At 66.2% G+C, this 56823-nt stretch carries 49 protein-coding genes and 1 pseudogene (2 of these 50 only partly in view); 30 read left to right on the top strand and 20 right to left on the bottom strand.

The window, feature by feature from the left end:
• Positions 1 to 365: the 5' portion of an SUF system Fe-S cluster assembly regulator gene (locus tag AC13F7_RS09290; protein ID WP_026070170.1), read on the bottom strand. 88 nt of this gene lie to the left of the window's left edge; only the first 365 of its 453 coding nucleotides appear in the window; its start codon is at positions 363 to 365; the stop codon falls past the left edge of the window.
• A 172-nt stretch (positions 366 to 537) separates the two neighbouring features.
• Here AC13F7_RS09290 and AC13F7_RS09285 point away from each other — a divergent pair, with 172 nt between their 5' ends.
• Both AC13F7_RS09285 and AC13F7_RS09280 read left to right on the top strand, forming a co-directional pair.
• Positions 538 to 1005, top strand: coding sequence for an SET domain-containing protein (locus tag AC13F7_RS09285; protein ID WP_481470331.1), 468 nt, complete (start codon positions 538 to 540; stop codon positions 1003 to 1005).
• 124 nt (positions 1006 to 1129) lie between these two features.
• Positions 1130 to 1672, top strand: a complete 543-nt coding sequence (locus tag AC13F7_RS09280) for a type 1 glutamine amidotransferase domain-containing protein (protein WP_462091040.1) — start codon at positions 1130 to 1132, stop codon at positions 1670 to 1672.
• Positions 1673 to 1711: 39 nt separating this feature from the next.
• On the opposite strand, the gene AC13F7_RS09275 is transcribed toward AC13F7_RS09280, so the two are convergent.
• The 3 genes from AC13F7_RS09275 to AC13F7_RS09265 all read right to left on the bottom strand — a co-directional run bounded on the left by AC13F7_RS09275 (position 1712) and on the right by AC13F7_RS09265 (position 3420).
• The gene (locus AC13F7_RS09275; protein ID WP_481470332.1) at positions 1712 to 2308 is read right to left on the bottom strand and encodes a DUF1439 domain-containing protein; all 597 of its coding nucleotides are present in this window, start codon (positions 2306 to 2308) and stop codon (positions 1712 to 1714) included.
• A 77-nt stretch (positions 2309 to 2385) separates the two neighbouring features.
• Complete coding sequence (locus AC13F7_RS09270) at positions 2386 to 2697, bottom strand: DUF3861 family protein (RefSeq protein ID WP_481470333.1); 312 nt, start codon at positions 2695 to 2697, stop codon at positions 2386 to 2388.
• Positions 2698 to 3021: 324 nt separating this feature from the next.
• Positions 3022 to 3420, bottom strand: a complete 399-nt coding sequence (locus tag AC13F7_RS09265) for an HU family DNA-binding protein (protein ID WP_019185677.1) — start codon at positions 3418 to 3420, stop codon at positions 3022 to 3024.
• A 365-nt stretch (positions 3421 to 3785) separates the two neighbouring features.
• Between AC13F7_RS09265 and AC13F7_RS09260 the strand changes: the two genes are divergently transcribed.
• Both AC13F7_RS09260 and AC13F7_RS09255 read left to right on the top strand, forming a co-directional pair.
• Entirely contained in the window at positions 3786 to 4220 is a 435-nt protein-coding gene (locus AC13F7_RS09260; RefSeq protein ID WP_123728599.1) for an OsmC family protein, read from the top strand.
• A gap of 85 nt (positions 4221 to 4305) precedes the next feature.
• Complete coding sequence (locus tag AC13F7_RS09255; protein WP_482999936.1) at positions 4306 to 5979, top strand: amidohydrolase; 1674 nt, start codon at positions 4306 to 4308, stop codon at positions 5977 to 5979.
• 15 nt (positions 5980 to 5994) lie between these two features.
• Here AC13F7_RS09255 and AC13F7_RS09250 read toward each other — a convergent pair whose 3' ends face one another.
• Positions 5995 to 6870, bottom strand: coding sequence for a PhzF family phenazine biosynthesis protein (locus AC13F7_RS09250; protein ID WP_482999935.1), 876 nt, complete (start codon positions 6868 to 6870; stop codon positions 5995 to 5997).
• A gap of 150 nt (positions 6871 to 7020) precedes the next feature.
• Here AC13F7_RS09250 and AC13F7_RS09245 point away from each other — a divergent pair, with 150 nt between their 5' ends.
• Genes AC13F7_RS09245 through murD form a run of 3 tightly spaced genes read left to right on the top strand, consistent with a single transcriptional unit; the run spans position 7021 to position 12400 of the window.
• Positions 7021 to 9624: a bifunctional aspartate kinase/diaminopimelate decarboxylase gene (locus tag AC13F7_RS09245; RefSeq protein ID WP_482999934.1), complete on the top strand. Its 2604-nt coding sequence runs from the start codon at positions 7021 to 7023 to the stop codon at positions 9622 to 9624.
• Between the two features lie 33 nt (positions 9625 to 9657).
• Complete coding sequence (gene murL / locus AC13F7_RS09240) at positions 9658 to 11010, top strand: UDP-N-acetyl-alpha-D-muramoyl-L-alanyl-L-glutamate epimerase (RefSeq protein WP_482999933.1); 1353 nt, start codon at positions 9658 to 9660, stop codon at positions 11008 to 11010.
• Entirely contained in the window at positions 10991 to 12400 is a 1410-nt protein-coding gene (gene murD / locus AC13F7_RS09235) for a UDP-N-acetylmuramoyl-L-alanine--D-glutamate ligase (protein WP_482999932.1), read from the top strand. The genes murL and murD overlap by 20 nt, the downstream gene beginning before the upstream one ends.
• Positions 12401 to 12529: 129 nt before the next feature.
• Here the strand turns inward: murD and AC13F7_RS09230 are convergent, their stop codons facing one another.
• Entirely contained in the window at positions 12530 to 13126 is a 597-nt protein-coding gene (locus AC13F7_RS09230; RefSeq protein ID WP_482999931.1) for an SMI1/KNR4 family protein, read from the bottom strand.
• Positions 13127 to 13308: 182 nt separating this feature from the next.
• Here AC13F7_RS09230 and AC13F7_RS09225 point away from each other — a divergent pair, with 182 nt between their 5' ends.
• Positions 13309 to 14103 carry a dienelactone hydrolase family protein gene (locus AC13F7_RS09225; protein WP_481470489.1) on the top strand — a complete coding sequence of 265 codons (795 nt, stop codon included), beginning with the start codon at positions 13309 to 13311 and terminating at the stop codon, positions 14101 to 14103.
• A 74-nt stretch (positions 14104 to 14177) separates the two neighbouring features.
• Here AC13F7_RS09225 and AC13F7_RS09220 read toward each other — a convergent pair whose 3' ends face one another.
• Positions 14178 to 15176 (bottom strand): polyprenyl synthetase family protein, encoded by a 999-nt coding sequence (locus AC13F7_RS09220; RefSeq protein ID WP_481470490.1) that lies wholly within the window; start codon positions 15174 to 15176, stop codon positions 14178 to 14180.
• A 304-nt stretch (positions 15177 to 15480) separates the two neighbouring features.
• Between AC13F7_RS09220 and AC13F7_RS09215 the strand changes: the two genes are divergently transcribed.
• Positions 15481 to 17094, top strand: a complete 1614-nt coding sequence (locus tag AC13F7_RS09215) for an alpha-glucosidase (RefSeq protein WP_482999930.1) — start codon at positions 15481 to 15483, stop codon at positions 17092 to 17094.
• A gap of 837 nt (positions 17095 to 17931) precedes the next feature.
• On the opposite strand, the gene AC13F7_RS09210 is transcribed toward AC13F7_RS09215, so the two are convergent.
• Together AC13F7_RS09210 and AC13F7_RS09205 are read right to left on the bottom strand one after the other, a co-directional pair.
• Positions 17932 to 20691 (bottom strand): TonB-dependent receptor, encoded by a 2760-nt coding sequence (locus AC13F7_RS09210; protein ID WP_482999929.1) that lies wholly within the window; start codon positions 20689 to 20691, stop codon positions 17932 to 17934.
• Positions 20692 to 21025: 334 nt separating this feature from the next.
• A complete protein-coding gene (locus AC13F7_RS09205) occupies positions 21026 to 23092 on the bottom strand; it encodes a glycoside hydrolase family 97 protein (protein WP_482999928.1) in 2067 nt (688 codons plus the stop codon).
• 233 nt (positions 23093 to 23325) lie between these two features.
• Between AC13F7_RS09205 and AC13F7_RS09200 the strand changes: the two genes are divergently transcribed.
• The 4 genes from AC13F7_RS09200 (at position 23326) to AC13F7_RS09185 (ending at position 29294) form a co-directional block, all read left to right on the top strand.
• Positions 23326 to 25527, top strand: coding sequence for a glucosidase family protein (locus tag AC13F7_RS09200; RefSeq protein WP_482999927.1), 2202 nt, complete (start codon positions 23326 to 23328; stop codon positions 25525 to 25527).
• Positions 25524 to 27011, top strand: a complete 1488-nt coding sequence (locus tag AC13F7_RS09195) for an MFS transporter (protein WP_482999926.1) — start codon at positions 25524 to 25526, stop codon at positions 27009 to 27011. Before AC13F7_RS09200 ends, AC13F7_RS09195 begins: the two co-directional genes overlap by 4 nt.
• Complete coding sequence (locus AC13F7_RS09190; RefSeq protein ID WP_482999925.1) at positions 27011 to 28732, top strand: alpha-amylase family glycosyl hydrolase; 1722 nt, start codon at positions 27011 to 27013, stop codon at positions 28730 to 28732. The genes AC13F7_RS09195 and AC13F7_RS09190 overlap by 1 nt, the downstream gene beginning before the upstream one ends.
• Before the next feature lie 169 nt (positions 28733 to 28901).
• The gene (locus AC13F7_RS09185) at positions 28902 to 29294 is read left to right on the top strand and encodes an SseB family protein (protein ID WP_481470497.1); all 393 of its coding nucleotides are present in this window, start codon (positions 28902 to 28904) and stop codon (positions 29292 to 29294) included.
• Between the two features lie 9 nt (positions 29295 to 29303).
• Here the strand turns inward: AC13F7_RS09185 and AC13F7_RS09180 are convergent.
• The 4 genes and pseudogenes from AC13F7_RS09180 to AC13F7_RS09165 all read right to left on the bottom strand — a co-directional run bounded on the left by AC13F7_RS09180 (position 29304) and on the right by AC13F7_RS09165 (position 34871).
• Positions 29304 to 32884 (bottom strand): annotated as a pseudogene (locus tag AC13F7_RS09180) (M1 family aminopeptidase).
• A 13-nt stretch (positions 32885 to 32897) separates the two neighbouring features.
• Positions 32898 to 33791 (bottom strand): ABC transporter ATP-binding protein, encoded by an 894-nt coding sequence (locus AC13F7_RS09175; RefSeq protein WP_265309444.1) that lies wholly within the window; start codon positions 33789 to 33791, stop codon positions 32898 to 32900.
• Between the two features lie 67 nt (positions 33792 to 33858).
• Positions 33859 to 34275: a hypothetical protein gene (locus AC13F7_RS09170; protein WP_482999924.1), complete on the bottom strand. Its 417-nt coding sequence runs from the start codon at positions 34273 to 34275 to the stop codon at positions 33859 to 33861.
• Positions 34272 to 34871, bottom strand: coding sequence for an RNA polymerase sigma factor (locus AC13F7_RS09165; RefSeq protein WP_482999923.1), 600 nt, complete (start codon positions 34869 to 34871; stop codon positions 34272 to 34274). The genes AC13F7_RS09170 and AC13F7_RS09165 overlap by 4 nt, the downstream gene beginning before the upstream one ends.
• Before the next feature lie 112 nt (positions 34872 to 34983).
• On the opposite strand from AC13F7_RS09165, the gene AC13F7_RS09160 reads away from it, so the two are divergent.
• Positions 34984 to 35310, top strand: coding sequence for a hypothetical protein (locus tag AC13F7_RS09160; RefSeq protein WP_121043262.1), 327 nt, complete (start codon positions 34984 to 34986; stop codon positions 35308 to 35310).
• A gap of 17 nt (positions 35311 to 35327) precedes the next feature.
• Here AC13F7_RS09160 and AC13F7_RS09155 read toward each other — a convergent pair whose 3' ends face one another.
• Positions 35328 to 36359 (bottom strand): LacI family DNA-binding transcriptional regulator, encoded by a 1032-nt coding sequence (locus AC13F7_RS09155; protein WP_482999922.1) that lies wholly within the window; start codon positions 36357 to 36359, stop codon positions 35328 to 35330.
• 312 nt (positions 36360 to 36671) lie between these two features.
• Between AC13F7_RS09155 and AC13F7_RS09150 the strand changes: the two genes are divergently transcribed.
• The 6 genes from AC13F7_RS09150 (at position 36672) to AC13F7_RS09125 (ending at position 41762) form a co-directional block, all read left to right on the top strand.
• The gene (locus AC13F7_RS09150; protein ID WP_481470499.1) at positions 36672 to 37208 is read left to right on the top strand and encodes a single-stranded DNA-binding protein; all 537 of its coding nucleotides are present in this window, start codon (positions 36672 to 36674) and stop codon (positions 37206 to 37208) included.
• Positions 37209 to 37359: 151 nt separating this feature from the next.
• The gene (locus tag AC13F7_RS09145) at positions 37360 to 37653 is read left to right on the top strand and encodes a hypothetical protein (protein WP_482999921.1); all 294 of its coding nucleotides are present in this window, start codon (positions 37360 to 37362) and stop codon (positions 37651 to 37653) included.
• A 161-nt stretch (positions 37654 to 37814) separates the two neighbouring features.
• Positions 37815 to 38717, top strand: coding sequence for a hydroxypyruvate isomerase family protein (locus tag AC13F7_RS09140; RefSeq protein ID WP_481470502.1), 903 nt, complete (start codon positions 37815 to 37817; stop codon positions 38715 to 38717).
• 26 nt (positions 38718 to 38743) lie between these two features.
• Positions 38744 to 40429, top strand: coding sequence for a GMC oxidoreductase (locus AC13F7_RS09135; protein WP_482999920.1), 1686 nt, complete (start codon positions 38744 to 38746; stop codon positions 40427 to 40429).
• Positions 40429 to 41004, top strand: a complete 576-nt coding sequence (locus tag AC13F7_RS09130) for a gluconate 2-dehydrogenase subunit 3 family protein (protein WP_482999919.1) — start codon at positions 40429 to 40431, stop codon at positions 41002 to 41004. Before AC13F7_RS09135 ends, AC13F7_RS09130 begins: the two co-directional genes overlap by 1 nt.
• Positions 41004 to 41762, top strand: a complete 759-nt coding sequence (locus AC13F7_RS09125) for a 3-keto-disaccharide hydrolase (protein WP_482999918.1) — start codon at positions 41004 to 41006, stop codon at positions 41760 to 41762. The genes AC13F7_RS09130 and AC13F7_RS09125 overlap by 1 nt, the downstream gene beginning before the upstream one ends.
• A gap of 30 nt (positions 41763 to 41792) precedes the next feature.
• On the opposite strand, the gene AC13F7_RS09120 is transcribed toward AC13F7_RS09125, so the two are convergent.
• From AC13F7_RS09120 to AC13F7_RS09100, 5 genes are read right to left on the bottom strand one after another with little or no spacing between them, the layout of a single operon-like run.
• Positions 41793 to 42089 carry a c-type cytochrome gene (locus AC13F7_RS09120; protein WP_481470506.1) on the bottom strand — a complete coding sequence of 99 codons (297 nt, stop codon included), beginning with the start codon at positions 42087 to 42089 and terminating at the stop codon, positions 41793 to 41795.
• Positions 42090 to 42107: 18 nt separating this feature from the next.
• Positions 42108 to 42974 (bottom strand): sugar phosphate isomerase/epimerase family protein, encoded by an 867-nt coding sequence (locus AC13F7_RS09115; RefSeq protein WP_482999917.1) that lies wholly within the window; start codon positions 42972 to 42974, stop codon positions 42108 to 42110.
• Positions 42975 to 42993: 19 nt separating this feature from the next.
• Positions 42994 to 44118, bottom strand: coding sequence for a Gfo/Idh/MocA family protein (locus AC13F7_RS09110; RefSeq protein WP_482999916.1), 1125 nt, complete (start codon positions 44116 to 44118; stop codon positions 42994 to 42996).
• Positions 44119 to 44130: 12 nt separating this feature from the next.
• Positions 44131 to 45348 (bottom strand): nucleoside permease, encoded by a 1218-nt coding sequence (locus AC13F7_RS09105; protein WP_482999915.1) that lies wholly within the window; start codon positions 45346 to 45348, stop codon positions 44131 to 44133.
• A gap of 26 nt (positions 45349 to 45374) precedes the next feature.
• Complete coding sequence (locus tag AC13F7_RS09100) at positions 45375 to 46427, bottom strand: sugar phosphate isomerase/epimerase family protein (protein WP_482999914.1); 1053 nt, start codon at positions 46425 to 46427, stop codon at positions 45375 to 45377.
• A 95-nt stretch (positions 46428 to 46522) separates the two neighbouring features.
• Here AC13F7_RS09100 and AC13F7_RS09095 point away from each other — a divergent pair, with 95 nt between their 5' ends.
• Together AC13F7_RS09095 and AC13F7_RS09090 are read left to right on the top strand one after the other, a co-directional pair.
• Positions 46523 to 47575, top strand: a complete 1053-nt coding sequence (locus AC13F7_RS09095; protein WP_481470511.1) for a LacI family DNA-binding transcriptional regulator — start codon at positions 46523 to 46525, stop codon at positions 47573 to 47575.
• Positions 47563 to 48588: an AI-2E family transporter gene (locus AC13F7_RS09090; protein ID WP_482999913.1), complete on the top strand. Its 1026-nt coding sequence runs from the start codon at positions 47563 to 47565 to the stop codon at positions 48586 to 48588. The genes AC13F7_RS09095 and AC13F7_RS09090 overlap by 13 nt, the downstream gene beginning before the upstream one ends.
• A 13-nt stretch (positions 48589 to 48601) precedes the next feature.
• On the opposite strand, the gene AC13F7_RS09085 is transcribed toward AC13F7_RS09090, so the two are convergent.
• Entirely contained in the window at positions 48602 to 50647 is a 2046-nt protein-coding gene (locus AC13F7_RS09085; protein WP_482999912.1) for a TonB-dependent receptor, read from the bottom strand.
• Between the two features lie 222 nt (positions 50648 to 50869).
• On the opposite strand from AC13F7_RS09085, the gene AC13F7_RS09080 reads away from it, so the two are divergent.
• From AC13F7_RS09080 to AC13F7_RS09045, 8 genes are all read left to right on the top strand, one after another.
• Positions 50870 to 51331, top strand: a complete 462-nt coding sequence (locus AC13F7_RS09080) for a DUF1801 domain-containing protein (protein ID WP_483000145.1) — start codon at positions 50870 to 50872, stop codon at positions 51329 to 51331.
• A 47-nt stretch (positions 51332 to 51378) separates the two neighbouring features.
• Complete coding sequence (locus AC13F7_RS09075) at positions 51379 to 52542, top strand: metallophosphoesterase (RefSeq protein WP_482999911.1); 1164 nt, start codon at positions 51379 to 51381, stop codon at positions 52540 to 52542.
• Between the two features lie 17 nt (positions 52543 to 52559).
• Entirely contained in the window at positions 52560 to 53393 is an 834-nt protein-coding gene (locus AC13F7_RS09070; protein WP_482999910.1) for an alpha/beta hydrolase, read from the top strand.
• A gap of 82 nt (positions 53394 to 53475) precedes the next feature.
• Positions 53476 to 53910: a pyridoxamine 5'-phosphate oxidase family protein gene (locus AC13F7_RS09065; protein ID WP_482999909.1), complete on the top strand. Its 435-nt coding sequence runs from the start codon at positions 53476 to 53478 to the stop codon at positions 53908 to 53910.
• A 3-nt stretch (positions 53911 to 53913) separates the two neighbouring features.
• Entirely contained in the window at positions 53914 to 54669 is a 756-nt protein-coding gene (locus tag AC13F7_RS09060) for a DUF72 domain-containing protein (RefSeq protein WP_482999908.1), read from the top strand.
• A complete protein-coding gene (locus tag AC13F7_RS09055) occupies positions 54662 to 55474 on the top strand; it encodes a DNA-formamidopyrimidine glycosylase family protein (RefSeq protein ID WP_482999907.1) in 813 nt (270 codons plus the stop codon). The genes AC13F7_RS09060 and AC13F7_RS09055 overlap by 8 nt, the downstream gene beginning before the upstream one ends.
• A 121-nt stretch (positions 55475 to 55595) precedes the next feature.
• Complete coding sequence (locus AC13F7_RS09050) at positions 55596 to 56273, top strand: class I SAM-dependent methyltransferase (protein WP_482999906.1); 678 nt, start codon at positions 55596 to 55598, stop codon at positions 56271 to 56273.
• Between the two features lie 188 nt (positions 56274 to 56461).
• Positions 56462 to 56823, top strand: partial view of an MFS transporter gene (locus AC13F7_RS09045; protein ID WP_123729688.1) — the start only. Its footprint extends 865 nt past the window's final position; the window shows 362 of its 1227 coding nt (coding positions 1-362); its start codon is at positions 56462 to 56464; its stop codon lies off the right edge, out of view.

Genomic DNA, 56823 nt, shown 5'->3' with positions numbered 1-56823 from the left:
AGCGCTTCGGACACCACGTCGTTGATCATCCGCCAGCTGCTGCGCGCGCCACACTGCAGCTCGCGGCCGCACTGGCTGTGGTCGTGGGCGCACTCGGTCAGGCCCAGCGGCCCTTCCATGGCTTCCACGATCTCGAACAGCGTGATCTGGTCTGCGGCGCGGGTCAGCCGGTAGCCGCCGCGGACGCCGCGCAGGCCTTCGACCAGCCCGGCCTGGGCCAGCGGCTTGAGCAGCTTGCTGACGGTGGGCGGTTCCAGACGGGCGAACTCGGCCAGTTCGGTGGCACTGAGCACCTCGCCCGGGCGGGCGGCGAGTACAGTCAGTACGACGGTGGCGTAATCGGTAAGCTTGGTGACGCGGAGCATGGTGGGGGCAGAACCATAAAGCGGACTGAAATTGTACGCTTTTATCCGCCGGCATCCAACCCGCCCGTTCAGGCGCCCGCAGGGCGGCCTTGGGCGCGTATTGAACCGCATCGCTTTGGCAATCACAAAGATTAAGCGAGAATCGGGGCTTCCCACCGCAACGGTCAGCCAGATGCCCAAGAAGATCCAGGCCCGCAAGTCCACCATCCATGGCAATGGCGTATTCGCGCTGGCGCCGATCAAGAAGGGCGAGCGGGTCATCCAGTACAAGGGTCTGCTGCGCAGCCACGCCGACGTGGACGCCGACGACACCGGGGATGTGGAGAGCGGTCATACCTTCCTGTTCACCCTCAACGACGACTACGTCATCGATGCGAACTACAAGGGCAACGACGCGCGCTGGCTCAACCACAGCTGCGAGCCGAACTGCGAAGCGGTGATCGAGGAAGCCGAGGGTGACAACCGCCGCGAGGACAAGGTCTTCATCGAGTCGATCAAGGACATCAAGCCGGGCGACGAGCTGACCTACAACTACGGCATCACCCTGGCCGAGCGTCACACCGCGCGTCTGAAGAAGATCTGGGAATGCCGCTGCGGCTCGAAGAAGTGCACCGGCACCATGCTGCAGCCCAAGCGCTGATCCGCACCGGCAGCCATCGACCGTGTGGGTCGGTGGCTGCGCCGACACGCTGTGCACATCGTGGTCACCGTCGCCCAATGCGCCCGTGGTCACACTGATCGCTCCCACTTACTGGAGCCGATCCATGGCACACGCACTCAACGGCAAGCACATCGCGATTCTGGCCACCGATGGTTTTGAACAGTCCGAGCTTCAGGAACCCAAGCGTCTGCTGGAATCCTGGGGCGCGTCGGTCAAGGTGATCGCACCCGGGGATGCCAGCCAGATCCGTGGCTGGAAAGACAAGGACTGGGGCGAAAACGTGAAGGTCGATGCCCCACTGAAGGGCGCCAAGGCCGATGATTACGACGCGCTGGTGCTGCCCGGTGGCGTGATCAATCCGGACAAACTGCGCATCGACACCGATGCGATTGCGTTGATCAAGGCCTTTGGTGCCGCAGGCAAGCCGGTTGCGGCGATCTGCCACGGCCCGTGGCTGCTGGTCGAGTCTGGCCTGGCCAAAGGCCGCAAGGTGACCTCGTGGCCGTCGCTGAAAACCGACCTGGGCAATGCAGGCGCCGAGTGGACCGACGCCGAGGTGGTGGTCGATGGTGGCCTGATCACCAGCCGCAAGCCGGGCGACATTCCCGCCTTCGCCGATGCGGTGGGCAAGGCTCTGGCCGGTTGAGGGTGTAGGCACCGACCGTGGGTCGGTGCCCGTTCCGGATTACTTGCTCAGCAACCCGGCCGGCACCAGTGCGCCGAGATCTTGGTTGAACGTCACCACCAACTTGCCGTTCTCCACCTGCGCCGACTGCACCTGCAGCGTGCCCAGCACGGCGGCGACCGTCGGGTCGATTTTGTAGATCGGCTCGCGGCGGGCGTAATCGACCAGCCAGGCATTGAGCAGGCCACGGGTGCGCGAATCGAGCTTTCCGCCGTTGTTGGCCGGAGTGAAGTCATCGACCGTCGGTTCCTGCAGATGGAAGCCCTGGGTCTGCGCGTCATAGCGCAGGCCGCTGCTCAGCTTGACCTTGCCCAGCGGCGCCGGATTGCCGCCCGCGGTCGCCATGGCGATATCGAAACCGAGATCCAGGCGATTGCCCTGCGGCAGGGTGAGCTTGGGGTGGCTCATGGTCATTGCGATGAGCCCACCCAGCGCATCCTGCGTGCGTGGGAAGCTGCCATCGAGATACTGCTGCACATCGGTCGCGCCCACGGACAACTGGCGGCCAGAGACGCTGGGAGCTGCCTGCGCACCGATGGCGGCGGCGAGCAGCACGGTGCAGGCGGCAAGGCGGGACAACAGCGGGCGAGCGTTCATGGCGGCATGCCTGGGGAATGAGACGCCAACAATAGCGCGCCCGGCTGAATCCAGCTTTGACGTGCGCGGAATGTCGATCAGGGCGCGCCCTGGATAGATTCCAGTGCGGCGAGCACCTCATCCAGCTGCGGTTGGAGCACGGTGAGCGGATGGCTGGGCGCATCGGCGTGGCGCTGGGCGAGATCGCGCAGCAGCTGCGTGGCGACGATCGCAGCGGCACGCTCGTCGCCGCTCAGCCCGCTGTTGCGCCGTGCGATTTCCAGCAGGCGCATCCAATCCTGCTGCGCGCGGTGTTCCAGTTCGATGGTGCAGCGCCCACTGCATTGCAGGCCGTCCTTTTCGATCGGGGTGACGGTGATGCGGTAACGCTGGGAAGAAGAGCTGGCCATGGCTGCCTTCGCGGTGGGGGACAGGGCCACCATAGGGTGCGATGCGCACCGCGACGACAGGCGCGGTCGCACGCAGTGTTCCACCCTGTGCGTTCCGGTCGGCTTCGCTGTGCCGCGGATCGCGGCAGGGCAGGCATCGGCAAGGGTATCGCGCCTCCGACACGACTTTGGCAACGCTGTGTTTCGCGCAGTGCCCGAACCATCCACAGGTGCCGGTGCAAAGGTCCCGAGTGCCCCGCGTGACTGGCACGCAGATGGGAGACCAACCAAAAAAAACGGGACGGCATGGGCCGTCCCGTTCAGGTGCTGCAGGAAGCGCGCAGATTAGAGCGCGGCGTCCTTGAGCTTCTTGAGCGGACGCACTTTCAGCTTGGTGGACGCCGGCTTGGCGGCGAACCACTGCTCTTCCTTCGTGAACGGATTGATGCCCTTGCGCTTCGGCTTGGCCGGCACGCTGACGGTGGAGATCTTCAGCAGGCCCGGCAGGGTGAAGCTGCCAGCGCCCTTCTTGTGCACCGAAGCGGCGACGGCGCCTTCCAGCGAGGCGAGCACGGCGCGCACGTCCTTGGCGACAACGCCGGACGCTTCAACGATGTGTGCAACCAGACCAGACTTGCTCAGCACTTCCTTGATCGGCTTGGGAGCGGCCGGCTTCGCGGCTGCCTTCGTAGCGACTTTCTTTACTGCCTTCTTCGGGGCAGCCTTCTTAGCGGTCTTTGCCATGGTTTCCTGTTCCGTGAACGGTTGGTTGTTTGGTCGCGCCGAACCCCGTCGGCAAGCGAAATGTAGGGCAACTATGGGGCGCCGCCAATAGGCAAACGCATAAAAATTCGTGATTTCCACGCCCTTCGTTACCGCAGTGCATCAGGTCATAGCCAGAAAACAGGGTCCGCCTTCGCGGCGGAGGCCATCGGTCATGCACCGTCGCACCCCGACTGTCGCACGAAAACCACTTGAAAACAGCCTCCATTTTGATGGTCGATTCAGCTGGGGTCGATCCCCGCTGATCACCTGACAGCGATCAGACATGGCACTAACGCGCCACCGTCTAGGCTGGTCCCGTCATTCACGCCGCAGGAGATCTCACGATGGGTATTTCACGCCACGCCACCGCGCATTGGGAAGGTGACCTCAAGACAGGCAAGGGACAATTGAGCACGCCCCAGAGCGGCTTGATGGACAAAACCCGCTATGCCTTCAGCAGCCGCTTCGGTGATGAGAAGGGCACCAACCCGGAAGAGCTGATCGCCGCCGCCCATGCCGGCTGCTTCACGATGGCGCTGTCGGCCAAGCTCACCGAAGCCGGTTTCGTACCGACCTCGCTGGATACCGAAGCCAAGGTCGACCTCTCGATGGAGGGTGGCCCCCAGCTGTCGCAGATCACGTTGAAGGTGAAGGCCGTAGTGCCGAACATCGAGGCCACCCAGTTCCGTGCCATCGCCGATGACGCCAAGCAGAACTGCCCGGTTTCCAAGGCGCTCAGTGCGGTACCGATCAGCCTTGAGGCCGAACTGGCCGGCTGATCCGCGCCCGCGATTGGTGCACAGCAGATTGTGATGGGAAAGCGGCGGCCGCATAGTCGCCGCTTTCCTGTTGTGGGGTATCTGCATGCGTCCGACCGCTCTTGCCACCCTGACGGCCTGCCTGCTGGCCGGCACCGCGCAGGCCGATGTGCGTCTGCTGACCGCCGCGACCATCCACACTGGCAACCCTGAGGCACCGGCGGCCACAGCGTTGGCCTGGGATACCGACACCGGGCGGGTGCTCGCCGTCGGTGATCGGCAGGCACTCCTGGAGCTGTATCCCTTGGCGGCGCTGACCGACGTTGGCCAGGCCACCGTGATCCCGGGGCTGATCGATGCGCATGCACACCTGATGTTCCTGGGCGGCACCCTGATGCAGGCCGATCTGACCGGCGCGACGGGCACCCAGGACATCGTGGCGCGCCTGCAGCGCTTTGCGGCCGACAATCCCGACGGCTGGCTGCTGGGCAGCGGCTGGGACCAGAACCGGTGGCCGGACAAACAGTTCCCGACGGTGGCCGATCTCGACGCGGCGTTCCCGGACCGGCCAGTCTGGCTGGGTCGCATTGATGGTCATGCCGGCTGGGGCAACAGCGCAGCGCTGCGCGCGGTCGCACGGCAGCCCGGCCAACGCGCGTTGAGGGGCAACTGGCAGCCGGCTGGTGGTCGCATCGTGCGCGATGCGAAGGGGCAGCCGAGCGGGGTGTTCGTCGACGAGGCGATGTCGCTTGTGCAGGCCGCGATCCCGGCGCCCAGCGACGCCGCGCGCGAGCAGATGCTGGCCCGCGCGCTGGACAGGGCGGTCAGCCAGGGCCTGACCGGTGTGCACGACATGGGCGTATCGCGCGCCGATCTGGCCCTCATGCGCCGCTTCGCCGATGCCGGCACGCTGCCGCTGCGTATCGATGCGTATGCCGATGGCAATGGTGATGCCCTGGCCGATCTGTGCGCGCAGGGCGCGTACCAGCATGCCCGTGGCCGCCTGGAAATGCGCGGGGTCAAGCTCTTCATGGACGGCGCGCTGGGCAGCCGCGGTGCCGCGCTGTTGGCCGATTACAGCGACGACCCGCACAACCGCGGGTTGCTGGTGACCTCGCCGGCCGATTTTGAAACGGCGGTGCGCAAGGCCGATGCCTGTCACATCCAGGTCGCCACCCATGCGATCGGGGACCGTGGCAACCGGATTGCATTGGATACCTATGCCAGGGTGCTGGGCGAGCGCCGTGGCAGCGATCATCGCTGGCGGATCGAGCATGCGCAGGTGGTGGCGCTGGAGGACATTCCGCGCTTTGCCCAGCTCGGCGTGATCGCCTCGATGCAACCCACCCATGCCACCTCGGACATGGGCTGGGCGCAGGATCGAATCGGTCCCGAGCGCATCCTCGGGGCCTATGCGTGGCGACGGATGCTGGGCTCCGGTGCCCGGCTCGCGCTGGGCTCGGACTTCCCGGTAGAGCAGGTGGATCCCCGCCTGGGCCTGTATGCCGCCGTCACCCGCCAGGACCGTGCCGGCCAACCACCGGGTGGCTGGCAGCCCGATCAGCGCCTGACGGCGGGTGAAGCACTGCGGGGGTTCACCGCTGATGCGGCGTGGGCGGGCCATGACGAAGCCCAGGTCGGGCGGTTGCAGCCGGGCCTGCGCGCGGATTTCGTGGTGCTGGATCGGGATCCACTCAGCGTCGCCCCCGCCGAACTGGCGGACCTGCAGGTGCGCTCGACCTGGGTCGATGGCGCACCGGTATACGACGCGGCGCGGTGACGCGCCGGGCCGGGATCACCAGTCCAGCGTGCCGCGGATGACGGTCTGCACCTGGCCGCCAGACCAGACATCGCCATGGTCATCGATGCGCAGGGTCAGGCGCGCATCGTGGCCCACTTCGCGGCCCTGGCTGACCACATAGCTGCCCGCGTTGCCGGGCAGCGCGTCGCGGCTGTCCAACCAGGCGGCCAGCACGGCGTTGGCCGCCCCGGAAGCGGCATCTTCAAAGCGACGGCCATTGCCGACGAAGGCGCGCACGGCCAGGTCCCATGCCTGGCCCTGGCTGCGTGCATAGGCGAACACGCCCATGCTGTCGGTGGCTTCGGCCAGTGTTGCCACGGCCTGCCAGTCCGGGGTGAGTGCGCGCAGCGCGGCTTCATCGGCCAGTTCGACCACCCACCAGCTGCGGCCACCGGCCATGCGCGCCGGCGGCAGGCTGCCCAGTGGCCACCCGGCCAAGGCTTCCTGCAGGCGCGGGTCGGCGGCAGTGGTCACTTCAGCCACCGCGGCGCGCGGGGTACGGATCGCGATGGTGCGGGCGTCACCGCTGCCGTCCACGCGCAGCGGCAGGGCCCCGGCGATGCCGTCCTGGACCAGCACGCCCTCCACCGGCGCGGCCACGCCCAGCTCCAGCACGGCATGCGCGGTGCCCACGCTGGGGTGGCCGGCGAACGGAACTTCCTTCTGCGGGCTGAACATCCGGATGCCGTAGCTCGCGCCCGGGGCTGCAGGCGGGAAGACGAAGGTGGTCTCGGGCAGCCGGGTCCAGCGGGCGATGGCCTGCATCGCCGTCTCGTCCAGGCCCTGTGCATCGAGCACGACGGCCAGCGGGTTGCCGGCGCCGGGGTAGGGAGAGAACACATCCAGCTGCAGGAAACGACGGGAGGTCATGGCGGGGCGCTCAGCTAAAAACGGGCGGGCAGCTTACCAACCGGGGCCGCATTGCGGGCCCGGCCCCTGCAACGGGCAGGCTTGGCATAGAATCGGGGGTTCGGCCCGGCGTGCCGGGCGATTCCCCTCACTACCCAAACCTCCACCTCCATGTCAGCTTCCCCCCTTGTCGATCGCTGGATCGTACTGAAGTTCGGCGGCACCTCCGTGTCGCGTCGTCACCGCTGGGACACCATCGGCAAGCTGGCGAAAAAACGGGCGGAAGAAACGGGCTCGCGCGTGCTGGTGGTGGTATCGGCCCTGTCCGGGGTGACCAATGAACTCACCGCGATCGCCGATGGCGCCGCCGACAGTCGCGACCGTGTCGCCGCCCTGGTCGCGCGGCACCGCGCGTTCCTGACCGAGCTGGAGCTGGACGCCACCGCGCTGGACGTGCGTCTGGACGCGCTGGCCGAGCTGCTGGACGATCCGCGTGCCGCCGGTCGGCCGCTGGAGTGGCAGGCCGAGGTGCTGGGCCAGGGCGAACTGCTGTCCTCGACCGTCGGTGCGGCCTACCTGCGCGCCAGCGGCCTGGATTTCGGCTGGATGGATGCGCGCGAGTGGCTCGACGCACTGCCGCCGCAGCCGAGCCAGAGCGAGTGGTCGCAGCGCCTGTCGGTGAACTGCCAGTGGCGTGCCGAGGCCGACTGGGCGGCACGTTTCCGCGCCCAGCCGACCCGCATGCTGATCACCCAGGGCTTCATCTCCCGCCATGCCGATGGTGGCACCGCCATCCTCGGCCGCGGCGGTTCGGATACCTCGGCGGCCTACTTCGGCGCGCTGCTGGGTGCCAGCCGCGTGGAGATCTGGACCGATGTGCCGGGCATGTTCAGCGCCAACCCCAAGGATGTGCCTGACGCGCGCCTGCTGACCCGCCTGGACTATTACGAGGCGCAGGAAATCGCGACAACCGGCGCCAAGGTGCTGCACCCGCGTTCGATCAAGCCGTGCCGCGATGCCGGCGTGCCGATGGCGATCCTGGATACCGAGCGCCCCGAGCTGCCGGGCACCAGCATCGATGGCAATGCCGCGGCGGTGCCGGGCGTGAAGGCGATCAGCCGCCGCAACGGCATCGTGCTGGTCTCGATGGAAGGCATCGGCATGTGGCAGCAGGTCGGCTTCCTGGCCGACGTGTTCGGGCTGTTCAAGAAGCATGGCCTGTCCGTGGATCTGATCGGTTCGGCCGAAACCAACGTGACGGTCTCGCTGGACCCGTCCGAAAACCTGGTCAGCACCGATGTGCTGGCTGCGCTGTCGGCCGATCTGTCGCAGATCTGCAAGGTCAAGATCATCGTGCCGTGCGCGGCGATCACCCTGGTCGGCCGCGGCATGCGCTCGCTGCTGCACAAGCTCTCGGACGTGTGGGCCACCTTCGGCCGCGAACGCGTACACATGATTTCGCAGTCGTCCAACGATTTGAACCTGACCTTCGTCATCGACGAGGCCGATGCGGATGGGCTGCTGCCGATCCTGCACGCCGAGCTGATCGACAGCGGCGCGATGCCGGTGGAAGAGGGCGAAGTGTTCGGCCCGCGCTGGCGCGAAATCGCCGGCACCATCCGCCCGCGCGAAACCGCTTGGTGGCGCGGCCAGCGCGAGCATCTGCTGGCGCTCGCCCAGGCCGGTACGCCACGTTACGTGTACAACCTGCCGACGGTGCGGGCGCGTGCACGCGCGCTGACCGCGATCAAGGCGATCGACCAGCGCTACTACGCGATCAAGGCCAACTCGCACCCGGCCATCCTGGAAGTGCTGGAGCAGGAAGGCTTCGGCCTGGAGTGCGTGTCGCACGGCGAGCTCAAGCACGTGTTCAACACGCTGCCGACGCTGTCGCCCAAGCGGGTACTGTTCACCCCGAGCTTCGCGCCGCATGCCGAGTACGATGCCGCGTTCGCGCTGGGCGTCACGGTCACGCTGGACAACGTGGAAGCCCTGCAGCGCTGGCCGGAGCTGTTCAGCAACCGCGAGCTGTGGCTGCGCGTGGATCTGGGCCGTGGCGAAGGCCACCATGCCAAGGTCCGCACCGGTGGCAAGGACTCCAAGTTCGGCCTGCCGATCGCCCGCGTGGATGAGTTCGTGCGCATCGCCGGCGAGCTGGGCACCCGCGTGGTCGGCCTGCATGCACACCTGGGCAGCGGCGTGGAAACCGCGCAGCACTGGCGCCTGATGTGCGATGAACTGGCCGGGTTTGCCCGCCGCATCGGCAGCATCGAGACCATCGACATCGGTGGTGGCCTGCCCATTCCCTATAGCGCCGACGATGAGCCGTTCGATCTGGAGGCGTGGGCCGTCGGCCTGGCCGAAGTGAAGGCCGTGCACCCGGCATTCCGCCTGGCGATCGAGCCGGGTCGTTACCTGGTGGCCGAGTCCGGCGTATTGCTGGCGCGTGCCACCCAGGTGGTGGAGAAGGACGGCATCCGCCGGGTCGGTCTGGATGCGGGCATGAACACGCTGATGCGCCCGGCCCTGTACGACGCCTGGCATGACATCGAGAACCTCAGCCGCCTGAGTGGCTATTCCGAAGCGATGTTCGATGTGGTCGGGCCGATCTGCGAATCCAGCGATGTGTTCGGCAAGCGCCGCCGCCTGCCGGCCTCGACCGCGCCGGACGATGTGATGCTGATCGCCGACGCGGGCGCGTATGGCTACGTCATGGCCAACACCTACAACCAGCGCGAGCTGCCGCGCGAGGACGTCATCGATGATGGTCCTTGACCGCTGCCTGCCGCCTTTCAAACCGGATACACCATGACTGCTTTTGATAAACACCAGGTTGCCGTTTTCCGCTTCGTCCGCTGCGACTTCGCCGCGGACACCGGCGTGGCGCAGCTGGTCTACGCCTTCGATGACGGCCCGGAGCTGATCGAGACGGTGACCATCCCGGGCGCGCCGTTCGTGCTCGAGGGTGACCGCGCCGAGGCAGTGCAGCGCGCCCTGCGCCTGCTGCACCTGATCGCCGGCGTGAGCTACTACAAGGCCGGCGTGCCCGAGCAGGTGCGCATCGACAGCTATTCGATCGATGCGGCCACCGCCGCGCTGGTGGAGACGGTCTACCTCAACGGCCTGGGCGAATTCGCCTACCGCAATGGCCTGAACCTGCGTGGCCGCTTCCGTCTCCCGGTGGAAGGCGAGGCCTTCGCCGCACCGGCGCTGGGCCTGCGCGAACATGCGCTGGTCGCCATCGGCGGCGGCAAGGATTCACTGGTCAGCATTGAAGCGCTGCGCAGCTTGGGCATCGAAGAGACGGTCACCTGGATCGGCGGTTCGCAGCTGATCCGTGCCTGTGCCGAGCGCACCGGTCTGCCCATCCTCAACATCGGCCGCACGCTGGCCCCGGAGCTGTTCGAGCTCAACCGCCAGGGCGCCTGGAACGGCCATATCCCGGTCACCGCGGTGAACTCGGCGATCATGGTGCTGGCCGCGCTGCTGCAGGGTGTGGACCAGGTCGTGTTCTCCAATGAGCGCTCGGCCAGCTATGGCAGCCAGATTCCGGGCACCGGCGAGGTCAACCACCAGTGGTCGAAGGGCTGGGCCTTCGAACAGGCCTTCGGTGAGCATCTGGAGCAGCATGTTGCGGCGGACCTGCACTACTACTCGCTGTTGCGTCCGCTGTCGGAGCTGGCCGTGGCCCGTCAGTTTGCCAAGAGCGATTTCTACGACGCGCATTTCTCCAGCTGCAACCGCAACTTCCACATCCTGGGCGAGCGCCCGGTGAACCGCTGGTGCGGCGTCTGCCCGAAGTGCCACTTCGTGTTCCTGGCGCTGGCCCCGTTCATGCCCAAGATGCGCCTGGTGGGCATCTTCGGCCGCAACCTGCTCGACGACATCGAGCAGGCGCCGGGCTTTGATGCGCTGCTGGAATTCCAGGACCACAAACCGTTCGAGTGCGTGGGCGAAGGCCGCGAATCGCGCGCGGCGATGGCGACCCTGGCCGAGCGCCCGGAGTGGAATGAAGATGCGCTGGTGAAGCGTTTCGTCCACGAGATCCGCCCGCAGCTGGATGCCACCGAACTGCAGATCGAGCCGCTGCTGGCGCTGGAAGGCGAACACCGCATTCCGCCGGCGATCTGGGAGCGTCTGCGTGCGAATTTCGCAGCTTGAAGGCAAGCGCGTTGCGTTGTGGGGCTGGGGACGTGAGGGGCGCGCGGCGTTCCGCGTCCTGCAGCAGCGGCTGCCGTCGCTGCCGCTGACCCTGTTCTGCCCGGAGGTCGAGGCCGCTGGCGCCCGTGAGGAAACCCAGGGTGCGTTGACGGTCCGTTCGGAGGTCACCGGCGACGCGCTGGCCGCGTTCGAGGTGGTGATCAAATCGCCGGGCATCAGCCCGTATGGCGACGCTGCGTTGCACGCCTCCACACAGGGCACGCAGTTCATTGGCGGCACCTCACTGTGGTTCGCCGAGCACGCCGCTGCCGACGGCATCGTGCACGACACCGTGTGCGTGACCGGCACCAAGGGCAAGAGCACCACCACCGCGCTGCTGGCGCATCTGCTGCGCGCCTCGGGTGCGCGCACCGGACTGATCGGCAACATCGGTCTGCCGCTGCTGGAAGTGCTGGATTCCCAACCGGCGCCGCAGTACTGGGCAGTGGAGCTGTCCAGCTACCAGACCGGCGAGGTCGCGCGCAGTGGCGCGCACCCGCAGGTCGCCATCGTGCTGAACCTGTTCCCCGAGCACCTGGACTGGCATGGCAGCGAAGCGCGCTACATCGAAGACAAGCTGCGCCTGGTCACCGAGGCCGCACCGCGGATCGCGGTGCTCAACGCGGCCGACCCGCACCTGGCCGGGTTGGCGCTGCCGGAGAGCAAGGTTGTCTGGTTCAACCAGCCGCAAGGCTGGCATATGCGCGGCGATGTCGTGCATCGCGGCCAACAGGCCGTGTTCGATACCTCACACACGCCGCTGCCCGGCCGACACAACCGCGGCAACCTGTGCGCGGTGCTGGCGGCGATCGAGGCATTGGGCCTGGATGCGGTGGCGCTGGCCCCGGCGGTGCAGGATTTCCGACCGCTGCCCAACCGCCTGCAGACCATCGGTACGCGCGACGGGGTCACCTTCGTCAACGATTCGATCAGCACCACGCCGCACGCGAGTCTGGCAGCACTGGAGTGTTTCGCCGGTTGCCGCATCGCGCTGCTGGTGGGCGGGCATGATCGTGGCCTGGACTGGCACGACTTCGTCGCGCACATGGCGCACGACGTGCCGCCGGTGGAGATCGTCACCATGGGCGCCAACGGTCCGCGCATCCATGCGGTGCTGCAGCCGTTGGCCGAAGCCGGCCGCTTCGGTCTGCATGCCGCTGCCGATATGCCCGAGGCCATGCGGCTGGCGCAGGCCGCGCTCGGCGGGCAGGGCGGGGTGGTGCTGCTCTCGCCCGGGGCGCCGAGCTATGGCGTGTACCGCGACTACGTCGCCCGTGGCCGGCACTTCGCCGAACTGGCGGGGTTTGATCCGGATGCAATCACGGCGATCCCGGGCATCGGGATTGCCTGATCTGTCGATGTAGCGCCACGCCATGCGTGGCTGCTGTTGGCATGGATTCTGCAGCCACGCATGGCGTGGCTCTACCGTTGGGGCGACGGGGATACTGCATCCACCCTGGTTACGCCGGTGAGGCAGGCATCAGGCTTCTTCCTCATCGATGAACGCGTAATCCCCGTCGATGAGCTGCTGCAGGTACGCATCGAAACTCGGCGCGATCACCCGGTAGCTGTCCGGGTCGTGGAGGTAGCGCACCACCTGGCCGACCGTGCCACCGGGTGCGGGATCGAAATCCAGATACAGCATCGAGGTGCCGCCATTGTTCATGCAGTGCGAGAAGCACAGGCGCTTGCCCATCGGCAGATCCGCATCGATGCCATCGCCGAGGATCTCGGGGTCTTCCTCCAGCCATTCCTCGTAGATCGAGCGGATGCTGTCATCCCACTGCGCGCTGTCCTCGAACACCTGCTCCACCGAACGCAGGTAGTAGGGGTAATGCCCCTCCTCGACATCCGAACCCAGCATCAGCACCACGACATCGCCACTGGGATACGTGCGGAAATGCGTGCCATCCACCCGCGCCAGCAGCGCAACCAGACTCTCGGGCACCTGCGGCCAGCGCTCGCGCAAACGTGCCAGATCGCCCGCGCTGGCTCCTTCGACCCACGCCCACATCCGCGCATCGTCTTCGGGCAGGCGCGGCACCAGGCCGGACAGGAAGCGGTCGACAAGGCTCATGAGCTGTTCCATACACAAGGGGGCGGCCAGCCTGCCATAACAGGGACGGAGGTAGTTAATCCAGATGGGGTCTTCCGCGGCCGCCTGCCAGGTCACGGGAGTTCACGTCGACCCGGTGCTTCTACACGGTTCCGTCAACCGACCGTCATACACTCAGGATTCTTTCTGTCGGGAGCAGACGCATGAACAGGCAATGGCGATGGGGTGCGGCGGTGCTGTTGGGCATGACGGCGCTGCCCGCGCTGGCGGCGATGCAGGCCAAGCCGGTGGAGTGGACCCAGGACGGCACCACCTTCAGCGGGGTGCTGGTCTATGACGACAGCGACAACGACAAACGCCCGGGCCTGGTGATGGTGCCCAACTGGAAGGGCGTCAACGATTCGGCCATCGCCAAGGCCAAGCAGCTGGCCGGCGATGACTATGTGGTGCTGGTGGCCGATGTGTACGGCAAGGGTGTGCGCCCGAAGACCGATGCCGAGGCGGGTCCGGTGGCGACCAAGCTGCGCAATGACCGTCCCGTGCTGCGGGCGCGTGCGCTCAAGGCGATCGAGGTGCTCAAGGCGCAGGCTGGCAAGGCGCCGCTGGATGCCAGCCGGATCGGCGCGGTCGGGTTCTGCTTCGGCGGCACCACGGTGCTTGAGATGGCGCGAGCTGGGGCACCGCTGGCCGGTGTGGTCAGCCTGCACGGTGGGCTGGGCTCGCCACTGCCGGCCAAGGCCGGTGGCACCCATCCCTCCGTACTGGTGCTCAATGGCGCCGACGACAAGAGCGTGAGCAAGGACGACATCGCCAGCTTCGAGCAGGAAATGAACGCGGCCAAGGTCGACTGGGAGTTCACCAATTACAGTGGCGCGGTCCACTGCTTTGCCGAGTCGGATGCGAACAGTCCGCCGGGGTGCCAGTACAACGAGCGCGCCGCCAAGCGCGCGTGGAAGGCGCTGGATGAGTTCTTCGAGGAACGGTTCGAGACGCGTTGAGCGTAAGGGGTACCGACCAACGGTCGGTACCTACACATCGCGGCAGCTGCCGACCGTGGGTCGGCGCCTTCCGATCAATGCGAGCGCTGCACCGCGTAACGGGCCAGACCACGCAGGGCAGCTACGGCATCGTTGTCGGCCAAGCCGTCGAGCGCACGCTCGGCGGCATCGGCGTATTCCTCGGCACGGGCACGGCTGTACTCCAGCCCGCCGGTGGCGTGGATGGCCGCCAGCACCTCGGGCATCGCCTCGGCGTCGCCGTTCTGCACGATCGCGCGCAGGCGCTCACGCGTGGTGGCATCGGAATGCGCCATCGCGTGGATCAGTGGCAGGGTGGCCTTGCCCTCGGCAAGGTCGTCGCCCAGGTTCTTGCCCAGCTCCTCGGCGTTGGCCGAGTAGTCCAGCACGTCGTCGGCGATCTGGAAGGCGTAGCCCAGCGCCATGCCGTAGTCGTACAGCGCTTGCTGGGTGGCTTCATCGACGCCACTGGCCAGCGCGCCCAGCCGGGTGCCCGCCGCGAACAGCACCGCGGTCTTGCGCTCGATCACGCGCAGGTAGGCCGCTTCGTCCGTGTCCGGATTGTGGACGTGCAGCAGCTGCAGCACCTCACCCTCGGCGATCCGGTTGGTGGTATCGGCCAGGATCCGCATGACCGGCATGCGGTCCAGTTCGACCATCAGCTGGAAGCTGCGCGAGTACAGGAAATCGCCGACCAGGACGCTCGGGGCATTGCCCCACAGCGCATTGGCGGTGCTGCGGCCGCGGCGCAGGCTGGATTCGTCCACCACGTCGTCGTGCAGCAGGGTCGAGGTATGGATGAACTCGATGATCGCCGCCAGCTGGTGGTGTTCCGGACCGGCCTGGCCGACCGCGCGGCCGGCCAGCATCACCAGCATCGGCCGCAGGCGCTTGCCGCCGGCCGAGATGATGTGGTCGGCGATCTGGTTGATCAGCACGACATCCGAGGACAGTCGGCGACGAATCAGCGCATCGACGGCATCCATGTCGGGCGCGGCGAGCGTCTGGATCTGGGGCAGGCCCAGCGCGGGGCGGGTGTCTTCGGTGATGGTCATGCGGTCTGACTTTCAGGCTTGGGCGGAATTATAGGCGGTGCCGTCGTATTCCGCCCGCGAAGACGCGCCGGTGGCCCGGTCAAGGCGCGGGGCAGGCCGCCCGATTGGGCCGACCCTGGCCGCCGGCCCTTCGCCACATGAGGGGCGAAGGTCCGCCTGACCGGAGGCCCGGAGCGCCCCGTGCAGCGCGATCCGGCGTGAATACGTATGCATGCGACCCCACCGCTGGAGACGCCCCGCTAAGCTTGTCGGGTTCGTTTCTGGCCCCCTCGCGGGTGCCGTGGAAGCCCGAAGGGGGGCCCCAATGTCGCAGTCTCCATGGTGGCGCGGTGCCGTCATCTATCAGATCTACCCGCGCAGTTTCCTGGACGCCAACGGCGATGGCGTGGGCGACCTGCCCGGCATCATCGAGCGCCTGGACTATGTTGCCGCGCTTGGCGTCGACGCGATCTGGGTGTCGCCGTTCTTCAAGTCGCCGATGGCCGACTTCGGCTATGACATCGCCGACCATCGCGACGTCGATCCGATGTTCGGCACGCTGGACGATTTCGACCAGTTGCTGGCCAAGGCGCATGCGCTGGGTCTGAAGGTCATGATCGACCAGGTGTTCAGCCATACCTCGATCGACCATGCCTGGTTCCAGGAGAGCCGGCAGGACCGCACCAATCCCAAGGCGGACTGGTACGTGTGGGCCGATCCGCGCGAGGACGGCACGCCGCCCAACAACTGGATGTCGATCTTCGGGGGCGTGGCCTGGCAATGGGAGCCGCGGCGTGAGCAGTATTTCCTGCACAACTTCCTGGCCGACCAGCCCGACCTGAACTTCCACAACCCGGCAGTGCAGCAGGCCACGTTGGACTACGTGCGGTTCTGGCTCGACCGTGGTGTGGATGGTTTCCGCCTGGATTCCATCAACTTCTGTTTCCACGATGCACAGCTGCGTGACAATCCAGCCAAGCCGCTGGAAAAGCGCCTCGGCCGTGGCTTCAGCGCGGACAATCCGTACGCCTACCAGTACCACTACTACAACAACACGCAGCCGGAGAACATCGGCTTCATCGAGCAGTTGCGCGTTCTGCTGGACGCGTACCCGGGATCGGTCAGCCTGGGGGAAATTTCTGCGGAAGACTCGCTGGCAACCACGGCCGAATACACCGCGCCGGGCCGCCTGCACATGGGCTACAGCTTCGAGCTGCTGGTGAAGGATTTCAGTGCCGGTTACATCCGCGACACCGTGTCGCGGCTGGAAGCGACGATGACCGAAGGCTGGCCGTGCTGGGCGATCTCCAACCACGATGTGGAGCGCGCGGTAACGCGCTGGGGCGGTCATCCGGCACAGCCGCGCCTGGCGCGCATGCTGGTGGCGATGCTGTGTTCGCTGCGTGGCTCAATCTGCCTGTATCAGGGCGAGGAGTTGGGGCTGGGCGAGGCGGACGTGCCATTCGAGGCGCTACAGGATCCCTACGGCATTACGTTCTGGCCGAACTTCAAGGGCCGCGACGGTTGCCGTACGCCGATGCCGTGGCTGGATGCGCCGAAGGCGGGCTTCACGACGGGTGAGCCGTGGTTGCCGATTCCGGCGGAGCATCAGGCCGCGTCGGTGGCGACGCAGGAACATGATCCGCACTCGGTGTTGAACGCGTTCCGTCAGTTCCTGGCATGGCGGCGGACGATGCCGACGCTGTTGGTGGGTGACATTCGTTTCCTCGCGTGCGCCGAGCCGGTGTTGATGTTCGAGCGGGTGCACGGGGAGGAGACGTTGCTGTTGGCGTTCAATCTTTCGGCTGAGATTGCCCGGGTTGCGCTGCCGGTGGGGCAGTGGCAGGTGGTGCAGGTGCCTGGTCCGGATGCGGGCGAGGTGGTCGGTGGTGAGCTGGTGTTGCCGGCGCAGTCGATGTATTGCGCGCGACGCGGCTGATCGGATTTTCCGGTGGTATTGAGAGGGCGGGGCCAGGTGCCTCGCCCTTTTTTTGTCTTGCGTTCGTGCGTTGGGGTACAGCTACAGCTACAGCTACAGCTACAGCGCTCAGGGCTGCGATCGTGCTGGTTTGGGCGGGCAGGGGTGGGTCAGCGGGACCCGCTGCAAGTACGTCCATGTAAGCTCGTATGCCGCCATCCATGGCGGCATACGGTCCCGCCAACCCACCCCTGCCCACCCTTTGACAATGTGCCGGTGCGCAAGGAAAAAGCGATGCTGGGCGGGCACGTCATGGCACCCGCGAGGCTGATGTTGACCGGAATCCGAGAGGCTTGAGCTGTCGCGCTGGTCTCAGGCGTGGAAGCAGTTGAAGCACTTGAAGCACTTGAAGCCTGCGTATTGGTCGTCGCGGGTGGCGCGGTCGAGATGCTCGGTGCAATCGGTGCGGTCCGGAGGGTCAAGGCTATCGGGGCGTTCGACGTAGTCGGCACGGCCAAAAGTGTCGAGGCGGCCGAACTGCTCGAGCTGGTCCGAGCCGCAGATAGCTGGTTCGATCCTCCTTTGGTTTGCTTTGCACTCCCATGGGCACCAACCAACTGTCGAAGGGCGGGGGTGTGTGGGTTGGCGGGACCGTTGTGCCGCATGGATGCGGCTCACGAGCCCCCAAGGATGGGTTCACGGCGCGTCCCGCGAACCCACACACCCCCGACCACGCCGCGGACAGCCGGCGCTGACGCTCTCCAGAGTCAGAGAAAAGCCAACAAAAAAACCCGCTGCAAATAGCAGCGGGTTCTTCGGATCTTCGATGTCGCCACCAAGTCGCTGACAAGAGCAACATCAGAACTTGTAGTTCACGCCCAGCATGTAGGTCCGGCCCCACTCCACGTACTCCAGCGGACGATCCTTCGTGCCAGCGTAAGTCCGATACGGCTCGTTGGTCAGATTGCTACCCTGCAGCAACAGCGTCAGCCCATGCAGGCTGCTGCTGTCGGCGAACGTATAACTGACCTGCGCATCCGTCACGTTCTCACCGACCACATAACGCAACGTCCGGTTACCGTTGAAATTGCCGATCTCACCGATGAAATCCGAACGACGGCGCTGGCTCACGCGGGCCTCGAACCCACTGCGCTCGTAGTACGCCGTGAAGTTGTACACGCGCTCGGAAAGGCCCGGCAGGCTGATCGGATCACTGCCCACGCTGGAGGCGCTTTCCGGGTCCAGGATCTTGATGTCACTGTCGTTGAACGTCGCACTGGCCTGTACACCGAAACCACGCAGGCTGTCGGTGATCATCTCCAGCGGGAACGAGACGGTCAGCTCCAGGCCCTTCAGCTTGCCACCCTCGCCATTCTGCGGCGCGGAGAACGTACCCGTCGGCAGCACCGGCACCACCATGCCCGGCGGCGGCACGTAGCTGGCCAGCAGGTCGCTGAAGTCGTAGTCATCGCGCGACTGCGTGTAGACGTAGGATTTCAGGTCCTTGAAGAACACCGCGGCGGCCACGTAGGCCTTCTCGCCGAAGTACTTCTCGTACGACAGATCGATCGCATTGGCGCGCCACGGATCCAGCAGCGGGTTGCCGCCGCTGCCGCCGGGGCGGCCGGTGGAGGTATCCACGCCAAACTCCAGGCCCGCCCGCATCTGGTCAACACGCGGGCGCGCGACCTGCTTGGCCACGGCGAAGCGCAGGGTCTGCTGATGCGGGAACATGAAGGCCAGGTTCAAGCTGGGCAGCCAGTCGGTGTAGGTCTTGCCGTCATCGATCGGCAGGATGTTCTGGCCGTCCGGACGCGAGCGGTCGAAGTAGTTGGACTGCGAGCTCTGGTCGGTACGCACCATCTGTACGCCGATGTTGCCGCGCAGGCCCACCTCGCCCAGGTCGGTGTTGATGTTGGCGCGGATCCAGGCGGTGCTGGTCTTCTCCTGCACCGTCCAAGCCTTGGGAATCAGATAGTCCAGATTGGTGACCGGGTTGAAGACCATATAGCGGTCCACCGCGGCCGGGACGTTCCAGGCCGGGATGTAGCCGATACCGGCGAAGCCCAGATTGACCGGTGCGTACTGCAGGTCACCGGCGATGTTGGCATCGCCCTGGTCGCCCAGCAGGATGTTGCCTTCGGCCTGGGTCTTGTCCTTGCGGCGGTCGGCGTAGTTCACGCCCACGTCCACATCGGAGAACCACGGCAGCGAATCGGGCATCGCGAAGGTGGCCTGCAGGCGAGCACCCTTCAGGCGGTCTTCGACCATCGGCACCTTGCCGTAGCCGGAGCCGTAGATGGTGTTGGTCAGGAACAGTGCGTCCGGGTTGGAATAGTCCAGCCCCGGGCTGATCTGCGAGAACCCATCCGGCTTGACCACCACACCGACCGAGTCCAGCTGCGGCATCGGGGTGAGCTGCAGGTTGTTTTCCAGATTCAGTTCGTTGCGCGTGGCCTTGGAGTAGTTCACATCGGCGACAACCTTGACCCGCTCGAAGTTGAACTCGTTGTTCCAGCCGAACGCGTCGATCTTGTCCTTGCGCTTGTTGTACATGCCGCGCACCAGCGGGTACACGCCGGTCGCCACGCCGCCGGCGAAGGTGCCATCGGCGTTGATCTGCGGGTTGGTGATCAGCAGGCCCGGGGTATAGCCGCCGTTGTAGTTGCTGAGGTTGACCTCGAACTGGTTGGCGGTATCGATCTGCTCGGCTTCGGTGTGGAACGCATCCAGGGTGCTGGTCCACACGTTCGACGGGCGGAACTGCACGGTGGCCATCACGCCGTCGCGCTCGTTGTTGCCGGTGCGGCGCAGCGCCTTGATGCCATCGGAGAACACGGTGCCCGGGGCCAGGCCGGGGCGGTTGCCCTGGTCGGTCTGCTCGGTGGTCCACGGCTCGTACAGGCCCACCTGGTTTTCCTGGATCGGCATGTCGCTGTGCGCGTAGCCGATCGAGATGCCCAGGGTGTTGTCGAGGAACTGGTCGATGTAGCTGGCGCTGAAACGATTGCCGTACGGATCGACGTTGGCGGCCTTGCCCAGCGAGCTCTTCTGGTAGCGGCCACTGATGGCGATCACGCGCTCAGCGAAGCTCAGCGGGCGCACCGTCTGCATGTCGATGGTGCCCGACAGGCCCTGGCCGACCAGCGCCGCGTCCGGGGTCTTGTACACGGTCACGCCGTTGACCAGTTCCGAGGGGTACTGATCGAACTCGACGCTGCGGTTGTCACCGGTGCTGACCACTTCGCGCCCGTTGAGCAGCGTAGTGGCGAAATCCGGCGACAAGCCGCGCACGCTGATCACCTGGGCACGGCCGGCCACACGCTGCGCGGCCAGGCCGGGCAGGCGGCCCAGCGATTCGGCGATGCTCACGTCAGGCAGCTTGCCGATGTCCTCGGCCGAGATCGCTTCGACCACCGACGTGGCGTCCTGCTTGATCGCGATCGCGTTTTCGATGCCGCGGCGGATGCCGGTGACCTGGACGGTGTCCAGGTTGGTCGCGGCGGTACCGGTCGGTGCGGTAGTGGTACTGGGTTCGGCGGTCTGCGCCGACGCCATCAACGGCGTCAGGGCGACGGCCAGCGCGAGACTCAGCGCGCTGCGCTTGCGGTTCAACATTTTCCCCTCCCAGGCAATGTTGCCAATCGATTTTGTGGTTGCCCGGAGGACCCGGGAGCGTCATGGCGCGGTGGCCGTTGACTGCGTGGCTATGGTAGGCAGCGCGCATGCCGCGGGAATCACCCTGCATACGTATTCAATGACGTTGGCTGTATTGGAATCGATTACATGCGCGTTGGCGCAGTCGTGCTGCCGCGCCACGGTCTGCCATGCAACCGTGGATGGTAGTGCCGGCCGCTGGCCGGCATCCTCGGGATGCCATGCAGGTGCAGCCGCCGGCCAGCGGCCGACACTACACGTCATGGGGCTACGTCGAGACCACCTCTGACCAGGTCTACAGCGGCGTGAAACGGATCGCCTGGCCGCCACCGGGTGCAAGCACCAGCGTCAGCGGGTCGGCGCTGGTGACCTCGCGCGTTTCGCGCACGAAGGCGAAGGGATTGCGGCGGAAATCCGCGCCGTCGCCATCGCGGTAAATCTCCGCGCGGTAGCGCACACCCGGCTCGAGGAAGCCGAGTGACACCGGAAGCACGCGGCCGTGTTCATCGGTGATGCTGCCCAGGAACCAGTCGCGGCTGTGACGGTCCTTGCGCACGAGGGTGACGTAGTCGCCCACCTCGCCGTTGAGCACGCGGGTGTCGTCCCAGTCCACCGCCACGTCCTCGATGAAGCGGAACGCTTCGCGGTGCTGCTCGTAGTGCTCGGGCAGGTCGGCTGCCATCTGGATCGGGCTGTAGATCGTCACGTACAGCGCGAGCTGACGGGCCAGCGTGCTGGGGATCGCCTGGCCGCCGCGGCCCTTCAGGCTCAGGATGCCGGGGGTGTAATCCATCGGCCCGGACAGCATCCGGGTGAACACCAGGTTGACCTCGTGCTCGGGCGGGTTCGGTGGCTGGCCCCAGGCGTTGTACTCCATGCCACGCGCGCCTTCGCGGGTGATCCAGTTTGGATAGGTGCGGCGCAGGCCGGTGTCCTTGATCGGCTCGTGCGGATTCACTGCGATATGCCGTTTGGCGGCTTCCTGCACCACCTTGAGGTGATGGCGGGCCATGAACTGCCCGTCATGCCACTCACGCCACAGCGGGCCTCCGGCCGGGTTGCGGCGGTCGACCTGGCCGTCATCGCAGACGTAGCCGCTCTTGAACGAATCCACGCCCAGCCGCGCATAGAGATCCAGTGCCGCGCCGAGCTGATCTTCGTAGTGCTCGATGGCGCAGCCGGTTTCATGGTGGCCGATCAGGTGCACCCCCTTCTTCGCGCCGTAGGCAGACAGGGCCTCGATGTCGAAATCGACCGTGGGCCGGGTGAAATCGAAGGCGTAGCCATTGCCGACCCAGTCACCGTCCCAGCCCGGGTTCCAGCCTTCCACCAGCACGCCGCGGAAGCCATGGCTGGCGGCGAAGTCGATCACGCGCTTGGTCTTGGCGGTGGTTGCGGCGTGCCGTGGGCCGGTCGCCCAGCTTTCCTCGTCCAGATGCATCGACCACCACACGCCCAGGTACTTGGAGGGCTTCACCCAGCTGACGTCGCCCAGCACGTTGGGCTCGTTGAGGTTGAGGATCAGGCTGGATTCCACCAGTCCGCCGGCGGTGTCGCTGATCTGCAGCGTGCGCCACGGGGTGTCGAAGGGCAGGCTCCGTCGCACCTTCCAGCCCTCGGCCGAGGGCGACAGCTGTGTGCGCAGGCGTTGGCCGTCGGTGCGGCGCAGCCACATGCCGGCGTAGTCCACCAGCGCGGCTTCGTGGATGGCGACATGCAGGCCATCGCGGCTGCGCAGCGTCATCGGCGTATGGGCCACTGGCACTTGATCCAGTGGCGTGCGCTGATAGAGATACTCGTAGTGAATCGGCTCACCGGCCGGAATCCACCAGGCGGTGGCGGGCGGTGCGATCGCGAACTCGGTCAGCTCATCGTCGATGATCGCCTCGCGCATGCCCGGCTGCTCAGGGAAGTGGTAGCGGAAACCCAGGCCGTCGTCATAGACCCGGAACACCACATCGATGCGGCGCTTGGCGCCGCCGCGTTCGGCCAACTGCACGACGACTTCGTTGAAGTGATTGCGGGTCAGTCGGCGCTCGCCCCAAGGCTGTTCCCAGGTTTCATCGACGCTGCGCGACTGCTGGCCAACCACGGCAAGATCCCGGTCCAGGCGGCCATCGCGCAGTTGGAAGCCGAGCTTGGAGGTGTCCACCACGGTCTCGCCGAAACGGTCCACCCGGTAGCTGGGGTCCCCGCCGTCCAGTTGCAGCGATACGCGCAGCACCTTGCCGGGTGACTCGACGCTGACCACGGTGACCGGCTCGGCAAAGGCGGTGGCGCTGAACGCGCAGAGGATCCAGCCGAGCAGGGACAGGCGACGACGTGCGCAATGCCCGCCCGTTGGATACGACAGTGACGGCATTTCCCCTCCCAAGGCGGCCGAAAACACCCCTCGGACTATAGCGACGCGGTCACGCTTGCCGACCGCCGTGGCCATGAATACGTATGCAGGTCGATGCAGGCTGCAGCGCGCCGTCTACCATGGGCCAAGGCACCCTGGGAGGGGGCCGCGAGCGCATTGCCGCGAGGCGGTGCGGACCTACAACGCGAGCAAAGGGGAGGGAGGCAACGGGCGCGAGCCGGTTCGCCACTTCGATGCTGAAGATGATCTGCCTGACCGTTGCCCTCGGGGCAGCGATGGGGTCCACCGCCCGTGCGGCCGACCTGGATTTCGATGGCCGCCATGCGCGCGCCGAGACCGCCGCTGAAGGTGGCTACCGCCTGCATGCGCCGCAGGGCGAGGTGCGCGTCAGCGCGCAGCCGATGCACAGCGAGACCGGCAATGTGCTGTTCGATGCGCTGTTCGGGCTGGCCCAGCAGGAAATGGATGCCGACCGCGTGGACGCGATCCGCGACCCGGCCTTCAATCACGGTAAGCCCGTGGCCTGCGAGTGCTTCCAGACCGGCGAGCGCTGGCCCTATGTGTGGACGCGCGATGTGAGCTTCGCCGCCGATCTGGCGCTGTCGCGTCTGGACCCGGTGCGCACACGCCAGTCGCTGCAGTTCAAACTCTCCACGGCACGCGATGGGCATACGCGCGGTCTGTTCGTGGCGCAGGACACCGGCTCCGGTGGCAGCTGGCCGATCAGCAGCGACCGCGTGGTGTGGTTCCTGGCCGCACGTGGGCTGCTGGATGACGCGGCCTTTGCCGACCAGGTCTGGCAGGCACTGCAGGCCACCCTGGCGCAGGACCGCGAGGCGGTGTTCGATGCGCGGATCGGCCTGTATCGCGGCGAGACCTCGTTCTTGGATTGGCGCGAGCAGACCTACCCGGACTGGACCCGCGAGGATGTGCGCTTCATCGGCGAGTCCTTCGCGCTGTCCACCAACGTGCTGCATTACCAAGCGCTGCGGCTGGCCGAGCAGCTGGCCCGCCAGCGCGGCGATGCGCGCGCCACCACGTACGGCCGGTGGGCCGATGCACTGGCCCGCCAGATCGACGCACGCTTCTGGCGCGAGGAGGCTGGTCAGTACATGAGCTACATCGGCGAGGCGGCCCACCCGGTGCCGTACGCCAAGTACGACCTGCTCGCGCTCTCGCTGGGCGTGCTGGCCGATGTGTTCCCGGCCGATCGCGCGCGGCGCGCGCTGGCGAATTACCCGGCCGTGGCCGGTGGCAGCCCGGTCGTCTGGCCGCAGGAAGCGCAGCAGCCGATCTACCACAACCGCGGCATCTGGCCGTTCGTCAGCGCTTACTCGCTGCGGGCAGCGCGCCGGTTGGATGATGCCCCGCGCATTGCCATGGAGATCGAATCGCTGATGCGCGGCACCGCGCTGGCCGGCTCCAACATGGAAAACTACGAGATGCGCACGCTGGCCGTGCATGTCGATGAAGGCGCCCTCAGCGGCCCGGTGGTCAATTCGCCGCGGCAGCTGTGGTCGGTGGCCGGGTACCTCTCGATGGTGCTGGAGGGCGTGTTCGGCGTGGAAGACGACGGACGCATCGCGCCGAAGCTGCCGGTGTCCCTGGTGCCGACGCTGTTCGGTGCGCATGACCGCATCCGCCTGGACGACGGCAAACAGCAATACGTGCTGGTGCGGCCGAAGCAGCTTGCCGGCGAGCTGCTGGTGGCGGGTGACATCCAGCGCGATGGCAGCACCACGACGGTGCAGCTGGTGCCGTTCCGTGATCCCGCGGCAACGCCATCACCGGCCATCCTGCGTCCTTCGACCGTCTTCGCCCCAGCCACCCCCGCCGCACCGGTGCCGCGCGAAACGACGGCGGGCTGGCAGATCACGGTGCCCGCTGGGCACGTGCTGTGGCGCGACGGTCAGCAAGTGTCGGCCGCGCAGGGTGTCGCCACGCTGGCCAAGGACGGTGCCAGTCACTGCCTTAGCCTGACCCACCGCGAGGGCGCGCTGGAATCGCTGCACAGCCCGATGACCTGTGTCGGCCCGCAGCAGGTGCTGGCCGGTGCCACGCATTGGCAGTGGAGCGCACCGACGACCGGGCGCTGGCGTGCACGGCTGCGCTACGACAACCCGAACGGCCCGATCAACACCGGCGTGACCGCGGCGGTGAAGACGCTGGTGATGCAGTGCGAGGGTCAGCCAGATCAGCGCCGCCCCGTCGTGATGCCGCACAGTGTGGGCGAACAGGACTCCACTGCCGTAGTGTTCGAGGCGACGGCTGGGGCCTGCCGCTTTTTGCTGGAGGACGGTTTCAACATGAGCGCGCTGACCCATTTCGCGCAGTACAACGGCGGCAAGGGAGGCAAGGATGGCGTGCTCAACCAGGGCCGCGTGTCCGCGTTGACCCTGATGCCGGTAGCAGCCTCGCCGGAGCCGCGTCGATGAGCCGTTCGCCCAAACCGACACTGTCGTTCTGGCAGATCTGGAACATGTGCTTCGGCTTCCTCGGCATCCAGTTCGGCTTTGCCCTGCAGAACGCCAATGCCAGCCGCATCTTCGAGACCCTCGGCGCGCCGATGGACGCGGTGCCTGGGCTGTGGATCGCCGCGCCGCTGACCGGCCTGCTGGTGCAGCCGGTGATCGGCTACCTGTCCGACCGCACCTGGACGCGCTGGGGGCGCCGCCGACCGTTCTTCATGATCGGTGCGGTGCTGACCACGTTGGCTCTGCTGGTGATGCCGAATTCGCCGACGCTGTGGATCGCCGCGGGCACGCTGTGGGTACTGGATGCCTCGATCAACGTGTCGATGGAGCCGTTCCGCGCGTTCGTCGGCGATCAGCTGGCTCCACGGCAACGGCCGACCGGCTTTGCGATGCAGAGCTTCTTCATCGGCATCGGTGCGATCGTCGCCAGCTTCCTGCCTTTCATCCTGGCCCACTTCGGCGTGGCCAACACGGCGGCAGCGGGGCAGGTGCCCGATACCGTGCGCTACGCGTTCTACTTCGGGGCCGCGGTGCTGCTCGCGGCGATCACCTGGACCGTGGTCAGCACCCGGGAATACTCGCCGGCTGAGCTGGCCAGCTTCGATGATGCCGAGCCGTCCGCGGTGCACCAGAGTGCGCGCGTGGCCGGACCGCCCCCGTGGGCACAGATCGGCGGCTGGGTAGCCGTGGGTATCGTACTGGCCGTGGCCATCGCCTCGCAGCAGGGCGACCGCATGCTGTATGTGCTGGCTGGCCTGTGCATCGCTTATGGCGTGCTGCTCGGTGTGGCGCGCTGTGTACCGGGGGCGAACATGCTGGCCACCATCGTCGACGACCTGCGTGCGATGCCGCGCACCATGCGTCGTCTGGCCTGGGTGCAGTTCTTCTCGTGGTTCGCGCTGTTCGCGATGTGGATCTACACCACCGCCGCGGTCGCGGGGACCCACTTCGGCTCCACCGATACTGCGTCGGCCGCCTACAACGAGGGGGCCAACTGGGTTGGCGTGCTGTTCGGTGCCTACAACGGCTTCGCGGCGCTTGCCGCGTTGCTGATCCCGGTGATGGTGCGCGCACTGGGCCTGCGCTGGAGCCACCTGGTCAATCTGTGGCTGGGTGGACTTGGGCTGATCTCGATGCTGTTCATCCGTGATCCGCACTGGTTGCTGCTGTCGATGGTCGGCGTCGGTTTCGCCTGGGCCTCGATCCTGTCGCTGCCGTATGCGCTGCTGTCCGACAGCGTGCCGGCGGCCAAGATGGGCATCTACATGGGCCTGTTCAATTTCTTCATCGTGATTCCGCAGCTGGTCGCGGCCAGTGCGCTCGGGTTCCTGCTGCGCACCTGGCTGGGTGGTGATCCGATGCATGTGCTTGCGCTCGGTGGCGGCAGCCTGCTGCTGGCCGGCCTGTGCGTGCTGTATGTGCCATCTCAACAGGAGGTTGTCTGATGTCCCGGTATTCGTCGTTGTCGCTGGCCCTGTCATTCGTGCTGTCCGCCAGCCCCGCCCTGGCCGTCGAACGCCCGGACTATGTCGGCACGCGTGAGCCGTTCGCCAGTCAGGCGGTCTACTTTGTGGTCACCGATCGCTTCGTCAACGGTGACCCGTCCAACGACCACCGCGACCAGGGCGGCGCACATCCCACCTTCGACATCCCGGTGCCCTGCCCGGACAAGGTGGACGGCAACATCGGCTACCTCGGCGGTGACTTCAAGGGCGTGCTCGATAACGCTGACTACATCCGCAACCTCGGCTTCGGCGCGGTGTGGATCACCCCGATCATCGACAACCCGGACCAGGCATTCACCGGCAGCAAGCCGATCAGCTGCACCAGTACGCTCACCGACCGCGGCAAGACCGGCTACCACGGATACTGGGGCGTCAACTTCTACACGCTCGATGAGCATCTGCCGAGCAAGGACCTGGACTTCGCCGCGTTCACCCGCGGCCTTCACGCTGCCGATCTGAAGGTGGTGCTGGATATCGTCGGCAACCATGGCTCGCCCGCGTGGACGATGCCGGTGGCGCAGCCGCAGTTCGGCCAGATCTTCGACAAGGACGGCCGGTTGATCGCCGATCACCAGAACCTGCCCCCGCAGCAGCTGGATCCAGCCCATAACCCGCTGCATGCCTTCTACAACAATATCGGCCCCGTCGACGGCAAGCACGGCTCGATCTTCGACGGCAACCTGGCCGAGCTGTCCGACTTCAACGAGCACAACCCGGCGGTGATGGATTACCTGGTCGGCGCCTACCTGCAGTGGACCGCCCAGGGCGTGGATGCGCTGCGCATCGACACCATCGGCTGGCTGCCGCACCCGTGGTGGCATGCCTTCGTCAATCGCATCCGCGCCGAGCATCCCGGCATGTTCATGTTCGGCGAGGCATTCGACTACGACGCGGGCAAGATCGCCGAGCACACCTGGCCGGCCAACGCGAACGTCAGCGTGCTGGATTTCCCGCTGCGTGGCGCATTGTCGTCCGTGTTCGGCAAAGAACAGAAAGGCTTTGAGACCTTGGCCGAACCGCTGCATCTACTCGACGGGCCGTATGCGAATCCGTACGAACTGATGAGCTTCTACGACAACCACGACATGGCCCGGCTGGATGCGAACGATGCAGGGTTCATCGACGCCCACAACTGGTTGTTCACCGCGCGCGGCATTCCGGTGATCTATTACGGCTCGGAAACCGGCTTCATGCGCAGCCGCGCCGAGCATGCCGGCAACCGCGCCTACTTCGGCCAGGAGCGCGTCAACGACGCGCCGAGCAGCCCGATCTTCGCGCCGCTGCAGCGCATCGCCAGACTGCGTGAGGCCACACCGGCCCTGCAGCGCGGCCTGCAGGTCAATGAGCGGCTGCAGGGCGATGAAGCGGTGTTCTTCCGCGTGCTGCAGCACGGCGATACCGCCCAGACCGCGCTGGTGCTGCTCAACAAGGGCGACACCGCCCGCACCCTTGAGGTGCGCCGCTATCTGCAGGCCGGCACCTGGCGCGACGCGCTGGGCGGTGCCAGCCAGACGGTCAAGGGATCACTGAAGGCCGAGGTGCCTGCGCATGGTGTGCGCGTGTTCGTGCTGGATGCGCAGGTCGACCAGGCCGCGCTGCAGGTCCGGTTGAAGGCGGCGGTCGACGATCAGCAGGCCCGCACCAAGCGCCTGGCGAAGTAGCCGGATGATGCCGGGTCTGCCGTTCGCGGTGGGCCGGGCATGACAGCCAGGCCGTGACTCGCCCCTGTTCCTGATCGGCGTCCTAACCCAGCCTGTAGTGCCGGCCGCTGGCCGGCTCCCGACACCCCCGGCGGTACACTAGCAGCCCCCACCCATACCCCCGCATTCCATGAACGATGCCGCCCCCCAGACCCCGATCGAAACGCTGCTCAAGACGGCGATGGACGGCCAGTTGCCGATCGGCCTGTTCATGAAAGCCTTCGTCGCGTCTGAAGTGGTGCTGCTCACCGGCAGCCTGGTAACGCCGGATGGCAGCGGTTTCGATCCGCTGCTGTTCGACAAGCAGGGCGTGTTGCACGTGTCGGTGTTCACCGATATGAGCCGCGTCGGTTTCCACAGCCAGCAGGCCCCGCACACCATCCGCATGCTGATGCTGGAGGTGCTCAAGCGCATCCCCGGCGGCTACGGGGTAGTGATCAACCCGGGTACGTCGCTGGGCTTTGAGATATCGCCGTCCGGCGTCGGCGAAATCCTCAAGGACTTCGCCGACGGCCCGCGCTGACGCTGCACCTTACGGCAGCGTCACCTTCCGCCGGTTGTCCGACGACACCCGATCGATCAACTTGTTGTACGGATCGAAGCCCGCTTCCTCCGGCTTGCCCTCCACTGTCACCGTGATGGACGGGTTGGCCTCGGTGATGTGGTGGCGCTGCAGGTACAGCACCCTCTGATCGCGCTCTTTGCCCGACGGCGCATTGGCGAACACGCCCACTTCGATCCAGTCGTCCATCGCGCCGGCGGTCTCCCTGCCATCGCCGTCGGCGAAGCGCTTCTCGGCATGCAACGTCAGCGTGACGTCGTACTTGCCATCGGTACGCTTCTGCGCGGTCGCGCCCAGCACGCGGTTGTCGTAGAAACTGATCTTCTCGAAGAGATCGGTCACCAGTTGCTGGCGGTCGGCCGGCGTTTCGGCACGGATGTAGGCGAGCAGTTCGGTGGAGGTGGTGTAGGGCGGTTGCTGGAAGCCCTTGTCCTGCAGGTAGCGCTTGAGGGCGCGATTGAGGGCGGCTTCGCCGATCTCCTCACGCAGGCGATAAAACGCCAGTGAGCCCTTTTCGTAGTGGATGTACTGCTGGTTCTCCACCCGCGCCAGCGGCAGTTCCTCGATGCCTTCGCTGCCGCGCCCGGCGAGGTAACCATCCAGTTCCGTCTTCAGGAACTGACGCATATGCTGGCGCCCGTACTCCTTCTCCATCACCATCAGTGCCGAGTACTGCGACAGCGACTCGGACAGCATCGTCGCGCCCTGCACGTTGGCGCCGATCACCTGGTGCGCCCACCACTGGTGCGCGATCTCATGGGCGGTGACATAGAACACGTAGTCCACCTTGTCCGGATCGCGCAGGTCGGCGATGAAGCCGATCGACTCGGAGTAGGGGATGGTGTTGGCGAAGGATTGCGCGAAGCTCTGGTAGCCCGGGAACTCGATGATGCGCACCTGGCGATGCTGATAGGGGGTGAAGTTGGCTTCGTAATAGGCCAACGACTTCTGCACCGCCTCGATCATGCGGTCCACGTTGTAGCCATGCTGCGCGTCGTAGTAGACCTCGACCGGGATGCCGTTGTAGGTCGCGCGCTTCACCTCCCAGCGTGCCGACAGGTACGCGTAGAAGTTCAGCATCGGGCGGTCCATCACGTAGCTGAAGCAGCGCCGGCCGTTGACGGTCTTCTCCTGCTTCAGGTAGCCCGGTGCGAGCGCGATCTGGTCCGGCGCGGTGCAGATCGTACTGCGGAAGGCGAGCCAGTCGGCGTCATCGGTGACGTAAGTGTTGGCGCGGGACGCTTGGTCTTCCAGCTTGGGCATCCGTGTCGGCTCGCCCAGCCCGCGCTTGCGGCGTTCGTTGCGATCGGTGATCTGCACACTCTGGTCGTAACCGAAGGAGGGCAGCATGCTGCTGTTGAAGAAGCTGCCGTTGTCCACCAGATTGGTCGGGGCCTGATCGGCGGTGATGCCATTGGGCTGCTGGCGGATCCGGAAGTGGATGTGCTGTTCCTCGCCGGGCTGCAGTGGCGTGCCCAACCGGTAGATGCGGTAGCCCAGATCGGCATCATGCAGGGACAGGGTTGCGCCACCCAGGTCGACCAGCGTGAGCTGCGAGTCGTCGTTGATGGAGATGTGCATCTGATCGATGGGCGCGGTGTGGGTATTGCGCACGGTCCAGTACGCATCGATCACCATCGACTGGGTTTCCGGATGCAGGTCGATCCGGTTGTCCACCGCCACGATGCGCGGCTGCGGCAGGCCGCGGTAGCGCGACAACTCACGCTCGTAGCGGGCCTGCAGGTCCAGCTGCTGGTCCGGCGAGCGGAATTCGTTGCGGATGTTCGTGCTCCAATACAGCCATCCACCCATCCCGATGAAGGCCAGCGTGGCCACCACTGCACCGAGTCCAGTCGGGCCGCGCAGGCGGCGGGCGGCCAGCACCAGCCGCTGACGCGCACCATTGCCGACGCCGCGCACCCAGAAGGCCGAGGCGACGCACAACAGGGCCAGCAGAAACAGCGCCCAATACCCCTGGAACGCCAGCTGCCCGGGCAGGAAGTGACCGTAGCCGTTCATGTCCGAGTACGGCGCGATCGGCCAACTGCCGAAGTTGTAGAGGTTCTGGGTGTAATCGAGCATGCCCAGCACCGCTTGGCCGATCATCACCAGGATCAGCAGTGCGTAGCCGACGAACTTGTTGTTGGTCAGCACCTGCAGCACCAGCGCCAGCCCACCCATCAGCAGATAGACCACCGAATCCAGCGCGAGCATCTTCAGATACACCAGCGGCTCGATGTGGGTGTAGCCCTTGGCCAGCTGCACGCCGATCGCGGCCAGCGCACCGATGGCCTGGAAGCAGGCGACGCCACCAGCGTGGCGAACTTGGCCAGCAGCGGCACCCAGTTGGGCACCGGCATGGCATCGGTGACGTCACTGATGCGTACGGTGCGTTCCTTCCACACCAGCTCGCCGGCGAAGAACAGCACGATGATGATCAGCAGCCAGCTGTAGGCGCCCTGCAGGGCGGTCAGCATTTCCGAGGTGACCGGCCAGATCGGTGTGCCGTACAGAGTCTGGCGGAACAGCGCGCCAGGCAGGAAGTTGCACAGCCCCAGTACCAGCAACACCAGGAAAGGCACACTGCGCAGCACGCCGACCGTATCGAAACGAACCTGATGCAGGAACTGGCGCCAAGCGGTGCCGACACCGTTGCCGGGCACCACGCGTGGCACGGTTACCTGGGCCGGACGCAGCGAAGGCGTGGTCGCCGCGGCGGCGGCTTTACGGCCCCAGCGACGACCGGCACTGCCGCTGCGCTCGGTGCGGAACAAGGCGAACGTCGCGGCGAACAGCACTGCCGCTACACTCAGCCATAGCGCACGGTTGGCCAGCAGCTGCCCAGCGACGGCGGGCAGGCCGGTGTTGCGCTCGGCCACCGACCAGTAGCGGATGGTCCGCGACAACGCGCGCAGGCCGAGCGGCTCGCTCAGCACCGCAATCCAGGTGTTGTCGATGTCGCGGAGCAGCGCCGCGCTGACGCCGTACAGCACGAAGTAGGCGATCACGCCGATGTAGACCCACAGGATCGAGCGCGTGGTCGCCGCCAGCAAGGCCAGCAGGGCCGTGGTGAAGATCAGGTTCGGAATCACGATGACGCCGAATGCCCAGACATAGCTGTACAGCGAGACCGGGCCCATGCGGGCCGGATCGACCCAGGGCATGAACGGCCCCAGCGCCATGCCGGCGGCGATGATGACGTACACCAGCAGCCCGCTGACCAGGGCGGCGCCGATGCGCCCGGCCAGGTAATCGCGGCGTTTGATCGGGCTGGCGAAGATCAATTCGGCGGTGCCCAGATCGAAGTCGCGCAGCAGCGCATTGCTGACAAACAGCGTGGACACCAGCATGCCGAGCAGGGTGAAGATGCCCAGCATCGAAGCGATCACGGTCGGTGCATTGCTGTACACGTTGCCGGTACCACCACCGATCTGTATCGCGTCGGAGGACGCGGCACCAAAGGCCATCAGGGCGAACAGGCCCGCCATCAGCCACAGCAGCGGGGAGCGGAGCTGCTCGCGCAGCTCGAAACGGAAGAAGGCAGCGATCATGGGCGGGCTCCGGTCAGGCGGCCCGCGACTGCAGGCGCAGTCGCTGGAAATAGACGTCTTCCAGATCGGGCGCCACGGCCGCGAAGCCGTCGCCGGGATCGGTCGCGCTGTGTACGTGGATCACCGGCCGGCCACCGACCAGGCGCGTGGACAGCACCACATGGTTGGCCTCATAGGCGGGCAGTTCGGCAACGTCCACCTGCTTGCGCCAGACCTGGTGCTGCAGGGCGTCGATCGCGTCGCTGGGCTTGCCCGTCAACAGCACCTGTCCCTTGTTCATGATGGCCATGTTCGGGCACAGGTCGGTGACATCTTCGACGATGTGCGTGGACAGGATCACCGCCACGTTCTCGCCGATCGCCGCGAGCAGGTTGAGGAACCGGTTGCGCTCTTCCGGGTCCAGGCCAGCGGTGGGCTCATCGACGATCACCAGGCGCGGATCGCCGAGCAGCGCCTGCGCGATGCCGAAGCGCTGGCGCATGCCGCCGGAGTAAGTGCCGAGCTTGCGCTTGCGGGCATCCCACAGGTTGACCTGCTGCAGCAGCGCCTCGACCACCTCACGGCGCTGGCCCTTCTGGGTGATGCCCTTGAGCACCGCGAAATGATTGAGCAGGTCCAGCGCGCTGACCTTGGGATACACGCCGAAGTCCTGCGGCAGGTAGCCCAGCCGGCGCCGCACCGCATCCTTGTCGCGCAGCACGTCGATGGCCGCCTCACCGGGAATCGACAGCGTCGCCGAGCCGCTGTCGGCCTCCTGCAGGGTGGACAGCGTGCGCATCAGCGAGGACTTGCCGGCGCCGTTGGGCCCCAGCAGACCGAACATGCCGCGGGGCACATCGAGCGTCACACCGGCAAGGGCATGGACACCATTGGCGTACGTTTTGGACAGCGCGCGGATCTCAAGCATGTGGCCACTTCCCCGGGGAGATGACTCGGTTATCCGCCCTGTTCAGGTAAGCCGCATCCGCCGTAAGTCATGGGTGCTTCTGGACACGTGTGCGCCAGCGACCGGCCAGCCATGACACGCCCACGCAGCCTGCCACCACCAGCAGCCAGCCGGATGCGGTCGGCCCGGCGCTGTGCTTGATCGCTCCCCACCACGCAGGGCCGAACATCGCCCCGATGGCCAGTACGGCGAGTGCCAACGAGGCCAGCAATACCCGTGACACCCAACGCTCTATCCCGGCGTCATGCCGGGCAATGCGCAGCGTGACATCACGGGCGAAGCGCATCGGCGGCCCACTTTGTGGAGCCGAAGCGATCGCCTGGGCGATGCGCAGGTAGTCGATGGCGTCCGGTGCAGCGCGTTGGCCGCTGAGGGCGGCGCGCAGCGCATCCTCCTGGGCCTGCCATTCCTCGGGATCGATGCGGGGATCGTCTGCGCTGCTCATGCGGGCACTCCAATGCGGGATTCAAGCAGTTCGCGCAGCCGCTTGCGACTGCGGAACAGGTGACTCTTGATGGTGCCTTCGGCCAGGTCGGTGAGGGTAGCGATCTCGGCGATGGAGATCTCTTCGAGATGATAGAGCGTGAGCAGGGTGCGCTGCAGCGGGGGCAGGGCATCGATCGCCGCATGCAGGTGCGCGTTGATGTCCTGCTCGCTGGTACGTGCTTCCAGATCGATGCCATCGCCGATCTGTTCGATCAATGCGGTGCCGTCCTCGCCCATGGTGTTCTCCACCAGCGGAATGCGGCGCCGCTCCAGGTGGCGCTTGGCGATCGAATAGGCGACCTGCGCCACCCAGGACTTCAACGCGCTTTCACCGCGGTACTGATGCAGCGTCTGATGGATGCGAAGGAACGCTTCCTGACACAGCTCGCGGGTGTCGTCGGGGTGGCGGACCATGCGGTCGACGACGCGCCAGCACAGTCCCTGATAGTCGCGCACCAGCTGCTCGAACGCGCCGGGCTGTCGCGACAGAATGGCAGCGACCAGTGCACGGTCGGCGTCGAGACACTCAGCAGGGGAGGGCGGTAGCGTACGCATCACCCTAGGGATACGTCGAGTGCGGCATCGGTTGCAACCACCTTGTGTGCAACCGATCCTGCCCTGGCCGTATCTCAGTGGACAAGACCCTCCTCAACGGAACGTACGCATCATGGATTACAACCTGATTCTTCCCGTCGTCCTGATCCTCGGCATCGTGTATGCCATCAAGAGCGTGGTCGATGGTCACACGCGCCGTCGGATCGTTGAAGCCCGCGGCTCGGAAGAGCTGGTGCGCTCGCTCCTGGCCGGCGACACCACCAAGCGGCGGCTGGCCTCACTGCATTGGGGCTGCGTGTTGCTGACCCTGGCGCTGGCATTCGGCCTGGTCGATCTGCTCGGTATCGACCGGGTCACGCCTGGCGCCATCGCCCTGCTGCTCGGTGCGACCGGGCTGGGCAACGTGGTGTACTTCGTGCTGGATCGTCGCCTGAAGTAAGGCCGCGCGCGCGTCGCTCAGCCGCGCAGCGAGGAGTCCCGCAGCACCTGTTTCACCGCGATGCTCTGGCCCTCCACCGGCTGACCCTCGATCAGTGCCAGCAGCTTTTCCACCAGCAGGTGCCCGGCCTGCTTGGTGTCCTGCTGCACGGTGGACAGCGGCGGGGAGACCGAGGCAGCCAGCGGAATGTCATCGAAGCCGGTGACCGCCACGTCCTCCGGCACGCGCAGGCCATGCTCGCGCAGGGCGCGCATCGCACCGATCGCGATCAGGTCGCTGGCCGCGCACAGCCCATCGATACGCTCACCGCGCGCCAGCAGCGCCTGGCAGGCATCGAAGCCGGACTGCTCGGTGGTGATCGCATCGTGCTGCAGCGAGGGCTCGGCGGTGAGGCCTCGCGCCCGCATCGCTTCGACGTGGCCGCGATAGCGCTGCTCGAACTCGGGATAGTGGCTGGAAGCATGACCGACGAAGGCGATCCGGCGGCAGCCCTGGTCGAGCAGGTGGGCGGTGATGTCGAAGCCGCCCTGGAAGTTGTCGCTGCCGATCGAGACACCGGGCTGGTCGGGCAGGGAAGCGCCCCAGCGCACGAAGTGGGTGCCCTGCTCGACCAGCCGCTGCAGCCGCTCGCGCGACTCGTGGTAGTCACCATAGCCCAGCAGGATGATGCCGTCGGCCTTGTTGCTGTCCTCGTAATCGGCCTGCCAGTCGGTGGACAACTGCTGGAAGGAGACCAGCAGGTCATAACCGCGCAGCGCGCAGGCCCGCGTGATCGAGCCGAGCATGGCGTGGAAGAAGGGGTTGATCAGCGAATCGTCATTGGTGGGGTCCTCGAAGAACAGCAGGGCCAGCGTGCCGGCGTTGCGCAGGCGCAGGCTGGAGGCGTTCTTGTCGACCTTGTAGTTCAGCTCCCGGGCGATGGCCAGGATCCGCTGCCGGGTTTCGGCGTTGACCATCGGGCTGCCGCGCAGCGCCCGCGACACCGTGGGCTGGGAGACGCCGGCCAGGTGGGCGATATCGAGGGAGGTGGCTTTACCGCGGATGGTCATTTCAGCAGGGGGTGAGGCAGTGAAGGGACATCATGCCATGCGCCGCCAAGGCGGGGCCGGGTAGGGCGCCGGGCGGGCAGCCAGTGGCCTGCAGCCCTTGGACGGAACCGCCGTCACCGTTGCGGCATATGGCTCGAGCAGGTTTCCGGTCGCTTCCGGCCGGAATTCCGACAGGGTCGGGGACGGCGGCGATGATAAGATGGTGCAATCTGGATCCCCCCAATTTTCCCAAGGGCGGCCCGGCAGATCTGCACCCCGCACGGGGCTGTGATATGACTGCGGCCTGCCCTCGGACAACGGAAGAGCAACCCTATGGCGCGCGGCATCAATAAAGTCATCCTGGTCGGCAACCTCGGCAACGACCCGGACGTGAAGTACACCCAGGGCGGTATGGCGATCACCCGCATCAGCTTGGCCACCACCAGCGTCCGCAAGGACAAGGATGGCAACCAGCAGGAGCGTACCGAATGGCACCGCGTGGTGTTCTTCGGCAAGCTCGGCGAAATCGCCGGTGAGTACCTGCGCAAGGGCAGCTCGGTCTACGTCGAAGGCAGCCTGCGTTACGACAAGTACACCGGCCAGGACGGCGTGGAGAAGTACTCCACCGACATCATCGCCGATGAGATGCAGATGCTTGGCGGCCGTGAAGGCGGCGGTGGCGGTGGTGGCGGCGGCGAACGTCCGCAGCGCCAGCAGGCCCCGCGTCAGGAGTATGGCGGTGGTGGCGGCGGTGGTGGCGGTCAGCGCGGCGGTGGTGGTGGCTACGGCCAGCAGCGTCCGCAGCAGCAGGCCCCGCAGCAGTCCGCGCCGCCGATGGACGACTTCGCGGATGACGACATTCCGTTCTGATTTCTGATTTTTACGGATGCAAACAGAAACCCCGGTAAGCCCCTGTGCTTGCCGGGGTTTTTCTTTTCTGCACAGGACGTTCTGGTCTGGCGTCGGTCTTCTGTCGCTGGTCGTGGCACGATGGGGCACAACTCAAGGAAGGAGTGACGGCATGCGGCTGACGGACCAGGAACTCAAGCACGTGCTCAATGTCGACTGGGGAATGCGGTTCTGGCGCTGGTTCCGCTGGGTGCTGCTGGTCATCCTGGCCGTGGCCGCGACCGGGGGTTACACCGGTCTGATGAAGCAGGCACCGAAAGCGTGGCTGATCGCCGGCGCGGTCTATCTGCTGGTCGCCTGGCCGGGGCTCTGCCGCGCGTATGTCTATCGCTCGTTGCGCCGCATGATCGAGGCCGATCAGGAGGCGCGCGAGCAGCTGCGCCAGGCGATGCATCGCCGACGATGAGCGGGTGACTGCGGGCGACAGCCATCACGCGCGTGGTGCCCTGCAACATGCGTTTTCGTGCACCGCGTCTTGCAAAAAAATCCGTTCCTCCTCTATGGTGCAATCGATTGCATTGCAACGGATCGTCAGCGTTTGATACCGGTTGGGAGGCCGGAAGACGGATGTCCATCCATTCGATCAGACCGGCGCCGGTATCGGGGCCGGGGCTCACGCGGCGCGATGCACTGCGCCTGGCGGCCGCCGCGAGCCTTGGGTTGGGCGCTGCGGGCGTGCTGCCGGCGTTTGCCGCGGCCGCACCGCTCAAAGGCAACCTGAAGCACGCCGTCGCCCGCTGGACCTTTCCGCAGCAGTCGGTCGCGCAACTGTGCAGGACAGTGAAGGACATCGGGTTCGCCGCCATCGATCTGGTCGGCCCGGAGGACTGGCCCACGCTGAAGGCCCATGGCGTGGACAGCTCGATGTGCAACGGCGCGGAGCTGGGCCTGACCCAGGGCTTTGCCGGCCGCGAGTTCCATGACCAACTGGTGGAGCGCTACACGCGCCACATCGATCTGGTCGCCGATGCCGGCTACCGCAACCTCATCTGCTTCTCCGGCAATCGCAACGGCATGGACCCCGAGGAAGGCATGGCCCATGCCGAAGCGGGGCTCAAGCGCATCCTGCGGCACGCCGAGAAACGCAACGTCGTGCTGGTGATGGAGCTGCTGAACTCCAAGGTCGATCACCTCGACTACCTGTGCGACACCTCCGCATGGGGCGTGGCGCTGTGCGAGCGACTCGGCTCGGACCACTTCGGCCTGCTCTACGACATCTATCACATGCAGATCATGGAGGGCGACATCATCGCCACCATTGGCAGGCATCACGACTGCTTCAAGCATTACCACACCGCGGGGGTGCCTGGCCGACACGAGATCGGAGACCAGCAGGAACTCAACTACCCCGCCATCTGTCGCGCGATCCGCGACACCGGTTTCGATGGGTATCTGGCGCAGGAATTCATGCCTGCGTCACCAGATCCCACCGGCTCGCTTCGCGAGGCCATCCGCCTCTGCGACGTCTGAAACGATATCCACCAGGTGAAAAATCCATGGCAGACAATCATTACGACGCGATCGTCGTTGGCTCGGGAATCAGTGGCGGTTGGGCAGCGAAGGAACTGACCGAGAAGGGCCTCAAGGTGCTGATGCTGGAACGCGGCCGCAACATCGAGCACGTGAAGGACTATGTCAACGCGATGAAGGAGCCGTGGGACTTCCCGCACCGTAACCGGCCAACCCAGGCGATGAAGGCCGCCTTCCCGGTGCTGATGCGCGATTACGCGCTGGCCGAGAACCTCCAGGGCATGTGGGCCGACGAACAGGAATCGCCCTACATCGAGACCAAGCGCTTCGACTGGTTCCGCGGCTACCACGTCGGCGGGCGTTCGCTGATGTGGGGCCGGCAGAGCTATCGCTTCTCCGACCTGGATTTCGAGGCGAACCTCAAGGACGGCATCGCCACCGACTGGCCGATCCGATATGCCGACATCGCACCCTGGTACGACCATGTGGAGAAGTTTGCCGGCATCGCCGGTACCCGCGAAGGGCTGGACGTGCTGCCGGACGGTCAGTTCCTGCCGCCGATCCCGCTCAATATCGTCGAGAAGGACGTGGCCGCGCGGATCAGGAAGGCCTTCGGCGGAACACGGCACATGATCCACTCGCGCACCGCCAACATCACCCAGCCATTGCCCGAGCAGGGTCGGGTCAACTGCCAGTACCGCAACAAGTGCGTCCTCGGCTGTCCCTTCGGTGCGTATTTCTCGACACAGGCGGCAACGCTGCCGGCGGCCATGAAGACGGGCAACCTGACCTTGCGGCCGTTCTCGATCGTCAAGGAAGTGCTCTACGACAAGGACCGCAAGCGTGCGCGCGGGGTGGAGGTCATCGATGCGGAGACGGGTCAGACCTATGAGTACACGGCCAAGGTCATCTTCCTCAACGCGTCCTCCTTCAACTCGACCTGGCTGCTGATGAACTCGGCCACCGATGTGTGGGAGGGTGGGCTGGGCGCGTCGTCGGGCGAGCTGGGCCACAACGTAATGGACCATCATTTCGGTGCGGGCGCCTCGGGCCGGGTCGAGGGCTATGAGGACAAGTACTACTTCGGCCGTCGTCCCTGTGGCTTCTACATTCCCCGCTTCCGCAACGTCGCCGAGGAAAAGCGCGGCTACCTGCGTGGCTTCGGCTACCAGGGCGGGGCCAGCCGCACGGGGTGGTCGCGCGAGATCGCCGAGCTGAACATCGGTGCCGACCTGAAGGAGGCGCTGACCGTGCCCGGTGACTGGCGCATCGGCATGACCGGCTTCGGTGAAATGCTGCCGCACCACGACAACACGATCCGCTTGGACAGGGACCGCAAGGACAAGTGGGGACTACCGGTGCTGGCGATGGATGTCTCCATGCGTGCCAACGAACTGGCCATGCGCAAGGACATGGCCGCCGATGCCGCCGAGATGCTCGAGGCCGCCGGCGTCAAGGACGTGGAGATGCATGACAATGACTACGCCCCCGGCAAGGGCATCCACGAAATGGGGACCGCGCGCATGGGGCGTGACCGCAGGACGTCCGTGCTGAACCAGCACAACCAGGTCTGGGATGCACCCAACGTCTATGTGACCGACGGTGCCTGCATGACCTCCAGCGCCTGCGTGAATCCTTCGCTGACCTACATGGCGCTGACGGCCCGGGCTGCCGACCATGCCGTGCGCGAACTGAAAGCGGGGAATCTCTGATGGATCGCCGCGAACTGTTGAAGATGATCGTCGCCGCCACCGGCGCGGCACTGGTTGGCGTGCCCGCGCTGGGCCAGGCACAGGTTCAGGCCACAGGAGCGAAGACGCCGTTCTCCGATGCCGATGTCGGCACGCTGGATGAGATTGCAGAGACCATTCTGCCGCGGACGAAGACGCCTGGAGCGAAGGACGCCGCCACTGGCTTGTTCATGGCGACGTTCGTCAGCGACTGCTACACCGCCCGGCAGCAGGCGACGTTCCGCGCCGGCCTGGCCGATATCGACAAACGCGCGGGCGGCCGCTTCGTTTCACTTGCGCCGCAGGCGCGCACCGAACTGTTGCGCGCGCTGGATGCAGAGGCCAGGAAACACGCGGTCGAGGTGACCGAAACCGGCACCGCCGAAGCAGGAGAGCCCATGCCGCACTACTTCACGATGCTCAAGCAGCTGACGATCTTCGGCTTCTTCACCTCCAAGGTCGGCGCGACCGAGGTGCTGCGCTACGTCGCGGTGCCGGGGCGTTACGACGGCGACCTGGCCTATGTTCCCGGCACGCCTGCCTGGGGGACAAGCTGATGGATCACGCCGTGAAGATCAGGCCGCTGGTGATCGCCGCCAGCATGCTGGCCGCTGGACCGGCGTTCGCGCAGGCCGGTGCGAGTCCCGCGCGCGATCCAGCGAAGACCGAGGTATGGACGCCCGTGCCTGCAACCGTCGCCACGCCGCCGGGCAAGGCGCCGTCCGACGCCATCGTGCTGTTCGATGGCAAGGATGTCTCCGCGTGGGAGTCGGAGCAGGGCGGGCGTGTGCCCTGGACCGTCGCCGACGGCGCCATGACCATCGTGCCGGGCAGTAAGGGCATCCGCACCAGGCAGCGCTTCTGCGATATCCAGCTGCATGTCGAGTGGCGCGCACCGGTGGAGACCAAGGGTTTCGACGGCCAGAACCGGGGCAACAGCGGCATCTTCCTGCAGGAACTCTACGAGCTGCAGGTGCTCGACAGCTACAACAACCCGACCTATGCCAACGGCCAGGCCGGCGCCCTCTACAAGCAGGCCATGCCCCGGGTGAACGCTTCGCGTGCACCCGGACAGTGGCAGGCCTACGACATTCTCTGGAAGGCGCCGCGCTTCTCGCCGGGCGGCGGGCTTGTGTCGCCTGCGCGCATCACCGTCCTGCACAACGGCGTGCTGGTGCAGGATGACACGGTGCTGGCGGGCAAGACCGAGTACATCGGCGCGCCCTCGTATTCGCCCCATGCATGCGCGCCGCTCTACCTGCAGGAGCATGATTCCAACGTCAGCTACCGCAATATCTGGGTGCGCGAGCTGTAGTGGTACACGGCCGGCGTGGTCGCCGGCGGCTTACTTCGCCAGGTAGCTGGCGATGTCATCTATCTCCTGCTGCGACAGCTGGGAAAAGGGCGGCATCAAGCCGCCGCCCTTGCTGATCTTTTCCTTGATCTGCGCCGGCTGCAACCGCTTGGCGACATCGGTGAGTGCGGGGAACGTCGGCGGAACGCCGGCCCGATCCGCGCCGTGGCAGGCCGTGCAGTGCACGGCATAGAGTTGTGCGCCAGCGGCCGGGTCATCCTTGGACCACGCTGCGGGGGTCAGCACCGTGCCGCAGAGCGTCAGGGCCAGTATCAGGATCTTGTTCACGAGAGGCTCCTTGGCGGGTTAGCGCGGGGCGCTGGCGGGCAGCGTGGTGGTGAGTCGCTGACGCAGGTAGTCCGTGCCCGTCTTGATGACCTTGGCCGGATCACGGGGGTGGTCGTGCTCGACGATGTACCACTGCACGCCTGCCGCCGCGGCGGCAGGCAGGATCGCGTTCCAGTCCAGCACCCCCTGGCCAACGGCGGCGAAGCCGCCCTCGTCGTCGGCCTGGCCTCTGGGTGCGTTGTCCTTGGCGTGTACCGCGAACACGTGGCCACGGAATTTGCCCAGCATCACCACCGGGTCATGGCCCGCACGGGCCACCCAGGCCAGGTCCAGTTCGGTCTGCAGATCGGGTCCAGCCGCAGCGAACAGCAGTTCCAGGCCGGTTTTGCCGTTGACGTCGACCAGCTCGAAGTCATGGTTGTGGTACGCCAGGCGCATCCCCTGGGCTTTTGCCCGCACCGCGATGCGGCCCAGTTCCTGGCCCAGTGCAGTCCAGCCTGCGGCATCGGTCGGCCGATCTTTTTTGTCCAGGTACGGCACCACCAGGGTGGTGTTTCCTATCGAGCGGTTGAAGGCCACCACCCCGTCCAGGTCGCTGCGTAGATCGGCCAGTTGCACGTGGGAGGAAATGGGCTTGATCGAGTAGCGGTCCAGCAGTTGCTTGAGTTCGGCGGCGCTGACGTTCTGGGTACCGACGGTCTCCACCGCGCCGACGCCCGCGTCATGCACGATCTTCAACTGCTGGTCGAGCGTGCCGGCGTCGCGCAGCGTGTACATCTGCACTGCGATGGGCGGCTGTGAACCTGCGGGGTCGCCTGCGAAGGCGGGCAGGGAAACGAGCAGCAGCAGTGCGAGGGTAGTGGACCTGCGCGTAGCGATGTTCATCAACACATCCTCCCGGGATTCAACCGATGGTGGTCCAGGCGCGGGACCTGGCCGATGCAATCACGCGGTCGACGATCAACGCCGAACGCAGGCCGTCCTCGAAGGTGGGCAGGCCCTGTGGCCGCTCGCCGTCGATGGCGTGATAGGTGTCGGCGACGAACGCCTCGAAGCAGTGGCCGTAGCCCTGCGCATGGCCGGGCGGCAGCACCGACAGCCGCCGTTGTTCGGCACTGCCGGCAGCCGGCCCACGCACGAAGGTTTCCTCGCGCTGGTCGGGCCGGCCGATCCACAGCCGTTCGGCGTCCTCCTGGTTGAACGCCACGCTGGCCCGGGCCCCGTCGATCTCGAACCAGAGGCGATTGTGGCGTCCGGCCGACACCTGGCTGACCGTCAATGACGCCAGCGTGCCTGCGCCGGTCTTGAACATCGCCGCGGCCACATCTTCGCTGGATACGGCCTGCATCGCGCCACCCGCCGCCGGCGTGGCGAAGCTCTGGCCGGTGAGTGCGCCGCGCTCGGCGAGCACGGTGGCGAACGCCGCACTGACGTCGACAAAGCGCTCGCCAGTGACCCATTCCACCAGGTCGCACCAGTGCGAGCCGATGTCGGCGAACACGCGCGACGCGCCGCCCAATGCCGGATCCACGCGCCAGTTGTTGCTGGCCGGGTCCAGCAGCCAGTCCTGCAGGTAGCTGCCGTGGATCAGGTGCAGCGGGCCCAGTTCGCCCTGCGCGATGCGTGCGCGCGCCTCACGCACCACCGGGTGGTAGCGGTAGACGAAGGGCACCGTGGCGACCAGCCCGGTCGAGGCGGCCAAGGCGGCCAGCGCCTGGGCGTCCTCCAGCGTGGTGGCCAGCGGTTTCTCGCAGACCACATGCTTGCCGGCTTCCAGCGCCGCCTGCGCCATGGCGCGGTGCAGATGGTTGGGCGTGCAGACGTGCACCACCTGTACCTGCGGATCGTTGACCACCTCTTCGATGTCACGATAGGCGCGCGGGACATTCCATGCCTGCGCCACGTCGCATGCGCGTTGCGGTGACGAGGCGGCCACGCCCCGGATCTCTGCTCCCGCCAGCAGCGCCGCGCGACGATGCACTGCGCCGATCATACCGGTGCCGAGGATGGCGATTCCAAGCGTTGGCATCAGGTTCGGTCCTCAGGGGGGGGACGGTGCGGCGGCAACCACCGGCCGCTCGCGGAACAACAACAGGAAGGCGATCAGCACGACCAGCGCGACGCCCGCCGGGAACAGCCAGATCTGCTGCCAGTCCGGGCCAGTTGCGGTGGTGTAGTGCTCCACCACCGCGCCGGACAGGAACGTGCCGATCAACATGCCCACGCCGTACGTGGCCAGCGTGATGAACCCCTGCGCGCTGCTGCGCGCGGCGGGCCCGGCATGCGCATCGGTGTAGATCTGGCCGGTGACGAAGAAGAAGTCGTAGCAGATGCCGTGCAGCACGATGCCGATCACCAGCAGGGAGAAGCCCCCGCCCGCATCGCCAAAGGCGAACATGGCGTATCGCACCACCCATGCGGCCATGCCGACGGCCAGCATCGTCTTGACCCCCAGCCGCACGAACAGGAACGGCATGGCCAGCATCAGCAGCACTTCAGAGACCTGGCCCAGCGATTGCAGGCCGGCCGCGCCGCGCACGCCAAGATCGTTGAGGTACGGGTTGGTGAAGTTGTAGTAGAACGATAGCGGGATGCAGATGGCGATGGACGCCAGGAAGAACACCAGGTAGGAGCGCGACTTCAGCAGCCGCAGCGAATCCAGCCCCAGGATCTGCCCCAGCCCGGCATCGCGCTGTTGCGCGAGCGGCGGCGTGTGCGGCAGCGTGAACGCATACAGGCCCAGCGCCAGCGACGCCATCGCCGCCATCTGGAAGGTCAGCTCGAGCCGATGCGCCTGCTCCCAGCCCAGCCAGCCGATCAGCACGCCCGCCACGATCCAGCCGACGCTTCCGGCCACCCGCACGAGCGGAAACTGCTTTTCCGGCGACTGCATGTGCCGCATCGCCACACTGTTGGCCAGCGCCAGCGTCGGCATGAACAGCAGCATGTACCCCATGACATAGACGGAGAAGGTGCTGAAGTCCGTCGCCGTGGACGCCAGCCACATCAGCGCCGCGCCAGCGAGGTGGAGTACCGCGAGGATGCGCTGCGCCGCGAAGTAGCGATCCGCGATCAGGCCGACCAGGAAGGGCGCGACGATGGCGCCGATCGATTGGCTGAGGAATGCCGTCGCCACCTGGCTTGCGCTGGCCTGCAACGGCCCCTGCACCAGGTAGGTCCCGAGGGTGACGAACCATGCCCCCCAGATGAAGAACTGCAGAAACATCATCGCGCCCAAGCGCGACATGGTGTGCGTCATGGCTTGCCCTCCCAGGCAGTGATGGCTCAGATCCCCAGCATGCGGCGCAGTGATCCAGGATCGGTGCCGCTGTGGGCAAAGTCGTCGAAGGCGCGCCCGGTCACGCGGATGATGTGGTCGCGGATGAAGGCCGCCCCTTCGCGCGCGCCGTCTTCCGGGTGCTTCAGGCAGCACTCCCACTCCAGCACTGCCCATCCGGGATAGTCGTACTGCGCCAATTTCGAGAAGATCGCCTTGAAGTCGATCTGGCCGTCCCCGAGCGAGCGGAACCGGCCCGGACGATCGATCCAGTCCTGGTAACCGCCATACACGCCACTGCGCGCGCTGGGGTGATACTCCGCGTCCTTGACGTGGAAGATGCCGATGCGCGCGTGGTAGCGGTCGATGAAGCCGAGGTAGTCCATCTGCTGCAGCAGCAGATGGCTGGGGTCGTACAGGATCTTTGCGCGGGGGTGATGGTCCACCGCGTCCAGGAAGCGCTCGAACGTCGCGCCGTCATGCAGGTCCTCACCCGGATGGATCTCGAAACACAGATCCACGCCGCAGGTGTCGAACGCATCCAGGATCGGACGCCAGCGGCGACCAAGTTCGGCGAACGCTTCGTCCACCAGCCCGGGCGGGCGTTGCGGCCAGGGATAGAAGTAGGGCCAGGCCAGCGCGCCGGAGAACGTGGCATGCGCCGTCAGGCCCAGGCGCTGGCTGGCCTTGGCGGCCAGCAGCAGCTGCTCCACCGCCCAGGCCTGGCGGCCCGCGGGATCACCCCGTTTGTCCGGCGGTGCGAATCCGTCGAACAAGCTGTCGTAGGCGGGATGGACGGCAACCAGTTGCCCCTGCAGGTGGGTGGACAGCTCGGTGATCTGCAGGCCATGTGCCTCCAGCATGCCGGCCACATCGTCGCAGTACGTCTGGCTGCGCGCAGCTTCGGCCAGATCGAACAGCGCGGGAGCGCTGGTAGGCACTTGTACGCCAGAATACCCCAGCCCCGCGGCCCATCCGGCCAGCGTGTCCAGCCGATCGAACGGAGGTGTGTCGCCAATGAACTGCGCCAGGAACAGTGCTGGACCCTTGAGCGTTTTCAAGAGGATTCGCCCTCCATGCAATCGATTGCATTATCCTAGCAGTAGCATTCGAAAGATCCGTTGTGCACTGCACAGCGGAAGGAAGAAGTAACCCCATGGCCACCATCTACGACATCGCAAAGCACGTCGGCGTCTCGGCCGGCACGGTGTCGCGGGCGCTGTCCCGGCCGGAGAAAGTGCTGCCGGCCACGCGCGCGCGCATCGAGCAGGCGGCCGCCGCGCTGGGCTATGTCCCCAACACGGTGGCCAGAACCCTCAAGACCCAGCGCAGCGGCAAGATCCTGGTCACCGTGCCGGACATCGCCAACCCGTTCTTCGCCCAGATCCTGCAGGGCGCCGAAGACGCGGCGCAGGCCGTGGGTTATGCCGTCCTGCTGGGCGATACCCAGAACCTGCCCGAGCGCGAGGAGCGCTATGCGCAGATGCTCCGGCGCAACGAGGCCGATGGTCTGATCGTGCTGGGGCATCGCCTCCCGCCTACGGCACGTGACATCGTCCAGCAGCAGGGCACTGCCGCGCCGGTGGTCAACGGCTGCGAGTTCGATCCTGCGCTGGGTATTCCCAGCGTCCACATCGACAACGCGGCCGCCGCGCGCGCCGTGATGGACCACTTGTATGGCCTGGGACACGAGCGCATCGCCGTGGTCGGTGGGCCGCCGGACAATCCCCTGCACCAGCAACGGCTGGAAGGGGTGCGTGCTGCCGGCAAGGCGCGCGGTCGCCTGCGTCAGCTGAGCATTGTCCCGGGTGACTTCTCGGTGGAATCCGGCCATGCGGCCGGGATGGAACTGCTGGCCCGCGCGTCGGTGCCGACCGCGGTGTTCTGCTTCAGCGACCAGATGGCGCTGGGCGTTCTGGCGGCCTGTCGGGATCTGGGCATCGGTGTGCCCGATGGTCTGTCTGTCGTCGGCTTCGACGACCTGGCATCCTCGCGGTATCTCACGCCTCCGCTGACGACCATCAGGCAGCCGATGCGGGAGATTGGTGCCCGCGCGGTCCATCTGCTGCTCGCCATCATCGAACGTGTCGATGTGCCGCTTCAGCAGACGCTGGATTTCAGTCTGATGGTGCGGGGTTCGACTGCAGCGCCCGCGCCGCATCCACTACCATGGGCCACCCGTCAGGATGCGCCCGCATGTCCACAGTGATCCCCGCGTTGCCCAAGCCGCCCACTGCCCGCATCGCGGCGTGGTTGCTGATGCTGGTGGGCATGTGGGTGACCTTGAAACTCGGCCTGGTGGTCACCCTGCTGTCGGGCCTGCTGGTGTTTCACCTGACCCATCTGCTGGCCTCCACCGTCGAAGGCAAGCTGCCGCCGGGGCGCGCACGGGCCTATTCGGTGATCGTGCTGTCAGCCCTGATCATCGGCGCGTTGACCCTGGCAGCGATCGGCATCGCCTCGTTCTTCCGCAACGAGACCGGTGGGCCGGATGCGCTGCTGATGCGCCTGATGGACATCCTCAACACGTCCCGCCACCAGGTGCCGGACCTGCTGCAGCCCTACATCCCGGAAGATCTGCAGGCGCTGCGCACGGCCATGAACGACTGGGCGGCGACCCACCGCCAGCAACTCGGCATCGCCGGCACCTCGGCCGTGCAGATCAGCGTGCGGATCCTGATCGGCATGGTGCTGGGGGCGATGATCGCGCTCTACGACGAGTTGCCGTTGCCCAAGATGGGTCCGCTGGCCCAGGAACTGATCGGCCGCACCAGCCGCATGGCCACCGCGTTCCGGCAGGTGGTGTTTGCCCAGGTGAAGATCTCCCTGCTCAATACGCTGTTCACCGCCGTCTTCCTGCTCGGTGTGCTGCCGCTGTTCGGGGTGCATCTGCCGCTGTCCAAGACGCTGGTGCTTATCACCTTCCTCGCCGGCCTGCTGCCGGTGGTGGGCAACATCATCTCCAATACCGTCATCACCATCGTTGCGTTGTCGGTGTCGTTCTATGTGGCCGTGGTCGCGCTGCTGTATCTGGTGGTGATCCACAAGCTGGAGTACTTCCTCAACGCGCGCATCGTCGGAGGGGAGATCCAGGCACGCGCTTGGGAACTGCTGCTGGCGATGCTGGTGATGGAAGCTGCGTTCGGGCTGCCGGGACTGGTCGCGGCGCCGGTGTTCTACGCCTACATCAAGCGCGAACTGCTGGACCAGCGCTGGATCTGAGGGCCGGGCGGCCCTAGAGCTTCAGGTTCAACGACACATACGCCGAGCGCCCCGGTGCCGGTGAGAACATCGGCTGGTCAGCACCGCCCCAGAAGAAGTTGTCGTACCACGCATACGCGTAATCACGGCCGGTCAGGTTCTTCACCTGCACGTCCACGCTCAGCCGCTCGGACAGCCGATACGACGCGCTGGCATCGAGCACCGCGAAGGCACCGAACTTGCCTTGCGTGTTGCGCTCTTCAATGTAGTAGTCACCCTGCATCCGGCCCTGCAGGCCGAAGGCCCAGCGTTCGTTGGTACGGTAGTCCACGCCGATGTTGCTGATGTAGCGCGGTGTGGCGATGACTTCGTTACCCGCCAGGGCGGTACCGTCGGTAGTAAAGGCGCTGACCACCTTGGCCTGTTGGATGGCGTGCGAGCCCCACAGCGTCCAGTGGTCGCCCAGGCGTGCGGTGACCTGCAGATCGACACCTTCGCGACGGGTCTGGCCCAGGCCGACCGAGGTGCCGGTGGCCGGCATGTTGGCGACCTCGTCGGTTGCATCCTGGCGCCACACCGCGATGCGCGCGTCGGTACCGACGGCCGGGGTGAACTTGATGCCGACCTCCTTGCCGGTATTGATCGAGGGCCGGAAGGTCGCTTGGCCGGCGGTGAGGTAGGCCGGTGCGGTGGAGCCGGTCAGTACCTGGAACGTCCGGCCCCAGTTGGCGTAGACGTTGAGGGCCGGGGTGATGGCATAGACCACGCTGAGCTTGGGCTGCTCGATCGTGCCGTAGTGCTGCAGCGGAGCGGTGACGCCACCGGGCAGGCGGGTGCTGCCGGAGAAGCGATCGACGCGGTAGGCCGGCACGATCTTCAACGCGGAGGTGGGCTGATACACGGCCTGCACGTAAGCACCGAGGTTGTCCAAGGTGTAACGGTCATCGTTCTGGATCCGCGCCGGGGTCGAGAAGTCGGTCGGGACGGCGTGGTTGTAGCGCAGGCGGCGATAGGTGTTGTCCTGATGCTCGGCGTTGAGGCCGCCCTCGACTGTCAGCGCAGGCGTGGCCGCCCAGGTCAGCGTACTGAGCAGGCCGGTCTGTTTCTCATCCCACTGGCGGCGCTGGCGCGGCGCGTTGCCGGGCACGTAACGGGTGAAGGTGACCTGCCGATCGTCCTCGTAGCGGTTGTAGTACAGCTTGTTGCTGACATGCACGGTGTCGCTCAACTGCAGGTCCAGATGGGTGCTGAGGTGGCGCATGTCGCGGTCGTCGGCATCGTTGGCATTCTTGAGCGCCGATCCGCGGCGGTCGGTGGCCAACTCATCGGCGGTCATGAAGCCGGGCTCATCCGCCTTGTGGTGGTACACGCGTGCGATAAGGCCAACATTGAACAGCTCATCGTCGCCGCTGTAGAACCACTTGCCGCCGAGGGAGTACTTCTTCGAGCGGTCATGGTCGCGGTAGCCATCGGAGGCCTGCGAGGCCAGGAAGTAGTTCTGGGCGACACCATTCGTTTCGCGACCGATTGCGACCTGGGCTTCGCGGGTGTTGTAGCTGCCGTAGGTGAGCCGCGCATCGGTGTAGTTGCCGCCCTGACGGGTGCCGAGATTGATGTTGCCGCCAATGTTGTGCAGGCCGTAGCGCGGGTCGTTGGTACCACGCACGACCTCGATGTAGTCGATGTCCAGCGGGAACACCATGTCGATGAAGCGCTGGTTGCCGCTGTTGACGTTGCTGGGGATGCCGTCGATCAGGATCTTGATGCCGTTGAGGTAACCCTCGCCATTGAACGCCCGGAAGGTGGCCTTGCCGGATTCCGCGCCCTGGCGGGTTTCGGTCAGCTGCATGCCCGGCATCTGGCCGAGCAGCTCCCAGCTGTTGGACACGTTCTTCTCGTTTACCTGGTCGCCGCCCATCACATCCACCGAGGTCAGCACCCGGCTGGCGGCCAAGGGGCGGTGCGAGCCTTCGCGCACGTGCACGCTGCCCAGGGTGATCGCAGCATCGCCGGACTGTGCGCGCGCTTCGCCTGCGCACAGGGTCGCCAATACGGCGGACACCATTGCCTTGGTTCTCATCTATCTGGGCCTTTCAGGAGCAGGTGGGACAAGGCGTGGACGAGCAGACGTCGTTCGTCTGCCATCCCGTCCTGTAAAAGAAATAATATAACATTGCAGTTCGAGGTCATTCCATCCCTGCGCGCCGCTTCACGGATCCGGCTTGAAGCACCCGTCCATCGGGCTTATAACGCCGCTGAAGGGCGCTGCCAGCCGGGCCGCCCATGGCGATCGGTGACCACGATGACCCCGTCCAATGGCCGTTCAACCCCGCGTGCTGCAACCACCAGCGAGCCGTCCGCATCGCAGCAGATCGATGCCCGCATCCAGTCGCTGGACGATTGGCGCGGCCAGACCCTGGCGCGCATCCGCAGCCTGATCCATCAGGTGGATTCGGAGGTGATGGAAACCTGGAAGTGGCGAGGCGTGCCGGTGTGGGAGCACAACGGCATCCTGTGTACCGGTGAGACCTACAAGGCGGCCGTGAAGCTGACCTTCGCCAAGGGCGCATCGCTGCCCGATCCCAGGGGGTTATTCAACGCGAGCCTCGAAGGCACTACCCGCCGCGCCATCGATCTGCATGAGGGCGACACGATCAACGCCACCGCGTTCAAAGCGTTGATCCGGTCGGCGATCGCCCTGAATGACACGGCGAAGGCCTCGCGTGCACCACCGCGCACGAAGGTGACGCAGCGCTTTGCCTGAATCATCCCGAACGCCTGCACTGGAATGCGCGGCCTGAATCAGGAACGATGGCAGGGTTTGTCCCCCAACGTTTCCAGGATGTGCCTGTGCTGAGTGTGATCGGCTGTTTGCTTGCGTTGTATCTGGTGTGGCGGCTGATCTGGCCGCTGCGAGTGTCACTTCCGGTCAGAATCGTGCTGGGCTTGCTGGTGGTGGCGCTGGCGCTGCACCACCGGATCGTGGCCCAGTTCGCCGGGACCATGGCCTCACCCGAGATTCCCAAGGCGGTGATTGCGGTGCTCGCGACTGGATTCACCACGCTGCTGCTCAGTGCGCTGTTTGTGTTGGCGCTGGATGCGCTGTTGCTGATCGCACGCCTGATCCGTGCGCGGCGCGTGCTGCCGGTGCTGCAGGCGGCGTGGCTGCGACCGGCAGCGGGGACGCTGGCGCTGCTGCTGTCCGCCTATGGCATCTGGCAGGGCATGGCGGTGCCCAAACCGCGCCAGATCGAGGTGGCGATCGACGGGCTGCCCGCCGCATTCGACGGCTACCGCGTGCTGCAGCTCACCGATATTCACGCCAGCCGCCTGCTCACCGCTGCCTGGGTGGAGAAGGTGGTGGCCGAGAGCAACGCGCTGCACCCGGACCTGGTGGTGATCACCGGCGATCTGATTGACGGCACGGTCAGCGCCCGCGCCAACGACTTCGCGCCGCTGGCCAGACTGCGTGCGCCCGATGGCGTCGTCGCGATCACCGGCAACCATGAGTACTACGCGCAGTACGCCGACTGGATGCAGGCCTTCCGTGGGCAGGGCATGCAGGTGCTGGAGAACAGCCACACCCAGGTGCAGCGTCAGGGCGGCACCCTGACCATTGCCGGCGTCACCGATCCGGTGGCTGCGCGTTATGGCCTGCCCATGCCGGACCTGGGCGCGGCGCTGGCCGGTGCGGATCCGCATGCGCCGGTGATCCTGCTCGACCATCGCCCGGTGGAGGCACGCGCCAACGCCGCGAAGGGCGTTGCGCTGCAGCTCTCCGGCCACACGCATGGCGGTCACATCATCGGCATGGATCAGCTGGTCAAGCGCGCCAATGGCGGCTTTGTGTCCGGCCGCTATGAGGTGGATGGCATGACCTTGTATGTCAGCAACGGTGCCGGCTTGTGGCCCGGCTTTGCCGCACGGATCGGCGTGCCCTCGGAGATCACCCTCATCACGCTGCGGCCGCGCTGATGGCGTGTGGATGCGTCATGCCCGGCGTCGTGCTGCCGGATACCGAAGCGTGGATGGTGCGCGATCCCACCGGCCGGGAGTATCCGGTCTGGGTGGCGCTGCCAGCGGGGTATGCGCGGGATGCGCACCTGCGCTATCCGGTGCTGTATGTCACCGATGCGCTGTACAGCTTTCCGCTCGCGCGCAGCGTGCGCAACATGGTCGGGCAGGGCGGCGCGCATCTGGCGCCCTTCATCCTGGTCGGGCTGCCGCCGCAGCAGGGCCTGAGCTCGCAGCAGAGCCGCTCACGCGATTACACGCCGACCCAGCCGGTCCGCCGTGCGGGCGACGACTACACCGATGGCATCGCCTACGGCGGCGCGGCGCACTACCGCGATTTCCTGGCGCAGCATGTGCTGCCGCAGGTCGAGGCGCGCTACCGGGCCGATCCAGCGCAACGCGCCTTTGCCGGCCACTCCTATGGCGGGCTGTTCGGCATGTACGTGCTGTTGACCTGCCCGGCGATGTTCCAGCGGTACCTTCTGTCCAGCCCCTCGCTGTGGTTCGATCAGCATGTGATTGACCGTATCGAGGCGGATTACGCAGCGGCACATGCGGATCTGGACGCGCGCGTGTGGATGTCGATTGGTGCACATGAAACTCCGGCGTCCGATGCGCCGTTCGCCGCGCGCAACGACATGGTCGCCCACACCCTGCGCTTTGCCGACCGGCTGCGCGGGCGCGGCTATCGGGGATTGCAGTTGGAGACGCGGGTCGTTCCGGACGACGACCACCTGACGGTCTACCCGGCGATGCTCACCCGCGCGCTGCTGGCGCTGTTCCCCAGCGGGACCACGGCCAAGACCATGTGAAATTTCCGCCAGTGGGTGTGCACGCCTCGGTCACCGGGCTGCGCGGAGGCTGGGCGCACGAGCCCTGACCCCCGGAGATTCCATGACCACGCTGACCCTGCCCGAATTGGCCAAGAAGATGGCCGGCATCGATTTCGCCATGCTGCAGACCCACACCGCCAGCGGCGAGATCGCCGGCCGGCCGATGAGCAACAACGGCGACGTCGACTACAACGGCGACAGCTACTTCTTCGCCTTCGACAGTGCCGACATGGTGGCCGAGATCGAACGCGATCCCAAAGTGGCGCTGTCCTTCACCGGCAGCAAGGGGTTGCTGGGCAAGCCGCCGCTGTTCGTCGCCGTGGAAGGCCACGCCACGCTCAGCCGCGACCGCGCGACCCTGCAGGCGCATTGGGTCCCTGACCTGGAGCGCTGGTTCAAGCAGGGCGTGGACACGCCCGGCATCGTGCTGATCCAGGTCAAGGCGACCCGCATCCACTACTGGTCGGGCGAGGACGACGGCGAGATCCGTCTGTAACCGATGCCTGCCCAATCGATCAGGATCGGATGCGCAGGCTGGTCGATTCCCGGCCGTCATGCGGCATTGACCGGCGAGGGCGAGAGCATGCTGGCGCGCTACGCCACGCGGTTCCCGATAGTGGAGATCAACTCGTCTTTCTACCGGCCGCACCAGCAGCGCACCTACGAACGCTGGGCGGCGAGCGTGCCGGCCGCGTTCCGGTTCTCTGTGAAATTGCCCAAGGCGATCTCGCATGAGGCGGGGCTACGTGGGTGCGGTCCCGCGTTGGACGCCTTTCTGGACGCGGTGGGCGGTCTGGGCCGCACGCTCGGCGGGTTGCTGCTGCAGCTGCCGCCGAGCCATGTCTTCGACGCGCGCGTGGCGGCCGCCTTCTTCGGCCTGCTGCGCCGTCGCACCCGTGTGCGCGTGGTCTGCGAGCCACGCCACGCCAGCTGGTTCACGCCGCAGGCCGACGCGCTGCTGCAGCGCCATGGGATTGGGCGAGCAGGGGCGGACCCTGCCCGTGTTCCTGAGGCCGCGCAGCCGGGCGGTGACGATGCATGGCGCTACTGGCGATGGCACGGCGAGCCCCGCATGTACTACAGCGCGTATGACGACGCGGCGCTGCATGCATTGGCGAGAACGGTTGCTGCGCGGACGGCACGCGTGCGCTGGGTGATCTTCGACAACACTGCCCATGGGTTCGCCATCGCCAATGCGGCCCGGCTGCAGGACATCCTGAGCGGCGCTGCCCCACAGGAGCCCGGACATGCCTGAAGGTCCCTCCATCGTCATCCTGCGTGAGGCCGCTGCGAAGTTCCGCGGCAAGACCGTGCGGCTGGCCACGGGCAACAGCACGTTGGATCTGACCCGCATGGAAGGGCGGCGTGTGGTCGCCCTGCGCAGCTGGGGCAAACACTTCCTGATCGAATTCCGCGGTTTCAGCCTGCGCGTGCACATGCTGATGTTCGGCAGCTACCGCATCGACGAGCGCAAGCCGTCCCCACCGCGGGTATCACTACAGTTCGACAACGGTGAGCTCAACATCTATGCCTCATCGGTGAAGTACATCGAGGGTGCGCTGGACGACACCTACGACTGGCGCGGCGACGTGATGGATCCGGCGTGGGATCCCAGGCTGGCGCGCAGGAAGCTCAAGCAGCAGCCGGAAACGTTGATCTGCGACGCGCTGCTGGACCAGGACCTCTTTGCCGGGGTGGGCAACATCATCAAGAACGAAGTGCTGTTCCGCACCCGCGTGCATCCCGAATCCACGGTCGGTGCGCTGCCGCCACGCAAGTTGGGCGAGATCATCAAACAGGCGCGGCAGTACAGTTTCGATTTCCTGGACTGGAAGCGGCAAGGCGTGCTGCGCCAGCAGTGGCTCGTGCACACCAAGCGCAGCTGTCCCCACTGCGGCGGGCCGATCAGCAAGACCTACCCGGGCAAGACCCGGCGGCGGGCGTTCTTCTGCCCGGTGTGCCAGGTGCGCTACGGCGCCGCGCCTGCCGGACGCAAAGCCGCGCCGAACGCCCGCAAGGCGGCCCAGAGGCGTTCAGCCAGGTCCTCGCCCATGGCGTAGGATGGGGGGCACACGCACTTACGCGCGTCCAGCGCGATCGACACCTGATCGCCCTCGCTCCTTTCTCAGAGCCTTTCATGCCGCCAGCGGAATGAAGGCTCCCGTGTCCCACGGAGCGCACATGCCGGGCTATACCACCCGCATTCTCACCATCCCGGTCGGCGGGCACGATTTCCGTATCCGCGCGCTCAGCGATCTGCAGCAGTTTTCCGATCCCACCGGACGTGCCCAGCGGGCCGGCATCCACTCGTCGTTGTGGAGCCTGTTCGGTCAGATCTGGCCGGCCGGCCGCGCGCTGGCCGATACCATGAGCCACTTCGACGTGACCGGTAAGCGCATCCTGGAACTGGGCTGCGGGCTGGGGCTGTCCAGCCTGGTACTGGCCCATCGCGGCGCGGATGTCGTGGCGACCGACCACCATCCGCTGGCCGAATCCTTTCTGGCCTACAACGCGGGCCTCAATGACCTGCCGGCGGTAACCTACCGCGACCTGCCCTGGGAAATCCCCGATGGCTCGCTGGGGCGGTTCGACCTGATCATCGGCAGTGACATCCTGTACGAGCGGGGCCACGCCCACCAGATCGCGGCGATGATGCAGCGGCATGCCAAGCCCGATGCCGAACTGCTCATCACCGATCCCGGTCGCGGCAACGTGGGCTCGTTTTCCCGTGGCATGGCGCTGCAGGGCTTCGATGTGACCGAACAACTGGGGTTGTTCGAGGATGAAGGCAATGCGCCGGGCAACGGCCGTCTGCTGAGTTACCGGCGCGGTGATGTGCGGTCGTCAGCCGTGGCCTGAGCACTCTGCTGTGACGCGGCGTGCAGATCGACTGACGTAGGCTGTCGCCGTCCAGTTGCGGCCCAGGCGGCCGGGAGTATCTCGATGCGATCTCGTCCACTGCCGCGCCGCAATGGCCCGTCTGTTCCCAGGATGCACGCTTGAGCGCGGCCGCCACGGCGCCTGCGGCGCGCCCGCAGACGCGCTCGATGATCATCGCCGGCCTCTCCACGGTGGTGGAGTGGTATGACTTCACCCTCTATCTGTATCTGGCCACCGTGCTCTCGCGCGTGTTCTTCGGTGGTGGCGAGAATGCGCTGCTGGCCACGTTGGCCGGGTTTGCGGTGTCGTATCTGATGCGGCCCTTGGGTGCGCTGGTCTTCGGCCATCTCGGCGACCGCTTCGGTCGCCGCTACATGCTGCTGGCCTCGATGTTGCTGATGACCGTGGCGATGCTTGCCACTGCGCTGCTGCCCACCTTCGAGAGCATCGGTGCCGCTGCCGGTGTGCTGCTGTTGCTGCTGCGCTGCCTGATGGCGTTCTCGGTGGGCGGCGAGTACACCGGCGTGGT

The sequence above is a fragment of the Stenotrophomonas sp. K-6 genome, assembly GCF_056861555.1.
This window is presented reverse-complemented; position numbering and strand designations above follow the sequence as displayed.

What these genes read in the sequence shown, in the direction of transcription:
- AC13F7_RS09085 (WP_482999912.1), bottom strand. Translation starts at nt 50,647, where the DNA reads ATGAGAACCAAGGCAATGGTGTCCGCCGTATTGGCGACCCTGTGCGCA.
- AC13F7_RS09115 (WP_482999917.1), bottom strand. Translation starts at nt 42,974, where the DNA reads ATGAACATCGCTACGCGCAGGTCCACTACCCTCGCACTGCTGCTGCTC.
- AC13F7_RS09155 (WP_482999922.1), bottom strand. Translation starts at nt 36,359, where the DNA reads ATGACCATCCGCGGTAAAGCCACCTCCCTCGATATCGCCCACCTGGCC.
- AC13F7_RS09195 (WP_482999926.1), top strand. Translation starts at nt 25,524, where the DNA reads ATGAGCCGTTCGCCCAAACCGACACTGTCGTTCTGGCAGATCTGGAAC.
- AC13F7_RS09075 (WP_482999911.1), top strand. Translation starts at nt 51,379, where the DNA reads ATGGCAGGGTTTGTCCCCCAACGTTTCCAGGATGTGCCTGTGCTGAGT.
- AC13F7_RS09095 (WP_481470511.1), top strand. Translation starts at nt 46,523, where the DNA reads ATGGCCACCATCTACGACATCGCAAAGCACGTCGGCGTCTCGGCCGGC.
- AC13F7_RS09070 (WP_482999910.1), top strand. Translation starts at nt 52,560, where the DNA reads ATGCCCGGCGTCGTGCTGCCGGATACCGAAGCGTGGATGGTGCGCGAT.
- AC13F7_RS09280 (WP_462091040.1), top strand. Translation starts at nt 1,130, where the DNA reads ATGGCACACGCACTCAACGGCAAGCACATCGCGATTCTGGCCACCGAT.
- AC13F7_RS09250 (WP_482999935.1), bottom strand. Translation starts at nt 6,870, where the DNA reads ATGACCTCCCGTCGTTTCCTGCAGCTGGATGTGTTCTCTCCCTACCCC.
- AC13F7_RS09190 (WP_482999925.1), top strand. Translation starts at nt 27,011, where the DNA reads ATGTCCCGGTATTCGTCGTTGTCGCTGGCCCTGTCATTCGTGCTGTCC.
- AC13F7_RS09265 (WP_019185677.1), bottom strand. Translation starts at nt 3,420, where the DNA reads ATGGCAAAGACCGCTAAGAAGGCTGCCCCGAAGAAGGCAGTAAAGAAA.
- AC13F7_RS09050 (WP_482999906.1), top strand. Translation starts at nt 55,596, where the DNA reads ATGCCGGGCTATACCACCCGCATTCTCACCATCCCGGTCGGCGGGCAC.
- AC13F7_RS09205 (WP_482999928.1), bottom strand. Translation starts at nt 23,092, where the DNA reads ATGCCGTCACTGTCGTATCCAACGGGCGGGCATTGCGCACGTCGTCGC.
- AC13F7_RS09175 (WP_265309444.1), bottom strand. Translation starts at nt 33,791, where the DNA reads ATGCTTGAGATCCGCGCGCTGTCCAAAACGTACGCCAATGGTGTCCAT.
- AC13F7_RS09185 (WP_481470497.1), top strand. Translation starts at nt 28,902, where the DNA reads ATGAACGATGCCGCCCCCCAGACCCCGATCGAAACGCTGCTCAAGACG.
- AC13F7_RS09160 (WP_121043262.1), top strand. Translation starts at nt 34,984, where the DNA reads ATGGATTACAACCTGATTCTTCCCGTCGTCCTGATCCTCGGCATCGTG.
- AC13F7_RS09105 (WP_482999915.1), bottom strand. Translation starts at nt 45,348, where the DNA reads ATGACGCACACCATGTCGCGCTTGGGCGCGATGATGTTTCTGCAGTTC.
- AC13F7_RS09285 (WP_481470331.1), top strand. Translation starts at nt 538, where the DNA reads ATGCCCAAGAAGATCCAGGCCCGCAAGTCCACCATCCATGGCAATGGC.
- AC13F7_RS09255 (WP_482999936.1), top strand. Translation starts at nt 4,306, where the DNA reads ATGCGTCCGACCGCTCTTGCCACCCTGACGGCCTGCCTGCTGGCCGGC.
- AC13F7_RS09220 (WP_481470490.1), bottom strand. Translation starts at nt 15,176, where the DNA reads ATGACCATCACCGAAGACACCCGCCCCGCGCTGGGCCTGCCCCAGATC.
- AC13F7_RS09165 (WP_482999923.1), bottom strand. Translation starts at nt 34,871, where the DNA reads ATGCGTACGCTACCGCCCTCCCCTGCTGAGTGTCTCGACGCCGACCGT.
- AC13F7_RS09065 (WP_482999909.1), top strand. Translation starts at nt 53,476, where the DNA reads ATGACCACGCTGACCCTGCCCGAATTGGCCAAGAAGATGGCCGGCATC.
- AC13F7_RS09055 (WP_482999907.1), top strand. Translation starts at nt 54,662, where the DNA reads ATGCCTGAAGGTCCCTCCATCGTCATCCTGCGTGAGGCCGCTGCGAAG.
- AC13F7_RS09210 (WP_482999929.1), bottom strand. Translation starts at nt 20,691, where the DNA reads ATGTTGAACCGCAAGCGCAGCGCGCTGAGTCTCGCGCTGGCCGTCGCC.
- AC13F7_RS09125 (WP_482999918.1), top strand. Translation starts at nt 41,004, where the DNA reads ATGGATCACGCCGTGAAGATCAGGCCGCTGGTGATCGCCGCCAGCATG.
- murL (WP_482999933.1), top strand. Translation starts at nt 9,658, where the DNA reads ATGACTGCTTTTGATAAACACCAGGTTGCCGTTTTCCGCTTCGTCCGC.
- AC13F7_RS09215 (WP_482999930.1), top strand. Translation starts at nt 15,481, where the DNA reads ATGTCGCAGTCTCCATGGTGGCGCGGTGCCGTCATCTATCAGATCTAC.
- AC13F7_RS09260 (WP_123728599.1), top strand. Translation starts at nt 3,786, where the DNA reads ATGGGTATTTCACGCCACGCCACCGCGCATTGGGAAGGTGACCTCAAG.
- AC13F7_RS09230 (WP_482999931.1), bottom strand. Translation starts at nt 13,126, where the DNA reads ATGAGCCTTGTCGACCGCTTCCTGTCCGGCCTGGTGCCGCGCCTGCCC.
- AC13F7_RS09275 (WP_481470332.1), bottom strand. Translation starts at nt 2,308, where the DNA reads ATGAACGCTCGCCCGCTGTTGTCCCGCCTTGCCGCCTGCACCGTGCTG.
- AC13F7_RS09270 (WP_481470333.1), bottom strand. Translation starts at nt 2,697, where the DNA reads ATGGCCAGCTCTTCTTCCCAGCGTTACCGCATCACCGTCACCCCGATC.
- AC13F7_RS09140 (WP_481470502.1), top strand. Translation starts at nt 37,815, where the DNA reads ATGTCCATCCATTCGATCAGACCGGCGCCGGTATCGGGGCCGGGGCTC.
- AC13F7_RS09245 (WP_482999934.1), top strand. Translation starts at nt 7,021, where the DNA reads ATGTCAGCTTCCCCCCTTGTCGATCGCTGGATCGTACTGAAGTTCGGC.
- AC13F7_RS09110 (WP_482999916.1), bottom strand. Translation starts at nt 44,118, where the DNA reads ATGCCAACGCTTGGAATCGCCATCCTCGGCACCGGTATGATCGGCGCA.
- AC13F7_RS09090 (WP_482999913.1), top strand. Translation starts at nt 47,563, where the DNA reads ATGTCCACAGTGATCCCCGCGTTGCCCAAGCCGCCCACTGCCCGCATC.
- AC13F7_RS09080 (WP_483000145.1), top strand. Translation starts at nt 50,870, where the DNA reads ATGACCCCGTCCAATGGCCGTTCAACCCCGCGTGCTGCAACCACCAGC.
- AC13F7_RS09150 (WP_481470499.1), top strand. Translation starts at nt 36,672, where the DNA reads ATGGCGCGCGGCATCAATAAAGTCATCCTGGTCGGCAACCTCGGCAAC.
- AC13F7_RS09225 (WP_481470489.1), top strand. Translation starts at nt 13,309, where the DNA reads ATGAACAGGCAATGGCGATGGGGTGCGGCGGTGCTGTTGGGCATGACG.
- AC13F7_RS09135 (WP_482999920.1), top strand. Translation starts at nt 38,744, where the DNA reads ATGGCAGACAATCATTACGACGCGATCGTCGTTGGCTCGGGAATCAGT.
- AC13F7_RS09130 (WP_482999919.1), top strand. Translation starts at nt 40,429, where the DNA reads ATGGATCGCCGCGAACTGTTGAAGATGATCGTCGCCGCCACCGGCGCG.
- AC13F7_RS09145 (WP_482999921.1), top strand. Translation starts at nt 37,360, where the DNA reads ATGCGGCTGACGGACCAGGAACTCAAGCACGTGCTCAATGTCGACTGG.
- AC13F7_RS09200 (WP_482999927.1), top strand. Translation starts at nt 23,326, where the DNA reads ATGCTGAAGATGATCTGCCTGACCGTTGCCCTCGGGGCAGCGATGGGG.
- AC13F7_RS09170 (WP_482999924.1), bottom strand. Translation starts at nt 34,275, where the DNA reads ATGAGCAGCGCAGACGATCCCCGCATCGATCCCGAGGAATGGCAGGCC.
- AC13F7_RS09060 (WP_482999908.1), top strand. Translation starts at nt 53,914, where the DNA reads ATGCCTGCCCAATCGATCAGGATCGGATGCGCAGGCTGGTCGATTCCC.